The 47144-nt window shown below is 59.4% G+C and carries 40 protein-coding genes; 24 read left to right on the top strand and 16 right to left on the bottom strand.

Annotation, left to right across the window (positions count from 1 at the left end):
* From tssF to ACTIEN_RS17030, 12 genes are all read left to right on the top strand, one after another.
* Positions 1-1774: type VI secretion system baseplate subunit TssF (gene tssF / locus ACTIEN_RS17085; protein WP_439524358.1), on the top strand; the 1774-nt coding region annotated here is incomplete at its 5' end.
* Complete coding sequence (gene tssG, locus ACTIEN_RS17080) at positions 1738-2781, top strand: type VI secretion system baseplate subunit TssG (protein ID WP_439524357.1); 1044 nt, start codon at positions 1738-1740, stop codon at positions 2779-2781. The genes tssF and tssG, both read left to right, overlap by 37 nt.
* Positions 2782-2817: 36 nt before the next feature.
* Positions 2818-5529 (top strand): type VI secretion system ATPase TssH, encoded by a 2712-nt coding sequence (gene tssH, locus ACTIEN_RS17075; RefSeq protein ID WP_439524356.1) that lies wholly within the window; start codon positions 2818-2820, stop codon positions 5527-5529.
* Between the two features lie 99 nt (positions 5530-5628).
* Positions 5629-7632, top strand: coding sequence for a type VI secretion system Vgr family protein (locus ACTIEN_RS17070; RefSeq protein ID WP_439524355.1), 2004 nt, complete (start codon positions 5629-5631; stop codon positions 7630-7632).
* A gap of 13 nt (positions 7633-7645) precedes the next feature.
* On the top strand, positions 7646-8245 hold the full coding sequence (locus ACTIEN_RS17065) for a DUF6931 family protein (protein WP_439524354.1): 600 nt from the start codon (positions 7646-7648) through the stop codon (positions 8243-8245).
* Entirely contained in the window at positions 8246-8554 is a 309-nt protein-coding gene (locus ACTIEN_RS17060) for a PAAR domain-containing protein (RefSeq protein ID WP_439524353.1), read from the top strand.
* Positions 8555-8563: 9 nt separating this feature from the next.
* The gene (gene tagH / locus ACTIEN_RS17055; RefSeq protein WP_439524352.1) at positions 8564-10093 is read left to right on the top strand and encodes a type VI secretion system-associated FHA domain protein TagH; all 1530 of its coding nucleotides are present in this window, start codon (positions 8564-8566) and stop codon (positions 10091-10093) included.
* A gap of 36 nt (positions 10094-10129) precedes the next feature.
* A complete protein-coding gene (gene tssK / locus ACTIEN_RS17050) occupies positions 10130-11470 on the top strand; it encodes a type VI secretion system baseplate subunit TssK (protein ID WP_439524351.1) in 1341 nt (446 codons plus the stop codon).
* A gap of 15 nt (positions 11471-11485) precedes the next feature.
* The gene (gene tssL / locus ACTIEN_RS17045) at positions 11486-12934 is read left to right on the top strand and encodes a type VI secretion system protein TssL, long form (protein WP_439524350.1); all 1449 of its coding nucleotides are present in this window, start codon (positions 11486-11488) and stop codon (positions 12932-12934) included.
* Positions 12931-16488 carry a type VI secretion system membrane subunit TssM gene (gene tssM, locus ACTIEN_RS17040; protein WP_439524349.1) on the top strand — a complete coding sequence of 1186 codons (3558 nt, stop codon included), beginning with the start codon at positions 12931-12933 and terminating at the stop codon, positions 16486-16488. The genes tssL and tssM overlap by 4 nt, the downstream gene beginning before the upstream one ends.
* Positions 16488-17171: a type VI secretion system-associated protein TagF gene (gene tagF, locus ACTIEN_RS17035; protein WP_439524348.1), complete on the top strand. Its 684-nt coding sequence runs from the start codon at positions 16488-16490 to the stop codon at positions 17169-17171. Before tssM ends, tagF begins: the two co-directional genes overlap by 1 nt.
* The gene (locus tag ACTIEN_RS17030; protein ID WP_439524347.1) at positions 17168-17893 is read left to right on the top strand and encodes a PP2C family protein-serine/threonine phosphatase; all 726 of its coding nucleotides are present in this window, start codon (positions 17168-17170) and stop codon (positions 17891-17893) included. Before tagF ends, ACTIEN_RS17030 begins: the two co-directional genes overlap by 4 nt.
* A 19-nt stretch (positions 17894-17912) precedes the next feature.
* Here the strand turns inward: ACTIEN_RS17030 and ACTIEN_RS17025 are convergent, their stop codons facing one another.
* Together ACTIEN_RS17025 and ACTIEN_RS17020 are read right to left on the bottom strand one after the other, a co-directional pair.
* Entirely contained in the window at positions 17913-20102 is a 2190-nt protein-coding gene (locus ACTIEN_RS17025) for a serine/threonine-protein kinase (protein ID WP_439524346.1), read from the bottom strand.
* 33 nt (positions 20103-20135) lie between these two features.
* The gene (locus ACTIEN_RS17020) at positions 20136-20720 is read right to left on the bottom strand and encodes an OmpA family protein (RefSeq protein ID WP_439524345.1); all 585 of its coding nucleotides are present in this window, start codon (positions 20718-20720) and stop codon (positions 20136-20138) included.
* A gap of 296 nt (positions 20721-21016) precedes the next feature.
* Here ACTIEN_RS17020 and ACTIEN_RS17015 point away from each other — a divergent pair, with 296 nt between their 5' ends.
* Positions 21017-21880 (top strand): M15 family metallopeptidase, encoded by an 864-nt coding sequence (locus tag ACTIEN_RS17015; RefSeq protein WP_439524344.1) that lies wholly within the window; start codon positions 21017-21019, stop codon positions 21878-21880.
* A 128-nt stretch (positions 21881-22008) separates the two neighbouring features.
* Positions 22009-23055 (top strand): 4-oxalomesaconate tautomerase, encoded by a 1047-nt coding sequence (locus ACTIEN_RS17010; protein ID WP_439524343.1) that lies wholly within the window; start codon positions 22009-22011, stop codon positions 23053-23055.
* Between the two features lie 2 nt (positions 23056-23057).
* On the opposite strand, the gene ACTIEN_RS17005 is transcribed toward ACTIEN_RS17010, so the two are convergent.
* The 8 genes from ACTIEN_RS17005 to paaZ all read right to left on the bottom strand — a co-directional run bounded on the left by ACTIEN_RS17005 (position 23058) and on the right by paaZ (position 33290).
* Positions 23058-23999 (bottom strand): ABC transporter permease, encoded by a 942-nt coding sequence (locus tag ACTIEN_RS17005; protein WP_439524342.1) that lies wholly within the window; start codon positions 23997-23999, stop codon positions 23058-23060.
* Positions 23996-25039 (bottom strand): ABC transporter permease, encoded by a 1044-nt coding sequence (locus ACTIEN_RS17000; protein ID WP_439524341.1) that lies wholly within the window; start codon positions 25037-25039, stop codon positions 23996-23998. The genes ACTIEN_RS17005 and ACTIEN_RS17000 overlap by 4 nt, the downstream gene beginning before the upstream one ends.
* A complete protein-coding gene (locus tag ACTIEN_RS16995) occupies positions 25029-26546 on the bottom strand; it encodes an ABC transporter ATP-binding protein (protein WP_439524340.1) in 1518 nt (505 codons plus the stop codon). Before ACTIEN_RS16995 ends, ACTIEN_RS17000 begins: the two co-directional genes overlap by 11 nt.
* Positions 26543-27877 carry an amidase gene (locus tag ACTIEN_RS16990; protein ID WP_439524339.1) on the bottom strand — a complete coding sequence of 445 codons (1335 nt, stop codon included), beginning with the start codon at positions 27875-27877 and terminating at the stop codon, positions 26543-26545. Before ACTIEN_RS16990 ends, ACTIEN_RS16995 begins: the two co-directional genes overlap by 4 nt.
* A gap of 6 nt (positions 27878-27883) precedes the next feature.
* Positions 27884-28867 (bottom strand): BMP family protein, encoded by a 984-nt coding sequence (locus tag ACTIEN_RS16985; protein ID WP_439524338.1) that lies wholly within the window; start codon positions 28865-28867, stop codon positions 27884-27886.
* A 27-nt stretch (positions 28868-28894) separates the two neighbouring features.
* Positions 28895-30187 carry an amidohydrolase family protein gene (locus tag ACTIEN_RS16980; protein ID WP_439524337.1) on the bottom strand — a complete coding sequence of 431 codons (1293 nt, stop codon included), beginning with the start codon at positions 30185-30187 and terminating at the stop codon, positions 28895-28897.
* A gap of 227 nt (positions 30188-30414) precedes the next feature.
* On the bottom strand, positions 30415-31182 hold the full coding sequence (locus ACTIEN_RS16975) for a PaaX family transcriptional regulator C-terminal domain-containing protein (RefSeq protein ID WP_439524336.1): 768 nt from the start codon (positions 31180-31182) through the stop codon (positions 30415-30417).
* A gap of 65 nt (positions 31183-31247) precedes the next feature.
* Entirely contained in the window at positions 31248-33290 is a 2043-nt protein-coding gene (paaZ, locus tag ACTIEN_RS16970; protein ID WP_439524335.1) for a phenylacetic acid degradation bifunctional protein PaaZ, read from the bottom strand.
* A gap of 65 nt (positions 33291-33355) precedes the next feature.
* Here paaZ and paaI point away from each other — a divergent pair, with 65 nt between their 5' ends.
* Both paaI and paaK read left to right on the top strand, forming a co-directional pair.
* Positions 33356-33784, top strand: a complete 429-nt coding sequence (paaI, locus tag ACTIEN_RS16965) for a hydroxyphenylacetyl-CoA thioesterase PaaI (RefSeq protein ID WP_439524334.1) — start codon at positions 33356-33358, stop codon at positions 33782-33784.
* A gap of 16 nt (positions 33785-33800) precedes the next feature.
* Complete coding sequence (gene paaK / locus ACTIEN_RS16960) at positions 33801-35111, top strand: phenylacetate--CoA ligase PaaK (protein WP_439524333.1); 1311 nt, start codon at positions 33801-33803, stop codon at positions 35109-35111.
* 3 nt (positions 35112-35114) lie between these two features.
* Here the strand turns inward: paaK and ACTIEN_RS16955 are convergent, their stop codons facing one another.
* The 5 genes from ACTIEN_RS16955 to paaA are packed head-to-tail and all read right to left on the bottom strand — an operon-like array spanning position 35115 to position 38690.
* The gene (locus tag ACTIEN_RS16955; RefSeq protein ID WP_439524332.1) at positions 35115-36179 is read right to left on the bottom strand and encodes a 2Fe-2S iron-sulfur cluster-binding protein; all 1065 of its coding nucleotides are present in this window, start codon (positions 36177-36179) and stop codon (positions 35115-35117) included.
* A gap of 15 nt (positions 36180-36194) precedes the next feature.
* A complete protein-coding gene (gene paaD, locus ACTIEN_RS16950; protein WP_439524331.1) occupies positions 36195-36653 on the bottom strand; it encodes a 1,2-phenylacetyl-CoA epoxidase subunit PaaD in 459 nt (152 codons plus the stop codon).
* A 1-nt stretch (position 36654) separates the two neighbouring features.
* Positions 36655-37416, bottom strand: a complete 762-nt coding sequence (paaC, locus tag ACTIEN_RS16945) for a 1,2-phenylacetyl-CoA epoxidase subunit PaaC (protein ID WP_439524330.1) — start codon at positions 37414-37416, stop codon at positions 36655-36657.
* Positions 37416-37700 carry a 1,2-phenylacetyl-CoA epoxidase subunit PaaB gene (gene paaB / locus ACTIEN_RS16940; protein ID WP_439524329.1) on the bottom strand — a complete coding sequence of 95 codons (285 nt, stop codon included), beginning with the start codon at positions 37698-37700 and terminating at the stop codon, positions 37416-37418. Before paaB ends, paaC begins: the two co-directional genes overlap by 1 nt.
* Positions 37701-37712: 12 nt before the next feature.
* Positions 37713-38690 (bottom strand): 1,2-phenylacetyl-CoA epoxidase subunit PaaA, encoded by a 978-nt coding sequence (gene paaA / locus ACTIEN_RS16935; protein ID WP_439524328.1) that lies wholly within the window; start codon positions 38688-38690, stop codon positions 37713-37715.
* Between the two features lie 501 nt (positions 38691-39191).
* Here paaA and ACTIEN_RS16930 point away from each other — a divergent pair.
* From ACTIEN_RS16930 to ACTIEN_RS16900, 7 genes are all read left to right on the top strand, one after another.
* On the top strand, positions 39192-39404 hold the full coding sequence (locus ACTIEN_RS16930) for a Flp family type IVb pilin (RefSeq protein ID WP_439524327.1): 213 nt from the start codon (positions 39192-39194) through the stop codon (positions 39402-39404).
* 85 nt (positions 39405-39489) lie between these two features.
* Complete coding sequence (locus tag ACTIEN_RS16925) at positions 39490-40689, top strand: AAA family ATPase (RefSeq protein WP_439524326.1); 1200 nt, start codon at positions 39490-39492, stop codon at positions 40687-40689.
* A complete protein-coding gene (locus ACTIEN_RS16920) occupies positions 40686-42185 on the top strand; it encodes a CpaF family protein (protein ID WP_439524325.1) in 1500 nt (499 codons plus the stop codon). The genes ACTIEN_RS16925 and ACTIEN_RS16920 overlap by 4 nt, the downstream gene beginning before the upstream one ends.
* Positions 42186-42189: 4 nt before the next feature.
* Positions 42190-43152, top strand: a complete 963-nt coding sequence (locus ACTIEN_RS16915) for a type II secretion system F family protein (protein ID WP_439524324.1) — start codon at positions 42190-42192, stop codon at positions 43150-43152.
* Complete coding sequence (locus tag ACTIEN_RS16910) at positions 43145-44104, top strand: type II secretion system F family protein (protein ID WP_439524323.1); 960 nt, start codon at positions 43145-43147, stop codon at positions 44102-44104. The genes ACTIEN_RS16915 and ACTIEN_RS16910 overlap by 8 nt, the downstream gene beginning before the upstream one ends.
* A 3-nt stretch (positions 44105-44107) precedes the next feature.
* Positions 44108-44539: a TadE/TadG family type IV pilus assembly protein gene (locus ACTIEN_RS16905; RefSeq protein WP_439524322.1), complete on the top strand. Its 432-nt coding sequence runs from the start codon at positions 44108-44110 to the stop codon at positions 44537-44539.
* The gene (locus ACTIEN_RS16900; RefSeq protein ID WP_439524321.1) at positions 44529-46301 is read left to right on the top strand and encodes a pilus assembly protein TadG-related protein; all 1773 of its coding nucleotides are present in this window, start codon (positions 44529-44531) and stop codon (positions 46299-46301) included. Before ACTIEN_RS16905 ends, ACTIEN_RS16900 begins: the two co-directional genes overlap by 11 nt.
* A gap of 4 nt (positions 46302-46305) precedes the next feature.
* Here ACTIEN_RS16900 and ACTIEN_RS16895 read toward each other — a convergent pair whose 3' ends face one another.
* Positions 46306-46908, bottom strand: a complete 603-nt coding sequence (locus ACTIEN_RS16895) for a helix-turn-helix transcriptional regulator (protein ID WP_439524320.1) — start codon at positions 46906-46908, stop codon at positions 46306-46308.
* A gap of 47 nt (positions 46909-46955) precedes the next feature.
* On the opposite strand from ACTIEN_RS16895, the gene ACTIEN_RS16890 reads away from it, so the two are divergent.
* Positions 46956-47144, top strand: a 189-nt coding sequence (locus ACTIEN_RS16890) for a hypothetical protein (protein ID WP_439524319.1), incomplete at its 3' end; no start/stop codon positions are given.

Genomic DNA, 47144 nt, shown 5'->3' with positions numbered 1-47144 from the left:
GGATGGGCTCGAGATTCTGGACCCTTATGTAGAACGGTTGCTGGAAGGCACAGCCTTCATGACGGCGCGTGTGCAGCTTGAACTGGAACTGCAGTACCCGGCCTTTACCAACCATTTGCTGGATGTCGTCTTTCCGCATTTTCTGGCTCCGACACCGTCCATGTTGGTGGCTGAACTTGAGCCGGACATGGAAAACGCGGATCTGGCTGCGGGTTTCACATTGCCCCGTCATTCGGTCTTGCGATCAAAGCCTGTCCCCGGTGCGCAAAAAGCGTGCCAGTTCCGAACATCTCAGGATCTCGACCTTTGGCCCATCACTGTTTCAGAGGCAGAGTACATTGATGGTCGCGGGGCCCTGGTCGCGGCCGGGGTGGCGCATGATCCCAAGGCGCGTGCCGCGATCCGTCTGCGGCTAAAGCGGCATGGCGATCTGCCGATCAGCGAAGTGCCGATTGACAAGCTGACGTTCTTTCTGGGTGGGCAGGTGAGCATTTCCTGGAGCATGTTCGAAATGCTCTGCGCGAAACCGGCGATGGTCCTGGCGCGGTCGGTTGACCGTCGGGATGACTGGGTGATGCCGTTGTCCGCACCCGTCAAGCCGCGTGGCCTGGCCCCAGAGGAAGCCTTGTTGCCAACGCCGCGCCCGTCCTTCGACGGATACCGTTTGCTGCAGGAATATTTTGCGATGCCAGAGCGGAACCTCTTTGTCGAGGTGTCTGGATTGAAAACGCCCTTGTCGCGCGCGAAAGCCGACAGCATGGATATCTACATCCTGCTGCGCGACAACAAATCCGAAATTGCGCCGAACGTCACAACGGACGCATTCAAGCTGCATTGTGTTCCTGCGATCAACCTTTTTTCCAAACGCTGTGACAGGGTTCCCGTCACGCATCACGTCACCGAACACCACGTCGTCCCGGATCGCACGGCCCCCAAGGATTTCGAGGTTTTCTCGATCACCAAGGTCACGGGCATTCGCAAGGAAGGTCGGGACGAGCTTCCGTTGAAGGCGTTTTATTCATCGGATGAATTCACGGCGGCGGGGGGCGGTGGGTCTGCCTATTACACCCATACGCGGCATCTGAGACAGCGCAGCGAAAGTGAAGCGTTGCGCGGTATCCGGACGAATTATCTGGGTTCCGAAAGCTATCTTTCCGTCGTGGATGCCAACGAAGCACCCTATCCGGCGGACCTGAGCCAACTGGCGGTCGAGGCGATGGTCACCAACCGCGATCTTCCGATGCTGCTGCCCAATGGCGTCGACAACGTGTTTCATTTGCCGGACGGTGGGCCGGTCTCGACCATTCGAACCCTGATTGGGCCAACCAAGCCGCGCACATGTATTGCCCAGGGTGATGCTGCATGGCGTGCCATCAGTCATCTTAGCCTGAACTACCTGTCGATTTCCGACGAGACCGGGGCCCCTGGCGGCGGGGCCGCAGCGCTGCGGGAACTGGTGGGGCTTTACACCCCGATCGGGGATAGCGCTCTGGAGCGTCAGCTTGAGGGCATCATTTCCGTCAAGACACGCCCGATTGTACGCCGGATTCATGATGGTGTCCTGTCCACCGCCGTGCGTGGTTTGGAGATTACGATCGAATTCGACGAAAGCCTATTCGAGGGCAGTTCGATCTTTACAATCGGATCGGTGCTTGAGCGGTTTTTCCGCAAGTACTCCACCATCAACAGCTTCACGGAAACCGTATTGAAGACGCAACAAAGAGGAGAGATTGCGCGATGGTCACCAACAATGGGGAAGAACCGCGTGATCTGACCCATTTCGACCGTCTGATCCGCGATCCCAAATCCCATCATATCTTTCTTGCCATGCGCGTTCTTGAAGCCCATTTCGAGGACGAACCCCGTTTGGGGACTGCGCGACGCCCACGGCAGGAAAAGGTGCGTTTCGGTCAGGAACCCGACCTGGCCTTCCCGCGATCAACGGTGTCGGATTTCCAGCAGCAAACGGCCGATTCACCTGCGAAGCTGACCAATCTGTTTTTTGGACTGTTTGGCCCACATGGCCCGCTTCCGATCCACCTGACCGAACATGCCCGGAGTCGGAAGGTCAATTTCCACGACCCGACTTTTGTCGCGTTTGCCGATATGCTCACCCATCGTGTGATGACGCTGTTGTATCGCGCGTGGGTCCGTGGACAGCCCGCAGTGGCCTTTGATCGCGGCGAGAATACCGAAACCGAAAACAAGATCGGCGCGCTTGCCGGCTATCTTGGCGACACCCTTCGGGATCGCGATGCGATGCCCGATCTCGCAAAGCGTCACTTTTCCGGGCTTTTGTCGGCGGCGCCAAAAAACGCCGAAGGTCTGATCTCGATCCTGAGCGGGTTTTTTGCCGCGCCGGTCGAGCTTGAGGAATTCATCGGCGAATGGTTGACGCTGGAACCAGATGATCGCTGGGAACTTGGTGGGCTCGGCGGCCTCGGGCACACCACCTGTATCGGAGAGCGGGTCTGGTCCAATTCGACCAAGTTCAGATTGCGCGTCGGACCGCTGACGATGGAAGAATACAAGCGTTTCCTGCCGGGCACGCCAGCTTTGCAACGCTTTCGCGCCATCGTGCGCAACTACGTCGGAGACCAGCTTGACTGGGATGTGAACCTTGTCCTGCGGGGACAGGATGTTCCGCAGGCGCAGTTGGGGCAAAGCACGCAACTTGGCCTGACCAGCTGGGTCGGCTCCGAAGATCACCCCGACGAAGTCGCGGATTTGTTTTTGACACCTTTGAATGACGTTCCAATGCAAGACGCCCTTGCGGCTTAGAAGAAACCTGTTCGCGATTGAGCGAAGGAGATTGAAATGACTGAGATTAGCCGTGTAGCCCTGTTCGGGAAACTCAATAAGGTCGGATACCAGGCGGTTGAAGGCGCGACGGTCTTCTGCAAGATGCGGGGCAATCCGTATGTCGAAGTTGTCCACTGGTTTGCACAGCTTGTCCAACTGGACAATTCTGACGTTCAGAAAATCATTCAGCACTACGACATTGATCCGGCACGACTTTCGGCGGATATGACCCGCGCTCTGGATGCCCTGCCGCGCGGCGCGAGTTCAATCTCGGACCTCAGTTCTCATTTGCAGGATGCGATGGAACGGGCCTGGGTCTTTGGCTCGCTCTTGTTCAATTCCAACCAGGTGCGCACCGGTCACTTGATCCTCGGCATGCTCAAGACACCCGAGTTGCGCACAATCCTGATGAACATTTCGAAAGAGTTCTCAAAGGTCGGGGCGGATGATCTTTCGGATAACTTTGCCAAGGTCGTGGACGGGTCGGTCGAAGACCGCCTACGCCCGCAGGACGGATCGCAAACGGGCGGTGGCGCTGTTCCCGGTGAAGCGTCTGGTGCCATGTCCCCCGGTGCCATGGGCAAGGAAGAGGCGCTGGCGCAGTACTGCACCGATTTGACCGAACAGGCCCGCAACGGCGAAATTGACCCGATTGTCGGGCGAGACGAGGAAATCCGCCAGATCGTCGATGTTCTGATGCGTCGGCGCCAGAACAACCCGATCCTGACCGGGGAGGCCGGTGTCGGCAAGACCGCCGTGGTCGAAGGATTTGCCTTGCGCATTGCCCGAGGGGACGTGCCGCCAGCCTTGCGCGAAGCGCGTCTACTGGCCCTGGATGTCGGTCTCTTGCAGGCGGGTGCCTCCATGAAAGGCGAATTTGAAAATCGCCTGCGGCAGGTCATTGATGAGGTTCAGGCCTCGACCGTTCCTATCATCATGTTCGTGGATGAAACCCACACACTTGTCGGGGCGGGTGGTGCTGCGGGAACCGGCGATGCGGCCAACCTGTTGAAACCGGCGCTGGCGCGGGGCACGCTTCGCACGATTGGGGCCACAACGTGGGCCGAGTACAAGAAACACATTGAAAAAGACCCCGCGTTGACGCGGCGCTTTCAGGTGGTGCAGGTCGAAGAGCCGAGCATTCCCAAGGCCATCATGATGATGCGCGGCATTGCGACCATGCTGGAAAATCACCACAAGGTGCAGGTTCTTGACGAAGGCATCGAAGCAGCGGTTTCGCTGTCTGCGCGTTATATTCCGGCACGCCAGCTTCCCGATAAATCGGTCAGCGTCCTTGACACCGCCTGCGCCCGTGTCGCCGTCAGCCAGCACGCCGTTCCGGCAGAAGTGGATGATTGCCGCAAGCGGATCGACGCGCTGACCACCGAGCTTGAGATCATCGGTCGTGATGAAACGGCGGGTATGGATATCGGCCAGAGGCGCGAAACCATCTCGGCCCTCAAACAAGAGGAAGAGACCCGGCTCGAAGGGCTTGACCAGCGGTGGGCAGCCGAAAAGGCGATTGTGACCGATATTCTTGACCTGCGGGCAAAGCTGCGGGAAGGCGGCGCGCCGGTTGATTCACCCGACGCTGGTGGTGAAGAGGCTGCCGAGAAAAGCCCGATGTCCGCAGAAGAACGTGCCGATCTGTTGACCCAGCTTCGGGCGAAGAATGTCGAATTGACCGAATTGCAGGGTGAAAACCCGTTGATCCTGCCTATTGTCGATGAACAGGCGGTTGCCAGCGTTGTCGGCGATTGGACAGGTATCCCGGTTGGCCGAATGATGAGTGATGAATTGCAGACGGTTCTCAATCTGAAGGACCACCTTGCAAAGCGCGTCATCGGTCAGGATCACGCGATGGAGATGATCGCCAAGCGCATCCAGACCAGCCGCGCTGCGCTCGACAATCCGAACAAACCCATCGGGGTGTTCATGCTGGCCGGGACCAGCGGTGTCGGCAAGACCGAAACCGCGCTGGCGCTGGCCGAGGTGCTGTATGGTGGTGAACAGAATGTCATCACGATCAACATGTCCGAATACCAGGAATCGCACACGGTCAGCAGCCTGAAAGGCGCACCTCCGGGTTATGTCGGATATGGCGAGGGCGGTGTCCTGACCGAAGCCGTGCGGCGCAAACCCTATTCCGTGGTCCTTCTGGACGAGGTGGAAAAGGCGCACCCGGATGTACACGAGGTGTTTTTCCAGGTGTTCGACAAGGGCGTCATGGAGGACGGCGAAGGCCGTGTGATCGACTTCAAGAACACGCTGATCCTGCTGACATCGAATGCCGGGTCAGAACTTATCATGGATATGTGTTCAGACCCGGACCTGATGCCCGAACCCGAAGGGATTGCCAAAGCGTTGCGCGACCCCTTGCTCAAGATTTTCCCGGCAGCCTTGCTTGGCCGTTTGGTCACTATCCCGTATTATCCTCTCAGCCCGGACATGATCGGCAAGATCACGCGGCTACAGCTGGATCGTATCAAGAAACGTGTCAAAGACGCGCATGGTGTGCCGTTCGAATATTCTGATGCCGTTGTCGACACGATTGTGTCGCGCTGTCAGGAGCTCGAATCCGGTGGACGGATGATCGACGCGATTGTCACCAACACGATGCTGCCCGATATTTCGGCTGAATTCCTCAAACGCATGATTGATGGCAAGAAGGTGGACAAGGTGGCCATCGACGTCACCGATGGTGAGTTCAGCTATGGCTTTGACTAGGCTGTCTCGATCAGATGAATGATGCGGATTTTGCGAGAGAAAATTGGTCAGCACGCCGTTTGTGCTTTAGGCTCAGGATAAACTGAAGGAGCGGCCTCCATGTTGAAAAATCTCGATCCTTCCAAATTCCCTCTGCGTCTTGAGGGCGATTGCAAAGACAAGGAGTTGTTGCCCATTGCCGCGCGTGTCCACGAGCGGATCAATGAGGTATCGACGATCGACGTTCACTTCTTCTGTGTGAACGAAAAGCTCGATCTGGAGAGTATCGTTGGCAAGTCCATGCACCTGGTCGTTGAAAGTGAAGACAAGAAAAAGAAGCGTTGGTTTCGCGGCACCTGCATTTCCGCAGAGTTCATTTCGCTTCTTGATGACGGTGGTCAATTCAGGGCGGTGGTTCGTCCGTGGCTTTGGTTCCTGACCCGCCGCACGGACCTGCGGATTTACCAGGAAATGAACGTGACGGATATCATCCAGTCCGTCTTGGGCGAATACGGGTTTTCCGGCGATCTTCAACTCAGACTGTCCAACACATACGAGCCCCGTGAATACTGCGTGCAGTATCGCGAGACCGATCTGGATTTCCTGCATCGCCTGATGGAGGAAGAGGGGATTTACTACTATTTCGATCACTCTGGTGACACCGAGAAAATGGTGCTGATCGACGATTCCGGCAAACACGATCCGGTCGAGAGCCCCGCGGCACTGGAATTCCGCGCGTACTCGATGAGATCGAACAATGAAACCACGGACCCCTATGTGTTTGAATGGAGCGGCAACGAGCAGGTGCGCAGCGCGAAGGTTGTACTGGACGACTACAACTTTGAGACGTCGACCGCCGTTCTGACATCGGAAAGCAAGAAGCTCGATGCGGGCTACCTCATCGAGGGAAACGAACGATACGACTACCCCGGTCATTTCCGCAATAGCGGTCTTGGGGATCAGTATGCGCGTGTCAGAATGGAGTCCGAAGTGGCACCACACCACACTGTGTCCGGTGTGTCAGATGCCGTTCATTTTGCACTTGGCCACACATTCAAAGTCACCAAGCTTCCGCGCGATGCCGACCCCAAGGAAGTCATGCTGATCGAATGCGATCATGACATCGTGCAAATGGAAGCCTTCAACAACAAGATCTTTGACAAGGCTCCGACCATTACCGGCGATTTGGATTTCGACGTAAACGTGGAAGAACCTCATATGGTCAAGTTCCGCGCATTCGAAGCCTCGAAACAGTATCGCGCCCCTCAAAAGACGCCTTGGCCAAAAGTGGGCGGTATCCATACTGCAGTCGTGACCGGTCCGTCCGGTGAAGAGATTTACACCGATGAATACGGTCGGATCAAAGTGCAGTTTCACTGGGACCGTGACGGCAATAAAGACGAACAGACAACCTGTTGGGTGCGAACGATGATGCCATGGACGGGCAAGAACTGGGGCGCGATCGCGATTCCCCGGATCGGCCAGGAGGTGGTTATCAGCTTTGAAGAAGGCGATCCCGACAGACCAATGTGCATCGGGATGCTTTACAACGACAAGACAATGCCGCCCTATGCCTTGCCCGAAAACAAGACCCAGTCCGGTGTCAAGACCAACAGCAGCAAGGGCGGTGGCGGTTTTAACGAGCTGATGTTCGAGGACAAGAAAGGTGAAGAACTTGTCCGGTTCCAAGCGGAAAAGGACTATGAACAGATCGTCAAGAACAACGCCACGATCACCATCGGTCTGGAGAAAAAAGATCCCGGTGACCTGACGCAAACTGTGCACAATGATGTCACCGAGACGATCAACGAAGGCACCTATACCGAGACCGTCAAGAAGGGTGATCACATCACGAATATCGACACGGGTGATCACAACACGACCCTCAAAATGGGGAACATGGATGTTTCGGTGAAGTCTGGAAAAATCACGGTCAGCGCGGCGCAGTCCATCGAATTCAAATGTGGTGGGTCGACGATCAAGATGGACCCGATGTCAATTACGATGAAAAGCCCGACCATCACCGTAAAGGCGGATATGAAGGCCGACGTCAAAAGCCCGATGACCACGGTGAGTGGTGACATGATGCTGACGCTCAAGGGCGGCGTCGTGATGATCAACTAGGAGGATGGGCATCATGGCAGGTCGTTTCAGCAAATTGACGAAGATCCCGACAGAACCGGCGGCCAAACTATTGGCGCAGGGAAATATCAAACTGGACACCCGGCTTGAGGCACCCGCCAGTGCTCCTGTTGAGGCGGTTCTTACTGAACTGGACGCAAAAAACGCCAATGTGGACCTCTTGCGTCTGCTGTCCATCGCCTTGCCTCCGCGTGAACGGGTCTGGTGGGCCTGTCTTGCGGCGCGCGATATCGTGGGGACGGGTGTGGAAAACGAAACGCCGTCTTTACAGGCAGCAGAGGCTTGGGTGTTTCGCCCCAGTGACGAAAACAGAGAAGCCGCCATCGACAGCATGGAGCACGCCGACGGCGACGATGTGACCGTGAATTGCGCGATGGCAGTCATGTATTGTGACGGAATGCTTGGAACCGGAGACATGGCCCAGACGCCTGCGCCTCCGGGCGCGTCTTCGATTGCCGCATTTGCCATGAATGTCGAAGCGATCTCGACCCGGAGCGAGGATTTCGATACATACATTCAAGAGGTTATTGACCGCGCGGTCGATATCGGGCGGGGTGGCAACGGAAAGCGCAAAGAATTGGGAAAGGGCGCCTAGATGCCGGGACCGCCGCAAGCCAGAATATTCGATCTGCACGCGTGTATGACGCCGTTCATCCCGCCGCCGCCACCACCAGGTGTACCGGCCCCCATACCGATTGCCCCACCCGGAGCCATAACCGTGCTGGTCGGCAAAATGCCCGCAGCACGGCTTGGCGACCTTACCATAGCGGTTCCGCCGCATCCGATTGTCAAAGGATCTTTTACCGTGCTCATCTGCAAGATGCCCGCCGCGCGTATCGGGGACCTCGTGGCTTGCGGTGGCATGATCGTGAAGGGTGAACCAACTGTGCTTGTAGGAGGCTGACCGCCAGTGATGACGGTGACGCTAAAGTTTCAATCATCCGGTATGGTGCCGGGCAACGGACGCCCTGTGCTGATGCGGGGCGGCAGCCTTACTGTGGGGCGTGGACCGGGCAACGATCTTGTGTTGCCGGACCCGGACCGCATGTTGTCAAAAAGCCATTTCGTGATCGAGGATCACAACGGCAAGATCGTCATTGTCGACTTTTCGACCAATGGCACGTTCCTGAACTATTCCAAAGCCCCTCTGGGTCGGACACCGACACCCCTGAACAACGGCGATGTCCTGTCGGCAGGGGGGTACGAACTGGTTGTCGAAATCGGTCAGGAACTTCCTGATCTGGATGATCTTTCGGCACACCACCCAACACCTTCCGGGATTTCGCACGGAAACGCAGACCATGCGCCTGACCCACTTGCCATGCTGGACGATCCCGGCCCGGAAGGCGACTTTCTGGACGAATTGCTTGGCTCGGAAGGGGGGCCAACCGGACCGAAGAACATTGGCGATTCAGACCCGATCGACGATCTGTTGCCGCCTTTGGGTGAAGAGGAAGACCAGTTCTTCCAGAAACCGAAAGACGGTCGTGAAGGCGAAGGTGCCTCGTTGCCGATGCACAACCCGTCGGTTTCGGATAATTTTGCGCCATCGGGAAAAAATAGCCCCGGAGTGATCCCGGACGATTGGGACGATCTACTGGCTCCTCCGTCCAGCGACATACCTCCAAAAGAAACGCCTGATCCGGACCCGGTTGAACCAGACGTGTTTGATGATCTCGACCCGCTTGAAGACGATGGTGACCCCACGCCACCAAAAGGTGAACCCGCGCCACCAAAAGAAGATCCCGCGCCTCCGCCAGAAGAGGTGACAGCCGTTCCACCGGCACCGGCAAAGGCACCCGAACCCCGCGCGGAACAATCGCCAGCCCCCGGCGCTCCGGCGCCCGCAGTGGCATCCGGCGATCAATCCGCCGCGCGCGCCTTTTTCCAAGCGCTCGATGTCGAAGACCTGGTCATTGACGATGCGGATCTCGAACGCGCGATGACGCGAATGGGGCGTGTCATGCGGACGATGATTGTGGGGCTTCGCGAAATCCTGATGACCCGAACCTCCATCAAATCCGAATTTCGGATTGACCAGACGATGATCAGTTCAGGTGGGAACAACCCGTTGAAGTTTTCGCTAAGCGAAGACGACGCTGTAACCGCCTTGGTGAAACCCAAGGCGAAAGGGTATCTGAGTTCTGAAACGGCAACGGAACAAGCGCTTGACGACATCAAGGCGCACGAGATCGCGATGGTCACCGGGATGGAAGCGGCCATCAAAGGTGTGCTTGGGAAGCTTGATCCGGAAGTGCTGGCAGGTCAGATTGAGACATCCAGTGCGATAGGAAGTATGTTTAAAGGTAAGAAAGCCCGGTATTGGGAAGTATACGAAAAGATGTACGCTCAGATATCCGATCAGGCCGAAAACGATTTTCACGAGCTGTTCAGCCGCGAGTTCGCGCGGGCCTACAAGGAACAGCTCGACAAATTAGAATAAGCGCGTTCGCGCGCACTAAAAGACGGGGGATTGCACGTGTCCTGGGACAACAAAGTGCTGTGGACAGAGGGGCTGTTTCTGCAGCCTCATCATTTCCAGCAAGCGGATCGTTACACCGAAGCGCTGGTCGCTGGTCTGGCACGTCGTGTGACCCCTTATGCCTGGGGCTTCAGCGAGCTGGAGATCGACGAGGAAGCGCTCAAGATCGGCAAGTTTGCCGTCAAATCCTGCGCCGGTCTCACGCAGGATGGCACCGTCTTTCGGGTTCCGCAGGCCGAAGATCACCCGCCATCGCTGGAAATACCGGAGAACATCAAGGACTGTGTTGTTGTCCTGACAATCCCGCAGCGCCGCCAAGGGGCGACCGAGGTTGATCTGTCGGACAGCGGAAGCTCGGCAAGCCGTCTGCGTCCATCGGAAATCGAAATCACGGATGTGATGGGGTCGGTCAAGAAGTCTGTCACCATCGGTGTCGGCAAGCTGCGCGCGCAATTCGCTCTCGAAGTCGATGATCTGGCGGATATGCTGGTGATCCCGATTGCGCGGATCATCGAAGTGCGCCCGGACAAGGAAATCCTTCTGGATCGCGCCTTCATTCCCAGTTGTGTCGACATTCGCGCCGCACCGACCCTTGCTGGTTTCGTGAGCGAACTTGAAGGTCTTCTGTCGCACAGGATGCAGGCATTGGCGGGACGCCTGTCAGAAAGCGGTCCGGCACGCGGAACGGCGGATATCTCGGATTTCCTGTTGTTGATGACGGTCAACAAGGCGCTTCCGATTTTCCGGCATTTCACGAATATCGAAAACGTGCATCCGGAAACTGTCTATCGGGCCTGCGTGCAGCTGGTTGGAGAGCTTGCCTCGTTCATGAGCGAGAACAAGGAAGTGCCCATGCTGCCCCCGTACCAGCATGATGATCAACCGGCGACATTCCAGCCGGTGATCCGTGTTCTGCGGCAGTACCTAAGCGCCGTGCTTGAACAATCAGCGGTGCTGATCGCGCTGGAAGAGCGCAAGTACGGCATCAGCGTCGGGTTGATTGCAGACCGGAAACTGCTGTCCACGGCAGGGTTTGTCCTTGCGGTGAAGGCCGAGGTGCCAGCCGAAGACATCAGGCGACATTTTGCGGGCCAATCCAAGATCGGCCCGGTGGAAGAAATCCGGCAATTGGTCAATTCGGCCCTGCCGGGCATTACATTAAGACCTCTGCCTGTCGCGCCGCGTCAGGTTCCGTATCAAGCGGGAAAAGTGTATTTTGAACTCGACTCCGACAGTCCGTACTGGGGTAAAATGACGACGTCCGGCGGGATCGCTGTACATGTGTCAGGACAGTACCCGGGACTTGATATGGAGCTGTGGGCGATAAGAAATAGTTAAGAAAAGGCTGCTGCGATGTCTGACGAAGACCCGTTTGCCGAACCGGATGATACCGACAGAACTGTCATCAAGCCCAATCCGGGAGGCCGCCGCACGGCCCCCCAGATGCCGCAGCCGACCTATGCACAGCCGGTAACGCCGCAAGCCGCGCCGCAAACGCCCGCAGAGCCTGCGGCCCCCGCGATGGATTCCTTCGGCATTCCAGGTGGAGCGGGGGGGCAGGACGGTCCCGCCGCGACCCCAAGGGCGCAGCAAAACGAACCAGAGCAGGTCTTGACCGGCATGAACCGGCTGAACGCCTGCGCGGGTCCGCTGTTTTCTCTGATCAGCCGCGTGCGCAACCGTGCGCAGCATATGGACGCGGACAAGCTGCGCCAGTCGGTTGTGTCCGAAGTGCGTGCATTTGAGAACCGCGCGCTTCAGGCCGGAATTCCCGCTCAGACCGTAAAGGCCGCACGCTATTCGCTGTGTGCAACCCTGGACGATGTGGTTCTGAACACGCCGTGGGGGGGCCAGTCGAGCTGGGGTCTGCAATCCATGGTCGGCACCTTTCACCGCGAAACCGTGGGTGGGGACCGGTTCTATGACCTGCTTGCGCGGCTCGAAAAGGAACCGGGCAACAACATCGAACTGCTTGAATTCATGTACATGTGCCTGTCGCTTGGTTTCGAGGGCCGACTTCGGGTGGAACAGGGTGGTCCGGACAAGCATCAGCGCATCCGTGCCGGGTTGGCGTCCGTCATCCGTGCGCAGCGCGGCGCGATGGAACGCGATCTGTCCCCGAACTGGAAGGGCGTCAACAAACCATACCGGGCCTTGTCGGCCTGGAAACCTGTCTGGATCGCGCTGGGCGTCACGGGTCTGTTGCTGATCACAGAATTCGGCAGCCTTAGCTACGTTCTGTCAAACCGGACAGAAAACCTGATTGGACAACTGTCCATCATAGATGCCGGTCCGGTGGCCGAACTGGAACGCCGCGCACCACCTCCGCCGCCGCCTCCGCCGGTCAACCGGCAGGAGGAGCAGCTTGAAAAGTTTGTCGCCTTCCTCAAACCCGAAATCGACGAAGGAATCGTGAATGTCTTTGGCAAGGGCAACACGCTGGTCATCCGAATTGCAGGGTCCGGCATGTTCGGCTCGGGGTCGGATACGCTGGTCGAGAAATTCAAGGGCAGCATCAACCGGGTGGCCGAGGCGCTGAATGATGAGCCGGGTAAGGTGATTGTCGTCGGGCATTCCGACAACGTACCGATCCGGTCCTCTCGCTTTCCATCGAACATGCACCTGTCGCTGGCTCGTGCCAAGTCGGTGATGAATTCGATGGCCGGCGTCATTGATGACGATTCCCGACTAAGTGCCGAAGGCCGCGCGGATGCCGAACCCATCGCGGACAACGGGACAAGTGAAGGTCGCGCGACAAATCGACGAATCGAAGTCGTCCTGGTTCGGGAGAACGAAGCATGAAGGTTCTCAGGTTCTTTACGTCGATCTATTTCGGCCTGTTCTTCGCCGCCCTCGTGCTGTCGCTCTTGGTATGGTATCTTGGACCGCTGATCGGAAACGACGTCAGCCGACCATTTGGATCGGTGATGGTTCGCCTGCTGATGGTTGGGCTGTTCGCGCTGATCTTCGGCGGGATCGGATTGACCATCTTTTTGCGCAGACGCAGCCGCGAGAAGCAGTTGACCGAAGAAATCGCGGCAAGTGTTGACACCGGCGATGATGTTGTCAGCGGCGAGATCACCGAACTGCGCGACAAGTTCAAAACGGCGATGTCCGAATTGCGCAAGTCCAAGAACGGGCGCAAGCATCTCAACGAATTGCCGTGGTACATCATGATCGGCCCGCCGGGTGCCGGCAAGACAACCGCCATCGTGAATTCGGGTCTTCAGTTTCCGTTGGCCGACGAGATGGGCAAGACCGCGATTGGCGGTGTCGGGGGCACGCGCAATTGTGACTGGTGGTTCACCAACAACGCGGTGCTGATCGACACGGCGGGGCGCTATACCACGCAGGAAAGCGATGCGCAGGCCGACAATGCGGCCTGGCTAGGGTTTCTTGGTCTTCTGAAGAAGTTTCGCAAGCGGCAGCCGATCAATGGCGCGATCATTGCGATCAGCCTCAGTGATCTGGCGTTGCAGGATGAAATCACCCAGAAAGGCCATGCAGGGGCCGTGCGCGCCCGCCTGACCGAATTGCGCGAAAAACTGGGTGTGCGTTTCCCGGTCTACGTTCTGTTTACCAAAGCGGACCTGATTGCCGGGTTCACCGAATTCCACGACAATCTGGGCAAGGAAAGCCGTGAACAGGTCTGGGGTTTCACGTTGCCGCTTGAACAGGGCAAGACCGAAGCGTCGCCGGTCGCGGCATTCGACGAGGAATTTGCAGCCCTTCTTGAACGGCTCAATTCGCAGTCACTGGAACGCATGCAAGAGGAAACCGATCCGCAGCGCCGAACGCTGGTGGCGGGCTTTCCGTCGCAGGTGGCCTCGATGCGCAGTGTCGCCAAGGCGTTTCTGACCGAAGTCTTTCAGGAAAACCGGTTTCAGCATCGCCAGATGCTGCGTGGCGTGTATTTCACATCCGGCACACAGGAAGGCACGCCCATCGACCGCTTGATGCTCAGCATGGCGCGGACGTTCGGGATTGGTCGCCAAGCCATCGGCACAGGGCAGGGGGCCGGTCGATCCTACTTCCTGACGCGTCTGTTCGAAGGTGTGATCTTCCCCGAAGCCGGGCTTGTGTCTGCGGATGACAAGGTCGAACGCCGCTACAAGATCACCAAATGGGCCGCGATCATTGCCACGGTGATGGTTGCCGCTGGCGCCGGGACTCTGCTGGTCCGGTCATTCCAGGGAAACAGCGAACTGATCGCGCAGGCCAACGCCCATGTGGCCGAATACTCCAGCGCCGCCTCGAAACTGCCAAGTAGCCCGATCGGGGACACGGATCTTGTTCCCGTCGTCGCGGCCCTGAATGTCTTGCGCGACATGCCGGCCAACCCGACGATTTCGGATCCGGAACCTGAAAGCCGACTGACCTATGGTCTTTACCAGGGCGAGGTTATCGGCTCGCAGGCGACCCAGACCTATCGCCGCGCGCTGAACCAACGACTGCTTCCGCGGCTTCTGCTGCGGCTTGAAGAGCAGATGAGCGGCAACATGAACAACCCGGATCTGCTTTACGAGGCACTGAAGATATACCTCATGCTGGGGCTTCAGGGGCCGATGAATCAGGACCTTGTCTCGGAGTGGATGCTGCTCGACTGGGAACTTGCCTTTCCCGGCCCGGCGCGCGAAGAATTCCGGCAGGATCTGGACATTCACCTGACCGCACTTCTGGACCAACCGATGCAGGAGATCGAATTGAATGGCCCGCTTGTGGAACAGGTTCAGGCGCTTCTGTCCGAAATGCCCCTGGCGCAGCGGGTGTATAACGGGATCATCAACAGCCCCGCATCGGTATCGCTCCCCAAATGGCGGATCACGGATGCAGGCGGCCCGGCGGTTGCACGCGTCCTTGTGCGCTCATCGGGAAAGGCGTTGACCGACGGGGTCGATGGCATCTTTACCTATAGCGGTTTCAACGACGTCTTTCTTGGCGAAGCCCTGAGCGTGGCAGCACGGATCCAACGCGAAAGCTGGGTGCTTGGTCCGCGCGGTGAGGCCGAACAGACCGAACAGGCGCTTGCCGCACTGAGCCGGGATGTGTTGGACCTGTATTACAACGACTTCATCTCGCGCTATGATGCGATCCTTGGTGATGTCGATATCATTCCGCTGGAGTCGCTCAGCCACGCGGTTGAGGTCACAAATGTTCTGTCCGGTCCAACATCGCCCATCGTCAATATCCTTGAGGCGATTGCCGACGAAACCCGTCTGACCGAAGACCGTTCAGGCGGGACCAGCGAGTTGGCAAGCGACGTCGGTGCCATCGCCCAAGAGGATGTGCAGCGTCAGATGAGATCGCGGACCCGGCTGTTGCTGGAAGCCTTGCAGAAATCTGCGGCCAACTCCGGAGAAGCGGCACCGCAACCGCCGGGGTCGTATGTCGAAGACCGGTTTGGCTGGCTGCAACAGCTGACACAGGCTCCGGAACCCGGTTTGCCGTCACAGCTTGATGAGCTGATCGTTCTTTTGACCGAGCTTTATCAGGAATTGAACAAGATGAGCTTCTCGGGGTCGTCCTCCAGCGGGGAGGGCGGTGCCGCAATCCAGAGGTTCCAGGAGGCGGCTGCGCGTGCGGACGGACCGTTGGAGCGTTGGGCCACACAGATTGCGTCGGGGTCTTCGGGCATCACGTCGGACAATACACGGACGGGAATCAATGCACGTTGGCAATCGACAATTCTGCCGTTCTGTCAGCAGGCTTTGGGGGATCGATATCCGTTCAATCGGCGCGCGCAGGCTGATGTCGCGATCGCGGATTTCCAGAAGCTGTTTGGTCCCGCTGGTCTTATTGACAGCTTCGTCAACGAAAACCTGATCGAGTATATCGACACCCGGACGCGCCCATGGTCATGGAAACAGGTGAATGATGTCGATCTGGGCATCAGCCCGGCTGTGCTTGAACAATTGCAACACGCCGCCGAAATTCGCGAAGCGTTCTTTGCCGGGGGTGGCGCGCCAAACATCCAGTTTCAGATGATGCCCCAGGCCTTGGACCCCAAAGCGGAATCCGTGATGCTTGAAGTGCATGGAAAACAGGTTCCATTTGCCCATCGTGGCGGTGCGCCGACCCCTGTGGCGCTTGATTGGCCGGGCGGAGTGGGTCTTGCCCGCATCAGCTTTACCCCTCCAGCACAGAACGTGGAAAGTGTCCTGCAAAAGGACGGTCCCTGGGCCTGGTTCAGATTGCTGGACGCGGCCGAGGTGCGGCGAACCAATGTCTCTGACCGCAAGCGTGTCATTTTCAATGTCGGTGGGCGCATCTCCATCTTCCAACTTCAGGCCGGATCAGTCTTGAATCCGTTTGCGCTGCCGGCGCTTTCGAAATTCAGCTGCCCGAAAACATTCTAATGACGACCGTGAAGTTCGGAGCTTTCGGGAAAATCCCCTCTGTCGGGGATTTCTTCCGCATCAACGCTCCGCCCGGTTTCGCGGATGTCTGGGACGAATGGCTACAGCGCTGCCTCGTGTCAGGGGCACATGCCTACGGCGCGCGTTGGGACGAATTGTATATGTCGGTTCCGATCTGGCGCTTTTGCCTTTCGGCGGGCCTTGCCGGTCCCGGAGCTGTGCTTGGCGTGCTCATGCCGTCGGTCGATCGGGTCGGGCGGCGCTTTCCCCTGACGCTCATGGTGCCGCTTTCCGAAGAGATGACGGCCATCCGAGCGCATTTGATGGACACGGACGTTTTTGAAGAGCTTGAAACGATCGCGTTGTCGGTGCTGGACGAAGACATCAGCAGGGATGCCCTGGACGAAAAACTGTCCGCGCTCGAAATTTCGGTTCCTTTGGAAAACACACACTGCCGGGTCGCCGCCGGGTCTGTTGTCGCCTGCAGGAATGCGGATGCGCAAAAGATGCTCACGGGCCTCACGGCCGATCTTTTGGCGCGGTCCTTTCAGGTTCCCACCATCTGGAGCACGACGATGGATGGGGACAATCGTCTCATGGTGTGTGACGGTTTACCGGATGGGTCGAACATGCAAGGTTTGTTCGATCTGGACGCCGAGCTTTGGAGAGAAGGCATTTTATGAATGTTGTTACCCCACGGGTCCGCTTCAATGCTCGAAGCCACGTTGGACTAAAGCGCAAGGTCAACGAAGATTCCGTTCTCGCGCTTCCGGAACAGAACATTTGGGTTGTCTCAGATGGGATGGGCGGTCACGAAGCCGGTGATTTTGCCAGTCGTCTGATCACTGACCTGATCGCCACGATAGAACCTGATCTGTCCGCAACTGACCGCATGCACGCGTTGCGCCATGCCATACAGAAAGCCCATGAACTGATCCGCGCCGAGGCAGAGGCCCGTGGCGTGGCGACGATTGGCGCGACGGTGGCCAGCCTCATGTTGGCCAATTCGCACTTTGTCGGTCTCTGGGCCGGCGATAGCCGCATCTACCTTGTACATGATGGTGCCATTCAGATGCTGACGGCTGACCATTCTCTGGTGGCGTCCTTGGTCGAGTCTGGCCAGATGACATGGGACGAGGCCGAACATCATCCGCAATCCAATGCCATCACCCGCGCTGTCGGGGTCGGGGACGAACTGGAACTGGACAAGGTGCGCGGTGTGGTTGAACCCGGCGACCGTTTCCTCGTGTGTTCCGACGGATTGACCAAATACGCGACCTTCAAGATGATCGAGGATGTGATGAACGCTGAACCGCTGGAAACCGTGGTGGACCGGCTTATTCAGATCGCCTTGAACGGCGGCGGCGCCGACAACATTACCGTCATTGTAGTCGAGATCATGTAGCAGTTCAAACGCTGCCGGATTACCGCGCCAGCGTTTCCAGAATTCGACTGTCGAGTGAATAGATACGCGAAGACGCGTTCCGGTCCTGCTCGAGCAACGCTTCCGAATAGCTTAGCGCAGATTCACTTGTCGGGCGCATTTCATTGAACAGCGGCTCGCTCGAGTGAATGACGATGATCTTGCTTTTCCCCAGCGTGGAATCGTCGACCCGAAACGCCAGACCCCCGGTTTGTTGTGCTTCCTGGATCGAATAGGCCACCCGGATTGACGTGGCACCGTCTTGCCCGTCACGCAGGCTTTCAACGGAATTGTCGGACCGATTGAGGTTCGGCAAGAGATGAAAGACATCCCCCGAGACGTCGAGCACGGAAACCGAAAGAAACCCGTCCGTGACATCTGCGGGCAATTCAATGTCGATCACCGGGTTTTCGCCAACCACAAATTCTCCCGTCGGGTTGGGATTGCTGCCACCGTCACCTTGAAAAAAGGCGACGTCGATTGTGCTGGACGGGGCCTTTGGCATCACGCTCTCGATCAGGCAGAGCGTCGGATTCAAGATATCCACATCAATGCGAACCGGCCGTGTTCCCACCACGGTTCTCATGGCGTTGGACAAAGCGGATCGGCTTTCTTCGCTCGACATTGTGCCACGCACGTCAATCGGGCTCTCGGGGCCATACCCCGCAATGGGGCGATTGACCAAATTCAGCGGCCCACAATCGGCATAGGTGTTAAGGATCGGGTCAAGCTGCTGGGGGGCAAGGATGACCTCGTCAAGGGTCAAGGACGGCTCTCCGTCAAGTGACCCCATCACACCGGCATCAAACGCCGCGAGAACGGTGTCATAGACCGGTCTGCTTGTGGTCGATCCTTCAACCTCGACCGTGTCGCCCGAAAGGGACACCCGCCAAATGTCCATCTCGTCGATGGCATCAACAACCGCCAGCATGTCCTGACCCCAGCTTTCCGAGATTGCACCGGATGCAAGGGTCAGATCAAAGGTTCCGTCCTGATCCTGCATCTGCTGGCGCAGTTCAGAGGCTACGTCTTCGGCCGGGACAAATCCAACGGCGCGGGGCGGGCTGTCTTTGGCTTTGGCCACGGACAGCCGGTAGGGATCAGCGACGGGCATGCTGGGAGCGGACGAGAACAGCCCCATTGCAAACGCGCCGGCGACTCCTGCAACGAGGACGCCGCCAATCGCAACCGGGATCACCATGCCGCTTTTCTTGCTGTCGGACTTTGGCTTTGCGGCGGTCTTTTTTGCGGGCTCTGGGGCAGGGGGCGCTGTAACCGGCTCTGCTTTGGCGGCGGATTTTGCGGCGGCGGACAGGGGGACAATTACTGTCTCATCCGAAAGCGTGTCGGATTTCGGCAGATCAAAGGGTTCACCGTCCAGCGCCGCCAAAACCTGGGCTGCGCTGTCGAACCGCTCATCCGGGTTCGGATTGGTCATCTTGTCCAGCAAGGACTTGAGCGGCTCCGGGACGCCATCTGTGTCCAGCTTTTCAGATTTCTTCTGAACAACCTCCATCGGGTTTCGCCCGATGTCGGGGGATTTGCCGCGGAAATTTGCCAGAAGCAATGCCCCGAGCGAATAGATATCAGTGCGTGCGTCGGTCTTGCCAGCCAGTTGTTCCGGCGCGGCATAGGCGTACTTACCGGCGAATTCGTTGCCGACGATGGTTTCCGCACCCGGATTGGTGTCTTTCGCAATCCCGAAATCAATAATCACCGCTTGGGCGGGATCGCCGTCGCGCAGGATGATGTTGTCCGGAGACAGATCGCGGTGAAAGATGTTGCGTTCGTGCGCGGCTTGCAGGCCTTCGGCGACGCGTCTGCAAATGGTCAACAGATCATCCGCCGACATCGGCCCCTGCTTGAGCTTTTTATCAAGGCCGGGGCCATCGATATAGTCGATCAGAAGATAAACATGGCCGTCCGCAGTGCGATGGTTTTCAGAGTACCGCACGATGGCATCATGCCGGATTTCACGCATCGCTTCTTCACGGGTCAGAAGCAAAAGATAATCTTCGTTTGTGGAAAACTCGGACTTGAGCACCTTCAGCGCAACAAGCCGACCGGAAATCTCGGACCGCGCCCGATAAACGTCAGACGTTCCTCCGCGTCCAAGGATTGCTTCGACGCGGTAGGTGTTATTCACCAGATCGCCAGGCTGAAACAGGTCTCCTGGACGGCTATCGGTCATAATGTCTCCGGGTTCAGAATGTGACCGAAGTCATTAGCCAAGTGCTTGAAATTCAACGCGTCGGTTGTCATCGCTGCGTGGGTCAGCAGCATTGTAAGGAACGCTTTCGCCCATTCCGATGGCTTCAAGACGGTTGTCCGCGATCCCACATTCATTGACCAGATGCCGCTTGACCTCTTTGGCGCGCAGCAAGGACAGGTTTTCATTATACGAGGCAGACCCCGAACTGTCGGTGTGCCCAACAATCTGGAAAAGCTGAACATCGACCGATTTCATCACCTGGCACAACGTGGCCAGTTGCGGTTTCTGGTCGTCTCGAAGCGTTGCGCTGTCGAAGTCGAAGTTGATCTTGATGTTCACCTGATCGGATTTTTCGACCTCTGAATAGGCGGTCTCTGTCGGTGCGACGGTGGTGGTTGCCGTTTCGGTGGTGGCGGCCGCCGCCTCGCCCGAAGGCACAAGAACAAGCCCGCGTGTTTTCTGCTTTTCAAAGGCTTCGGTGATCTGCTCGGCGGTCATCCCCGCACCGGACGCGTCTTGCGCCGAAGCGTGATGCACCGTGCCGACGCACAGTGAGATGGCAAGGGACAGGATGGAAACTGTTCGAATGTACGACATTGTAATGCATGTCCTCGAATGAAAAAGCTTTGATGCAGTAAGAGTAGCTTAGCTCAGACAAGGCGGCAATGGTTTTGACAGGTCAATCTGCACAAAGCTCGCGTTATTCCTTCCCCCGAAAGACCTTTTTTTCGCCAGTGCCAAAAGACAGTTCGCTTGCGCGCCATGCCCGGCCCAGATCGGGGCACCTTCGTGGGATGGGGCGCACATCTTAAGGACAGTGGCGGTTTATCCTTGGCTTGAAAGGGGGAATCCGGTTAACTCGGATGGATATTTTTTGGTTGGGAAATTGTTTCATGCGCCTGGTTCCGGCGATTATCCTGAGTATTGCAATCATCCTTGCACCGATCATCTGGATCTTCGTTCCCAAGCTGTTTCAGGAGGAAGGGTTTGCAGGCTCCGCGATAGATTCCGGTGCGCGGATCGAGATTGAGATGCTCAGCCAGCAGGTTGAGGATCTGCAAATCCGCATGGAAGACCTGACCAAAGAACTGTCCCAGGTCGCCGCCGCTGCGTCACGCGCCCCACTGACAACTGCGCCGGGTCGAAATCTGGGCATGGCCCCGTCTGATGGGTCAGAAAGCTTTCGGCAAGACGGTGAAAACGAAATTATTGATGCCTATGCGCAAGTTGTGCTGATCGCCAATCGTCGCAACGTGAATGACGGGCTGACCATTGCAGGACCAACATATCTGACACGGGTTTTTGGCCCTCCGCGTGAAGTCATGTCCGACAATTGCGAAGAGATGACCAATCCCCGTCTGGCAAGCAAGCTGGTGCTTGAAGAGGTGGGGCCCATCCGTGTTCGCATGCTCAAACCTGCCGCCGATTCCCTTCGGAGGGTGTTCGAAGAAATCCGGGTCACCGATCCTGACCTCTATGCCCGTATCGACACTGCGGGTTCGCTTTGTGTGCGCCAAATTCGCGGCACGCGTGGCCGGGCATCGACGCACGCGTTCGGCTTGGCCGTCGATCTGAACATCGATGGCGTTCTCGACACGCTTGGCGATGGCAAGACGCAACTGGGGCTTACCATTCTGGCCGATTTCTTTCGAAGTGAAGGATGGGTCTGGGGGGCGTCTTGGGGACGCGAGGACAGCATGCACTTTGAGGTCAGCCGCCAGAAGCTTGATGAATGGATCAACTCCGGGGCACTTTGACTCGCGTTCAGGATGATGGTGCGTCATTCCCGGCCTGGCCGCCGAAGCGCGGGTTGCGAACGATGTGACTGAACTTGTCCCCGACATTTTCCAGATGCGCGAACAACCGATGGAAAAGGATCTGACGAATGAATGACGGAGTCCGCTGCATGTGGATGCGGGGCGGCACCTCCAAGGGTGGTTATTTCCTTGCCGGGGAGCTGCCCGCAGACCGCGAGGCCTTTCTGCTGCGGGTCATGGGAAGCCCAGATCCCCGCCAGATTGACGGAATGGGTGGGGCCGATCCGCTGACTTCCAAGGTGGCGGTTGTGAAACGGTCGGACCGTGACGGCATCGACGTGGATTACCTGTTTCTTCAGGTCGCAGTCGATCAGCCGATGGTGTCCGACGGTCAGAACTGCGGCAATATCCTTGCTGGTGTCGCACCCTTTGCCATCGAACGCGGCCTTGTCGCGGCGCAGGACGGGCAGACGCGCGTGACGATTTACATGCAGAACACCGGCCAGACAGCCATCGCCACGGTTCAGACGCCGAACAGAGCACCGACCTATGCTGGCGATGCAGCGATTGATGGCGTGCCGGGAACGGCAGCCCCCGTTCCGTTGGAGTTTGTCGGAACCGCGGGTTCGACCTGTGGTGCGTTGCTGCCGACAGGGACCACGCTGGATCGTGTCGAAGGCATCGACGTTACGATGATCGACAACGGCATGCCGGTGGTCCTGTTGCGTGCTGCTGACCTTGGGATCACAGGCACCGAAGACCGCGACGCATTGGACCAAGACGAAACGCTCAAGTCCCGACTTGAAGCGATCCGCCTTGCCTGTGGTCCGCTGATGACCCTTGGCGACGTCGCGCAAAAGACCGTGCCCAAGATGACGCTGATCAGCGCGCCGAAACAGGGTGGCGTGATCTCGACCCGGACGTTTATTCCACATCGCTGCCATGCCTCTATCGGGGTGCTGGGCGCGGTCAGCGTGGCGACGGCGTGCCTGTTGCCGGGATCAGTGGCCGAAGGGTTGGCACAGGTGCCCAATGGCGCGCAAAAACGAATGCCCATCGAACATCCGATCGGAGAGACCAGCATCATTGCGCAAGTGTCCGACACCGGAGAAGTCACATCCGCCGCCGTTCTGCGCACCGCGCGCAAGCTGATGGATGGCGTGGTCTTCGCCTGACCCTACCTCTCGCCGCGCCGATAGGGGGCCATCAGCGCCTCTGGCACCTCGGCCCGGCGGGCAACAAGGATCAGCGCCACGATGGACAAGACGTAAGGCGCCATCAGGAACAACTGGTACGGCACGCCGTCGACCACGTTCTGCAAACGCAACTGATAGGCATCGAAAAACGCGAACAACAACGCGCCAACCAACGCCTTGCCCGGTCGCCACGACGCAAACACCACCAGCGCGATACAGATCCAGCCGCGCCCTTGCACCATTTCCGGGAAGAACGAATTGAACGCCGCGGTGGTCAGGAACGCGCCGCCCAGCCCCATCAACGCCGAACCGGCAACGATGGCTCCGATGCGCAGCGCGTTCGGGTTCAACCCTTGGGCCTCGACCGCGTGGGGGTTTTCACCCGTCATGCGGATCGCCAGTCCAAGCGGCGTGCGCGCCAAGACATAGGCCAGCACCGCGACCGAGATCAGCGCAAGATAGGTGGGTGCAGTTTGGCTGAACAGGATCGGGCCAAGGACCGGCAGGTCCGACAGGCCGGGAATGTCCAACGGTTTGAACGGTTCGATGGTCGGCGGAGTCTCACCGACTTGTACGATCAGGCGGTACAAGTAGTACGACAAGGCCGACGCAAAAAGCGTGATGCCAAGCCCGGAAACGTGCTGCGACAGCCCCAAGGGTACGGTCAGACCAGCGTGCAGGAACCCCATCAGACCGCCACTTGCCGCCGCAATCACAAGCCCCATCCACAGGTCACCGCCAAGGTACACGGTCAGCCACCCGGCCATCGCGCCCATCGTCATGATACCTTCGATCCCAAGGTTCAGAACCCCTGCGCGTTCACATAAAAGCGCCCCGAGAACGCCGAAAATGAGCGGTGTTGCAATACGCAGCACGGCGGCCCAGAGGCTTGTATTGGTCAAGATCTCCAGTGCTTCGATCATCGGCGCAGCCTGTAGGTTGTAAAAAGCAAAGCCACCAACATGGTCAGCAACGACAGCGCGACGATCACGTCCGCGATGAAACTCGGCACACCCGTGGCGCGGCTCATGGCGTCTGCGCCGACAAATACCGTCGCCACAAAGATCGCCGCCACCACCACGCCCGCCGGGTGCAACGCGGCAAGCATCGCAACGACAATCCCGGCATAGCCAAACCCCGGTGACATGGTTGTCGTCACACCTCCCGTGACGCCCATCACTTCGACCGCCCCCGCCAGGCCAGCCAGCGCCCCGGACACCAGCGCCACGCCCATGATCGTGCGGGGCAGGGAAATGCCCGCAAACGCGGCAGCACGGGCATTCAGGCCAGCGGCGCGGGTTTCAACGCCAAACACGGTGCGGGTCAGGACAACCCAGACCACGCCCGCCGCCGCGATGGCGACCAACAGGCCGACATGCAGCCGTGTGCGGGGCACCAGATCAGGCAGGCGGTAATCGCCCTCCACCGGCACCGATTGCGGCCAGCCAAAGGCCAAAGGGTCGCGCAGCGGACCTTCGATCATCAGGCCCACGAACAGGATCACGATGAAGTTGAGGAGGAGCGTCGTGACCACTTCGTCGACACCAAAGCGTAATCGCAGGAACGCAGGGCCAGCCAGCAGCAGCGCCCCTGCCGCCATCCCGCAGACCATCAGAACCGCCATCCCGATGGGGCCGGGCAAGGTAAGCGAATGGCCGATCCACGCGGTGGTCAACGCCCCGACATAGAACTGGCCCTCTCCGCCGATATTCCAGAGCCGGGCGCGAAAGGCCACGGCGGCGGCAAGCCCAGTCAGAATCAGCGGAGTGGCACGGGTCAGCATTTCCGTGATCGAAAGGCGCGACCCCAAAGCGCCGCGCAGCATCTCGACATAGGCGGTCAAGGGGTTGACCCCGGCAGCTGCGATGAGTCCCGCGGCCAGCAGCAAGGCAGCAAGGATCGCGGCCAAAGGTGCCGTGGCCACCAGCGTCAAGGGCACATGCTCTCGCCGTTCAAGCCGCATCAGTTTCGTCCCAAACGCCTGCCATCATCAACCCCAACCGCCGCGCATCGGCCTCGTCCGCTGTAACCGGATGTGACAGCCGTCCTTTTACAATGGCCTGTATCCGGTCCGACAATTGCACAGCCTCTTCAAGTTCTTCCGAGATCAGCAGGATCGCCGCCCCCTCGGCCCGCGCGGCCAAAAGCTCGGCATGCACCGCCGCAATCGCCCCTTCGTCCAGACCGCGTGTCGGCTGGTTGGCCAACAGGAACCGTGGCCCGGTGGCAAGGCAGCGGCCAAGGATCAGCTTTTGCATGTTGCCGCCCGACAGCAACCGGATGCGCGTGTCAGGATTGGCGCCGCGCACGTCAAAGCGTTGGATCAGGTCAGCAGCAAACGCGCGCGCGGCGGATTGCCGGACAAAGCCCGACTTGGAAAACTGCGGACTGCGCAATCGCTCAAGCACCGCGTTTTCCCAGACGGTCATTTCGCCCACAGCGCCTTCGGCATGCCGGTCTTCGGGCACCCGCGCGGCCCCGGCCTGGATCAACCCGCGTGGTCCAAGATTGCCCGCATCGACGTCATTCAGCGTCAGCGTGCCTTGGATCGGATGCATCAGCCCCGAGAGCAGCGCCCCAAGAGCGCCCTGACCGTTGCCAGACACGCCGACAACGCCAAGGATCTCGCCCGCATGCACGGTGAAGGACACATCGTCCAGCTTGGTCTCGCCGTCCTCGGCCACGGTGACGCGATCCGCCACCAGCACCGGCGCACCGATGGTCTGGTCTTCGCGCACGGGGCGTTCCACCTTGCGACCGACCATCAGCTCGGCCAGCTCGGCGGAGGATGTCTCGGACGTTTTGCGTTCCGCGACCATTCTGCCGCCGCGCAGGACAGCCACACGATCAGAGGCGGCCATGACCTCGTGCAGCTTGTGACTGATAAAGATCAGCGACAGCCCGTCTTTCGTCATACCGCGCAGGGTTTCAAACAGGCGTTCCGCCTCTGGCCGCGCCAGAACGGCGGTGGGTTCGTCAAGGATCAGGATACGCGCATCGCGGTAAAGCGCCTTGAGGATCTCGATCCGTTGCCGTTCCCCGACCGACAGGCGTGACACCTTTCTGTCCGGGTTCACCGGCAAGCCAAATCGGTCGGAAATCGCCATCAGCTTTTCGCGTGCCGCCGCCGTGTCAGAGCGCAGACGGCCCAAAGGTTCAGACCCCAGCATGACGTTTTCCAGAACCGTCAGGTTGCCCGCCAGCGTGAAATGCTGGTGTACCATCCCGACTCCTGCGGCAATCGCCGCGCGCGGTTTGCCGGGGGGCAGGGTTTCGCCGAACACCCGCACCTCGCCTTCGTCGGCGTTGTAATGGCCGAAGAGAATGTTCATCAGCGTCGTCTTGCCAGCGCCGTTTTCACCCAGAAGGGCAAGGATTTCGCCCTGTCCCAGATGCAGCGACACGTCCTCGTTTGCGGTCAGCGCGCCGAACCGCTTGGTGATGTTGGAAAGTTCAAGAACAGCGGTCATTTGGGCAGTCCGGCAATTGGGTGCGGAAACGGAATGTCGACACATTGGGCAAGACAGGTGGCAAGCGCCAGCAGATCGGCGTCTTTTCCCTGCGGTGCCAGAAGTTGCGCGCCGATGGGCAGGCCGTTGGCAAAGCCCGCCGGGAAGGCCAGCGCAGGTAGTCCCGCGACATTGGCGATCGTCGCCATCGGGGCAATCCGGGCCATGCGATCAAAGCGCGTCTGGGGCGATGTTTCCGTATCGGGGAAGCTTCCAGTTTTTGGCGGAAGCCCCGACATGACTGGCATCAGGATCGCATCACATTCGGTGAAAAGCGCGTTGGTCTCGTGGCTCAGCCGGACCAAGTCTCTTGTGGCCGCGAATACCGATGCTCCAGTCATCGCGCGGCCTTCCTGTGCGATGGCGGCAGCTATGGGTGTAATGTCCGGTTCTCGGAGGCCCAAGACATCAACCCAATCTGCCAGCGACACGGTCAGGATCGTGCGCGTGAGGCGGTCGCAGTTGGTGGCGAGGAGGCTTGGTGCCGGCATGTCTGTCACGTCGTGGCCATGCGTGGACAGCTGCATGGCGATGTCCCGAAGCTCCTTGACGGTTTCTGGTGACGTGTCGACCGGGATACATACTTTGATGCGTTTGGCCAAGACAGGGGCTCTTGTGGGCCGTGTTCGCGTGACCGCATGAAACGCGGTTGTCACGTCCCGCAAGCTGCGGGCAAGCACCCCTTCGCTCGTGAGACCTATGAGGTGATTGCCGAAATCCGGACCTGTCGGCACAGCCCCACGCGACGGTTTCAATCCCCAGAGCCCGCAGCAGGCCGCAGGAACACGGATTGACCCCGCCGCATCGGTTGCATGGGCGATGGCAACCACTCCGCTGGCGACGGCACATGCGGCCCCGCCGGACGACCCGCCCGCCGAGAGCGATGGATCAAACGGATTGATGGCGGGCGGCATGCCGCGCGGTTCCGTGGTCAGGGCAAGGCCGAACTCGGGCACGCTGCTCAGGCCGAAAGGCACCAGCCCCGCCGCGCGGAACCGTTCGAAGATCGCGCTGTCCTGTGATGGGTTTTCTGTACGAAGCCGCAAAGCTGGAACACCCGCCGCGATGCCAAGCCCACATGCGGCAGAGCCAAGATCCTTGCCCAGAAATGGCACGCCGGAAAATGGCCCGGGCGCGACCGTTTCGGCCAAAGCCAATGCGGCGTCGTCAGTCAGCACGCGGGCCAAGACACCGGGAACTTCCCGCGCACGGGCAAGGCTGGCTGCCATCACCTCGCGGGCAGACACCCGCCCATCAGCAATGGCAGCGGCAAGGGCCGTTGCGTCCGTCACAGACGATCAGGCAGGCTCGTTTGCATCGATCGGCACTTCGAACTCACCTGCCTGAATGGCCGCGCGTTTTGAGTCCATCGCGGGCACGGCATCGCCAGGCACCATGCTGTCGACATAGATCAGGTCGTTGCCGCCATACTTCATGAACGAGTACTCGGTGTAGTCGCGTCCCACCGGGTTGTCCGCAGTGACATCGGCCACGATGGCCTCTATCGTCGGGCCATAGTTCCAGATCGCATTGGCGAACACGGTTTCGGGGTAACGCGGCGTGTAGTCGATCAGTGACCCGATGGCCTTGACCCCTTTGGTTTGTGCCGCGTCGGCGGTCCCGATGCGTTCCCCGAACAGGATGTCCGCACCTGCATCGATCTGGGCAATCGCCGCCTCCTGCGCGCGGGCGGGATCGAACCAGGCACCGATAAAACCGTTGAGGAAGGTTGCGTCGGGGTTCACCTCGCTTACCCCCATGCGGAACGCGTTGATCAGCAGATTGACCTCGGGAATAGGATAGCCACCGACCGATCCGAAGACATTGCTTTCCGACATCTTGCCCGCGAGCATCCCCGCCAGATAGGCCGCTTCGTGGTTGCGGGTGCCGAAGACGCCGAAATTGTCACCTTCCGGGCCCCCGGACGACCCCATCAGAAACGCGGTGTCAGCGTAATCTGCCGCCACTTCGCGCGCTTCACGTTCCACGGCATAGGATTCCCCCCAGACCAGTTGCGCACCGCTTTCCGCGTATTCCCGCATCGCGCGGGGGTAGTCGGTGGCGGCCACGCCTTCGGAGAATTCGTACTCGATCAGCCCGGCCTCGGCGGCCTGCTGCATGGCAATGTGAATCCGACTGTTCCACGCGTTCTCGACCGGAGAGGCATGGACACCCGCCACCTTGACCACGGTTTGCGCGTTCACGCGGCGGATATAGGCAGGCAAGGCCAAGGTCGCGGCAGCGCCGACAAGCAGGCTTCGGCGGTTTGGGGTCAGGGTCATGGCAGCATCCTCTGTGTTGGGTTTGGGTTATGTGTCTTGCGGCGGTGCATACTCCGCCGGGTTCACGCTGTCGGGTCGCCCCGGCAGTGAAAGCTGTGCAATGCGCGGTGCGGTGCGCGACAGAACCTTGCCGCCCCGGATGACGGCCAACCGCGTCGCCTTGAGGCGCACTGCCTCGATCGGGTCGCGCGCCTGAAGCAGCACCATGTTCGCCGGTCCGCCGATCCGTAGGGTTGGATCGGGCAGACCCATCGCCGCCGCGCCGCCCAAAGTGACCGACTGGAATGCCCACGCCATCGCCTCGCGCGAGGTCATGGGCACGGCATGCACCCCCATATGTGCCACGTCGAGCATGTCTGCCGATCCCAGCGGATACCAAGGGTCCATCGTGCAATCCTGCCCGAAGGCCACGTTGACCCCGGCCGCGCGCAGTTCCTGCACACGGGTCAGGCCGCGGCGGCGCGGATAGGTATCAGACCGCCCTTGTAGCGTGATGTTGATAAGCGGGTTTGGCACAACATGCATGCCGGACTCTGCGATCAACGGGATGAGTTTGGACGCGTAGTAATTGTCGTAGGAATGCATCGCGGTGACATGGCTGGCAACGACACGCCCGCCAAGACCCAGTCGCGTGGTTTCCGCTGCCAGCGTTTCCACATGCCGCGACATCGGATCATCGCTTTCGTCGCAATGCAGATCAACCGGCAATCCCCGATGCGCCGCGATCTCGCAGAGCCGTTTCACCGACCGCGCACCGTCTTCCATCGTGCGTTCGAAATGCGGGATGCCGCCCACCACGTCGACACCCATGTCCAGCGCGCGCAGCAGGTTGTCCTCGGCCCCGTCAGCGCGAAACAGACCGTCCTGCGGAAAGGCCACCAGTTGCAGGTCGATATAGGAGGCCACCTTCTTTCGGACCTCAAGCAACGCCTCGACCCCGGTCAGCGGCGCGGTACTCACATCGACATGGCTTCGGATCGACAACAGACCTTGGGACACTGCCAGATCGCAATAGCGCAGCGCGCGGTCGACCACTGCATCAACCGTCAGCATCGGCTTCAATTCGCCCCAAAGCGCGATCCCTTCAAGCAAGGTGCCCGACTGGTTCAACCGTGGCAGACCAAGGCTCAGCGTCGCGTCCATGTGGAAATGCGGATCGACAAACGGCGGAGAGACAAGTTGCCCCTGTGCGTCGATCACCTCGATGGCGTCGTCAGGTATGTCATGACCAATCGCGGCGATTGTGCCGTCTTTGATCGCAAGTGTCACCGGGCCACGCCCGTCAGGCAAAACTGCCTCTTTGATCAGCAGATCAAACATTGTCCCTACCAGTTTGTTCCTGCGCACGTTACGCGCAGCACAGCGTTTTCCAAAGCGTTTAGAAAAACTTGGCGGATAAAAAGCAGGATCGTCTGATTTCATGAACGCGCGGGCCGGCAGCCGTCCCGAGTGGTCATAATTTAGGCACATGCATCGCCACATGCACCTTTATGATGAGTCACGGTGCCTGCGATCCACACCTGATTAAACGCGTGGCCCGACACGCATCAGGATGCGTCTATCGTTGATTCAAGCTCTGTCAGGTTTGGGGACGGCAACCGCGTGAGCAGGTCATGAACTGATCTGCGGGCCTGTAACCCAAGCCATTTGTCGGAAAACAGCAGGTCCTGAAAGGCTGGAACCCGCAGGATCAAACGGCGCCATTCATGTACGATGACCACGCGAAGCGCCGTGCGTTGCAGCAATGTCAGCTCGTCCAACCGCCTGTTGTCCCGCAATGCTGCGAAACGTGCGTAAAGTGTCTGTGATGCCACCTGCACCTCGGGTGGGCAGAGCTTGTCTGCGACCCATTGCGGCACCGGGTGTGACAAGGGAAGCGGCACCGCCCATTGCGACTTTGACCATTCGGCGTTGCGCGACACATGGATGCGCGGTGCGACGGGAACGGTGTGTGCAGACGCGCGCAATGGAGCCGCGTCGCCTAGGGCTGTGGGGTCGTCCATCACCATATAGGCCTGCGCCTGTTCGGGGGCGGGGCCATAGACGCGCGACCATGCCGCGTTGGTTTCGCTACGCCCCTGTTCTGTCAGCCCATAGCGCGACTGACGCCCGGTCCGGTGGCTTTCGATCCAGCCTTCCTTGCGAAGGCGGTGCAAGGCGACGCGGGTTGCCTCGGGTTTGATTCCGATGGTGGCCGTGATCGCGTTGACACTTGCCCCGCTCAACCGGGTCTCGGGCGAAATCGCCAGATCGCCGAACATCGTCACCAGAAGGGACCAAACCCTAGGTGCGGCTCCATCCAGGAGGTGTTTCATGATCTGATCAAACTCGGCATCACGCATGCTGCATCGATACCCGTCGATAACCCGAACGCCAAGGATCACTGCGACTTTGCATATGCGTTCATGGTCAGAAGGTCATAATCGGCCACCTGGTCGTCGTCCTGATTGCGCAGAACCACCTGCCAGCGCACTTCGCCATAGTCCTCGGTGCGGCGGGTCTTCTGTTTGACCGTCAGCTGCACCTTGATCCGATCCCCGGCGCTGACCGGTTTCTGAAAGCGCAGGTTGTCGAGTCCGGTATTGGCCAGCACCGGGCCTTCGTCGGGATCGACGAACAGGCCGGCGGCAAAGCTGAGCAGCAGGTAGCCATGTGCGACACGACCGGGAAAGAACGGGTTTCGACGGGCGGCGTCGTCATCCATGTGGGCGTAGAACGTGTCGCCGGTGAAATCCGCGAAATGCTCGATATCCGCAAGCGTCACTTCGCGCTCTGCCGTGTGCAGGGTTTCCCCGATCTGGACCTCGTCGAAACTGCGCCGGAAAGGATGCCCCGGGCCTTGGGTCGTAGTGGCACCAGGCACCCATTGGCCTGACATCGCTTGCAAGATGTCGGGGCTACCTTGAATGGCCGTCCGTTGCATGTAATGCAGCACGCCGCGCACACCGCCCAGTTCCTCGCCGCCACCTGCGCGTCCCGGTCCGCCATGCACCATGTGGGGCAGGGGTGAGCCGTGCCCCGTCGCCTCGGCCATGCTGTCGCGGTTGTTGAAATAGAGCCGCCCGTGATACGCGCCCGCGCCCATCACCACCTCGCGGGCCACCTGCGGGTCATGGGTGATGATCGAGGCCACAAGGCTGCCTTGCCCCCGGTTTGCCAGCGAAATGGCGTGGCCCAGGTCGCGGTAGCCCATGATTGTGGCAACCGGGCCGAAAGCTTCAGTCTCATGCACATGGGAGGCCGCGTCGGGGTCGGCGCAGTGATAGAGCATCGGGGGCAGGAACGCGCCCTTCGTGGCGTCCGCACCCTTCACCTCGAAAGCGTCCGGGTCACCAAACACGCGCTCCGCCTCGGTGCTCAATGTGGCGCATTTGTCCAGCACATCCCGGCGCTGGGCGTCCGACACCAACGCTCCCATCCCTGTTGCCGGATCGCGGGGATCGCCGACCACCGTATCGCGCAAGCGGTCAGACACGGCGGCAATCACAGCATCGACCTGCGCGTCAGGTGCGATGATCCGGCGGATGGCGGTACATTTCTGCCCAGCCTTGGCGGTCATCTCGCGGTGGACTTCCTTGACCAACAGATCGAATTCCGGCGTTCCCGCCACCGCATCCGGCCCAAGGATCGACGCGTTCAGGCTGTCCTGTTCGGCGGTGAACCGGACGGAATTGCGCAGCAGGTTCGGCGCGCGGCGCAAGCCAAGCGCGGTGTCGGCAGAGCCGGTAAAGCTCACCACGTCCTGCGGGCCGAGATGATCCAGCAAGTCGCCCAAACCACCAGTGACAAGCTGAAGTGTACCATTTGGTAAAATTCCGCTCTCCAGCATCAGCCGCACGCAGGCTTCGGTCACATAGCAGGTCGTGGTCGCCGGTTTCACGATGGCGGGCATACCGGCCAGCAGCGTGGGTGCAAGCTTTTCCAGCATGCCCCAGACCGGGAAATTGAACGCATTGATATGCACGGCAACACCCTGCAACGGGGTGCAGACATGCTGTCCGACAAAGCTGCCCTTGCGTGACAATTGCTCGACGCCGCCATCAAGATAGACATGCCCATCCGGCATTTCCCGACGGCCCTTCGAGGCGATGACCAGCATCGTGCCGATCCCGCCATCCACGTCGATCAGGTGGTCTTTCTGCGTGGCCCCGGTGGAAAAGCTGAGATCATACAGCACCTGTTTGCGCTCTTGCAGATAGAGTGCCAACGCCTTGAGCATCCGTGCCCGGTCATGAAACGTCAACGCACGCAGGGCAGGGGCACCGACATTCAGGGCATGGTCGATCATGACACCAGCGTCCACCTGTGCCCGACCGGCCCGCGCAATGGTTTCGCCGGTCACCGCATCCGCGATATCGCGCGCGCTGCTGTCCGGGGCGATCCATGCGCCCGCAATGAAACTCTGGACATCCTGAACTGTCATCGCAGCCTCCCCATGACGTGTCTAAGTATTTGACCGGGCGCGAACTTCATGCAAGCGTCGCGTCCATGACACCAAAAGACCGGGCTGAAAAAGCCGCACAAAGCATGTGGCAGCAGGACCATGCCTCGCAATGGATGGGGATGGAACTGGCGGATGCGTCCGAAGGCCGGGCGGTCATGGAATTGACCGTCGCAAAGCACCATTGCAACGGCCATGGCATGTGCCACGGCGGGGTGATCTTTGCGTTGGCCGACAGCGCCTTTGCCTTTGCCTGCAACAGCCGCAATCAGGTCACCGTCGCGCAGCACAATTCGATCACCTACATCGCGTCGGGACGATTGGGGGACCGACTGCGGGCAGAGGCGACCGAGATTTCGCTGCGGGGACGCAGTGGGGTTACGGATGTGACCGTGACCAATCAGTCCGGCACCGTGATCGCGGAATTCCGCGGGATGTCACGCGCCATCAACGGCACCGTGTTCGACGAAGCATAGGGGAGGCGCCGCGCGTATGAAGGATTTGTCACCTAACCCGTCCGACCTTGATCCGATCGAACTGGCCTCGATCGACGAGATCCGCAGCCTGCAACTGGACCGTCTGCGTTGGTCGCTGCGCCATGCCTATGACAACGTCGCCCTGTACCGCGCGAAGTTCGACGCGGCGGGGGTGCATCCCGACGATCTGAACGACCTGTCCGATCTGGCGAAGTTTCCCTTCACCCAGAAAGCCGACCTGCGCGACAACTATCCTTTTGGCATGTTCGCCGTGCCGCGCGATCAGATCTCCCGCGTGCATGCGTCATCGGGCACCACGGGCAAACCGACCGTTGTGGGCTACACGAAGAACGACATCGACATGTGGGCTTCCGTGGTGGCTCGGTCGCTGCGGGCGTCCGGTCTGCGGGCGGGGGACATGGTACATGTGGCTTATGGCTACGGCCTGTTCACCGGCGGACTTGGCGCGCATTACGGGGTGGAAAAGCTGGGCGGCACGGTGGTGCCGATGGGCGGCGGGCAGACCGAAAAACAGGTCGGTCTGATCACCGATTTTCAGCCCAAAGGCATCATGGTCACGCCGTCCTACATCCTCAATATCCTTGAGGCGTTCCACAAGGCAGGTCTTGATCCGCGCGCGTCTTCGCTTGAGGTCGGCGTTTTCGGGGCCGAACCCTGGACCAACGCGATGCGGCTTGAAATCGAAGAGGCGTTCGACATGCATGCGGTCGATATTTACGGCCTGTCCGAGGTGATCGGACCGGGGGTCGCCAATGAATGTGTGGAAACCAAGGATGGTCTGCATATCTGGGAGGATCATTTCTACCCCGAGATCATCGACCCCGAGACCGGCGACGTGCTTCCCGATGGCGACAAGGGCGAGTTGGTGTTCACCACGCTGACCAAGGAAGGCATGCCTGTCATCCGCTACCGCACACGCGATCTGACGCGGCTCTTGCCCGGCACGGCGCGGACGATGAGGCGGATGGAAAAGGTGACAGGGCGCAGCGATGACATGATGATCCTGCGCGGTGTGAACGTCTTTCCGACCCAGATCGAGGAAGAGGTGATGGCGACCGGCGGTCTGGCGCCCTATTTCCAGATCGAGCTTTACAGCGCCGGGCGTCTGGACGCGATGCGCGTTCTGGTCGAGGCGATGCCGAATGCCGCCAGCGACCTGTCCCGACAGGCGGCGGCCACCATGCTGACAGAACGGATCAAGGACCATGTCGGCGTGTCGGTGACGGTCGATGTGGGCGATCCCGGCTCGGTCGCCCGGTCGCAGGGCAAGGCGGTGCGGGTGGTGGACAAGCGTAGGGCTGATTGACCGCTACTGGTCGTAATCCACCACGATGCGCGCGCTGATCGGGTAAGACTGACAGGACAGGATATAGCCCTGTTCCACCTCGTAATCTTCAAGCGCGTGGTTGGCGACCATGTCCACCTCGCCCTCCAACACCTTGCATTTGCAGGTGGAACAGACCCCCGCCCGACAGGCATGGGGCGCATCCATTGCATTTTCGAGCGCGGCTTCGAGCACGGTCATGCTCTTGTCCATGTCAAAGGATCGGGACATGCCGTCAAGAGATATGGTGGCGGCGATCGTGTCGCTTTGCGTTGTCTCGGCGGATTTTGAGCGGCGTGCAACCCGGCCCGTCTGAGCGCTGGCGAACAGTTCGAACTTGATCTGGTCTTTCGTCAGCCCATGGTCCCTGAGTGCCTGCGCGATGGCAAGCATCATTGGTTCCGGCCCGCAGATAAAGGCGGTGTCGACGCTGGCAATGTCGATCCAATAGGTGAACAGCGCAGTGCATTTGTCACCGTCAATGCGGCCTTGAAACAGGTCGATGTCCTGTGCATCGGTCTCCAGAATGTGAATGATGGACAACCGGCCCATATGTTGGTTCTTGAGATCCTCCAACTCTTCGCGGAACATGATCGAACTGACGCTGCGATTGGCATAAACAAGCGTGACTTGGGACAAGGGTTCGGCGACCAGCACGGTCTTGAGGATCGACAGAACCGGTGTGATCCCGGAGCCGCCCGCAAAGGCAAGGTAGGTTTTTGCCTTGTCTGGTTCGATCCTGGTGTGGAATTTCCCCATGGGTTCCATGGCGTTGATCACCATTCCGGATGTCAGATCATCGTTCGCCCAAAGCGAAAACGCGCCGTCGGGAACCTTTTTGATGGCGACACGCAGCGCGCCGTCATGGGTGCCGGAACAGATCGAATAGGAGCGGCGCAGTTCGACTCCATCGAAATCGCGTTTGAAGGTCAGGTATTGGCCTTGGGTGAACGCGAAATCGCCCCCGTCGCGGGCGTCAAAAGTAACGACGACGGCATCGCGGGTGGTTTTCTGGACATCCGTCACGGTCAGAGGGAAAAAGCGCGCCATGTCAGAGCCTTGTGATCAGATACATTTGAAATAGTCGAAGGGTTCAAGGCAGTCTTCGCAGCGCCAGTGTGCTTTGCACGGTGTCGATCCGAACTGGCTGATCCGGGTGAGATGAGTCCCACCACAGCGCGGGCAGGCCTCTGGTCCACCAGCGGGGGACGGAGGCGCGATGCCATAGTCCAGCAGTTTGGCGCGGCCCTTGTCAGACAGCCAGTCGGTTGTCCAGGCTGGGGCGATCTGCGTCCTGATCCGTATGTCTCGTACACCCCGATCGTACAGCGCGGCTTTGATGTCCATTGCGATCACCGATGTGGCGGGGCATCCCGAATAGGTTGGGGTCACGGCCACTTCGAGCGTGTCGCCCTGCCACGACACGTCGCGCACGATGCCGAGATCGACAACCGAGATCACCGGGATCTCGGGGTCTGGCACCTGATCCAGCCAGCCCCAGATGGTGGACAGGTCGGGCGTCATGTCACCACGCAGCACCCGGATAAGCACGTTGCAGCCACTGCATCTGGGTCAGCATATGGCCGAGATGTTCAGTATGGCGGAAGCCGGTCTTGCCACCGGACTGGGCATAGGTGCTGTCCGGTTTGGTCAGTGTCGCTTCGGTCAGGATGGCGTTGATCCGTGTGTCGAAGCGGGTGCGCAGCGTGGTCAGATCAGGGGCAATCCCGGCGGCGTGTATGGCGTCATCAATGACATCGGGTTTGAACATCTCGCCGACATAGGGCCAGAGCAGGTCCAGTGCCGTTTGCATTCGGGCATGGCTTTGCTCGGTCCCGTCGCCAAGACCGATCACCGTCTCGGAGGACCGGTCGAGGTGGTAGGTCACCTCCTTCAGCGCCTTGGCGGCGATGCCTGCGAAACGGACATCCCTGGAGTGGCTGAGGCCAGTCAGAAGTTCGAAATGAAACACATCGAACAGGCATTGCCGCATCATGGTCTGGCCGAAATCGCCGTTCGGCTGTTCCACCAGCAGCAGATTGCGGAAGTCCCAGACGTCGCGGAGCATGGCCAGATCATCGGCTGAGCGCCCCGAACCTTCGACCTCTCCGGCCAAGCCAAGCCACATCTGGGTCTGTCCGATCAGATCCAGCGCGGTATTGGCGAGCGCGATGTCTTCTTCCAGAACCGGCGCGTGGCCGCACCATTCGCTGACCCGGTGGCCCAGCACCAGCGTGTTGTCCCCCAGCCGCAGCAGGTATTCGAAGAGCGCGGTCTGGTCGGCCATCACATATGGCCCGCTTCGTCAGGGATGTCGAAGAAGGTCGGGTGGCGGTAGACCTTGCTTTCCGATGGATCGTAGAGCGGACCTTTGTCCGACGGCGACGAGGCGGTGATATGCGCGGCCTCGACCACCCAGATGCTGACGCCTTCGTTGCGGCGTGTGTAGACATCGCGGGCGTTCTTGACCGCCATTTCGGCATCTGGCGCGTGCAGGCTACCGACATGGCGGTGGTTCAGGCCGTGCTGACCACGGATGAAGACTTCCCAGAGGGGCCATTCCCGAGACATGCGTCGCTCCTCCTATTCCGCTGCCAGCTTGGCCGCGCGTTTCTTTTCGGCATGGGCCATCAAGCCTTCGCGCACCCACGCGCCGTCGTCCCACGCTTTGTTGCGCGCGGCGAGCCGTTCGGTGTTGCAGGGCCCGTTGCCCTGAATCACGTCGAAAAACTCGGACCAGTCCGGTTCGGCAAAATCGTAGCCGCCTTTTTCGTCATTCCGGCGCAGGGTCTTGTCCGGCACGGTCAGGCCAAGGAATTCAGCCTGTGGGACGGTCTGATCGACGAACTTCTGACGCAGCTCGTCATTGGTGTTCATCTTGATCTTCCACTTCATCGACTGCGCGGAATGCACGCTGTCCTTGTCCGAAGGACCGAACATCATCAGTGACGGATACCAGAAGCGGTTGAGCGCATCCTGTGCCATCTTCTTTTGCGCAGGTGTGCCTTGGGCCATCTTCATCATGATATGGTAGCCCTGCCGCTGATGGAACGACTCTTCCTTGCAGATGCGCACCATCGCGCGGGAATAGGGTCCGTAGGACGTGCGCTGAAGCGGCACCTGATTCATGATCGCGGCCCCATCGACCAGCCATCCGACCGCGCCCATATCGGCCCATGTCAGCGTCGGGTAATTGAAGATCGAGCTGTATTTCATCCGCCCATCCAGCAGCATCTCGGTCAACTCGTCCCGGCTGACCCCCAGCGTTTCGGCAGCGCCGTAAAGGTAAAGCCCATGCCCGGCCTCGTCCTGCACCTTGGCCAGCAGGATCGCCTTGCGTTCCAGCGTCGGCGCGCGGGTGATCCAGTTGCCTTCGGGCAATTGGCCGACGATTTCGGAATGGGCATGCTGGCCGATCTGGCGGATCAGCGTCTTTCGGTAACCTTCGGGCATCCAGTCCTTGGGTTCGATCTTTTCGCCAGCGTCGATGCGCGCCTGAAACGCGGTAAGCTTTTCCGGGTCATCTGGCGTTGCTTCGGACGTGATCATCTGCGCGTACATCTATTTGGACCCTTTTTTGGCTGATCCCCGAACATGAGCGGACCGTGGCATTGTCCCATATGCGGATCGTACAGAGAGTCCGTCATTCTGGCAAGAATTGCGTTACGGGTTATTCGGTTTGTGATCTTATCTGTAACATAACTATGATGTCGCGAATCTGGCGGTGGGTTTGATCGTCATGGACCGGCAAAAACGGCAAAGCAGACCCGATAACCGCAACAAAGAGACGTGCTGTTGCTTTTCCGGGAAATGACCACGCATTTGATCGCAAGACTTCATTTGCGTGATGTAATTCAAAAAAATTAAATACTTTCAATAGTATAGATGCGTCTGATTGCAGTCATACTTCGGTATGATGCCTATCCGACCTTGGGCTCAGTGGGACAGCGATCATACCGTTGAAGGATATCCCGACCCGGCAGACTTCGACAGATAGGGCTTCATGAGCGGTCATCCCGACCATCGTTACTTGAGCACACATCTGGCGAAGGAGCCTGAACAATGAACACTTTCACACTGAACAAAATCACCACCCGTCTGGTCCGTTTCGGCAAAGACGAAAGCGGCGCAACAGCGATCGAGTACGGCCTTTTCGCGGCGCTGATCGGCGCTGTCATCGTTGGCACGGTTGTCACCCTGGGTGGTCAGACGAATGCCGGTTTCACCACCGTCAGCACCGAACTCTCCAACGCTGGCATCGACGCACCAGAGTGACCTGTGGACCGGAAGCTGCACGGCTCTCTGGGTGTGAGCCGTGCGTTTCTCCACACCCCCACAGTCAGTCTTTAGGAACCTTGTCATGTCCCCATCCCAAACAAAATCAAACCAGAGCCATCCGCTTGCCGCCTATGTGTGTACCGAAATGGGGGCAGCGCTGGCACGCGAGGTCATCGGTGCATCAGGCGCGTCAAGCGGGTCTTTGATGGGCGGTGGGTTGAGCGGAGCGGCGCGCGCGGCAGGAGGGGGCGGACACACCCAAATGTTCCTGACCGAGTTGGGCGAGCTTCCCGTGGATATGGCCTGCGACAATGTTGTGGAGCTGCGCAAGAGCGGAGCCGGTGTCATCGTTTTCGGGGAGGATCAGAACATCAATACGTATCGCGCATTGCGCAAAGCGGGAGCGTTGGAATACTTTCCGATGCCGGTCACGGCACAGGACATCCTGTCCATCGAGATCAGCCTCTCTGAACCGGCCAACCTGTCCAGACCTGTCGGGACACGCCAGCGCACGATCGGTGTGATCGGCACAAACGGCGGCGCAGGGGCAAGCGCGCTTGCGGAAAGCCTTGGACATCTCTTGGCCTCCGGGCGTGACGAAGGTTGCCGAACAGCGCTGGTTGATGCGGATTTGCAATTCGGGTCGATTGCCCTTGATCTTGATCGCGCCGGGACACCGGGGTTGATGGATGCGTTGGAGGCCCCGGACAGGATTGACCGGACGTTTTTGCAGGCGACGATGGATCAGGTCACGGAAACGCTGTCGATCTATTCGCACACTCTGGATTTGCAGAGTGACATCGCCGTGGCGCAATCCGGATGGCCTGCCATGCTTGAACGGGCAAAGACGGAGTTTGCAACAACAGTGGTCGATCTGCCGCGCAGTTTGATCTTGCAGGACCCCATGGTGCTTCATGCGCTTGATGTCGTGGTGCTTGTCGTTCCTGCTGGTTATGCCGGTGTCAGTGCGGCGGTGCGGCTTGTCACACATATCAGATCGGTACATCCCGATGTGCAGATCTGCCTCGCGCTCAGCGAAGTGCGCAAGGACGCACAATTGCCACCCAAAGACATTGCCAAGGCGCTGGCCCTTGAATTGAGCGCGGTCCTGCCGCGCTGTGACGCACATATACTGCGGGCGCAGCGCAAAGGCAAAACGGTGGCCGAGCTGTATCCGCGCGCACCCTACGCCAAGGCCTGCCAGGACATCCTGTCCTCCATTACACCTGACAACGGTTCCAGGCCGTCCCGGAAGGGATTGTTCCGGAGGGCCTTCAAATGAGCAATGTGCCGCCAAAGCCAACCCATTCGCAAACGCTGCAGACCATGCTTCTCAAGTCGCGGGGCGGGGACACGCAGACCGCGCGCGCGCCTGTTGCGACCCAGACTGCGGCATCTGCCGCCCAGCGGGACCGACTGTCCCAGGTTGCGAAGTCCGCCGGGCATCAGGAATCGTCCTCCCTCCCGGCGCTGCCAGAGCCATCCCAAGCGCAAGCCTCAAAGCAGGTCGATACCGTCGGGCCGATGCTGGCGCTGGCCAATGACGTCATTCGCGATCTGTCGGATACTCTGGATTACACAAAGCTGGCCGCGCAAAGCAGCGAGGATCAGCAGGCCACCATCCGCGCGGGCATTTCCAAGATCAGTGCGCAACGCAAGCTGCACCTGAACGGGCAGGAAGTTGCGGCGCTGGTCAGCATGGTTCTGGCCGACATGCTTGGTCTTGGGCCGCTCGAGTCGCTTCTGGCGGATGAAACGATCACCGACATCATGGTCAACGGCCCGCATCAGGTGTTTGTTGAACGGAACGGCAAGCTTGAACACACGAACATCCGTTTCAGGGACAATGACCATGTGTTCAGTGTTGCCAGCCGGATCGTCGGTGCGGTGGGTCGGCGTATCGACGAAGCGCAACCGATGGTGGATGCCCGCCTGAAGGATGGTAGCCGCGTGAACGTGGCCGTGCCGCCGCTGGCGATTGACGGGACCACGATCACCATTCGTAAATTCCCGACCGCACCTGTCAGGTTGGACACCTTGGTTGGCAATGGCAGCCTGTCGGCGCAAATGGCCGCCTTTCTGCGTCTCGTGGCCGAGCTTCGTCTGAACGTTCTGGTCTCTGGCGGCACGGGGTCGGGCAAGACGACACTGATGAATGCGATGTCGCAATTCATCCCGGATTCCGAGCGTATCGTGACCATCGAAGACGCCGCCGAACTGCGGTTTCAACAGCCCCATGTCGTGCGTTTCGAGACGCGCCCGCCAAATGTCGAAGGCACCGGCGAAGTGACCATGCGCACCTTGATGCGCAATGCGCTGCGGATGCGGCCGGATCGCATCATCATCGGTGAAATCCGCGGCGACGAAGTGCTTGATCTGCTTCAGGCGATGAACACCGGCCATGACGGGTCGATGAGCACGCTGCACGCCAACTCCACGCGCGAGGCACTGACACGGGTCGAAAACATGGCTGCTCTGGCCGGGTTCGTTCCGGGCATCGGTGTGGTCCGCAGGCAGCTTGTCGATGCCGTACATCTTGTCATTCAGGTCAGCCGCATGCGCGACGGTCGCCGTCGGATCAACACCATTTCGGAAATCGCCGGTCTGGCCGGGGATGCGATCACGTTGCAGGACATCTTCCGCTTTGACGTCGATCCCAGCAGCACCCGGTCGGATGTGCGTGGGAAGTTCGTTTCAACGGGGTATCTCCCGAACTTCACAAGCCGTGCCGCAGATTATGGGCTCGAATCCGAACTGAACCGGATTCTGAAGGGGTGATGTGATGAACGGATTGATCTTCATCGCCGTCTTTGCCGCCTTCGGTCTTTCTGCGGTGGCGCTTATCGGGCTGATCCAGATGGATCGGGACACGCGTCGTCGCCGGTCACGGATCCTTCGCGCCTGTTCCGGAAAATCTGGACCGTTGGTCGATTCTTTTGAAGCAGATCCGCCCAAAGCGCCAAAGCGGGATCGGGGTCGCCAAGACGCCCACAAGGCGTTTCAAGTTCTGGAACGGCATATCGCGCAGGCCGGACTGCGTCTGACTCCGATCGAGCTGATCGTGCAGATCGCGATGGCGGTTTTTGCACTCTATGCCATCGGGATCCTGATCCTGAAGATGCCCCCGGCCTTTACGGCGCTTGTCTCGATTGCGACGCCTTTGGGTTGCGCGGTTCTTGGGCTCAAGATCGCGACAACCCGTCGGGTGGCGGCGTTCTCAAATGGCCTGCCGGAAGCTTTGGATGTGTTCGCGCGGGGCTTGAAGGCAGGACGGCCTGTGGCGGATTCGATTGCCGTGGTGGTGGAAAACTCGGTTGATCCCATCAAATCCGAATTTGCACGGTGTCAGGACGAGTTGCGCCTTGGCACCAGCCTTTCGGACAGTCTGGATCGTCTGTGCCGACGAATGCCGACAGCGGAAGTCCGGTTCTTCAGCGTCGCCACGTCCTTGCAGGGTCAGACCGGGGGGAATCTTGTCGAGACAATGGAAAATCTTGCTGTTCAGCTTCGGGATCGCCGCAAGCTCAAGAAAAAGGCGCGCGCGCTGTCGTCCGAGGCGCGGGCGAGTGCCGCCATCCTTGCCGCCTTGCCGTTTACCGTCGCAACCGCGATTGCCTTTCTCAACCCAAGCTACCTGAGCGCGCTTTATTCCGATCCGCGCGGGCAGGTGATGTCGATTGCGGCGCTGCTGTGCATCCTGCTTGGAATTTTCATGATGATCCGCATGGGGAAACTGCATGTCTGATCCATTTACACTGATGTCTTTCATCCTGTTCATCGGCATGACGGCGGTGTTTGTCGGGCTTGCGACCGTGCTGATGCTTGAGCAAAGTGCAATGCGGACACGACACCGCATCCAGCGTGCGGCGGGTGTGTCCTCCTCTGCGCAAAGGCCGTCGGCCCATGGCGGATTTCGCCACCTTGCCTCAGTCCTTCACGCAGCCGTTGTCAAAGCCGGAGATCGCGCTTCGATCATATTGGGCGGTGAGGCCCAGACAACCCAGGATGAACTGGTCAGTGCCGGATATTCAGGGCGTGACGCGTTGCTGGTCTATGCGTTCTTGAAGACGGTTCTTCCCGTGGCCACGCTGATCGTGGGTGTTGTCGCGGTGGTCGTGTCGGTGCCTGTTGGGGCGGACATGATCATACCGATGGCCATGGCGCTTGCGCTAGCCCTGGCCTTTTCGAAGGCGGTTGATTTTGTCGTTGATGCCAAGCGTCGGGCACGGTTGGACCGTATCCGGATCGCGTTTCCAGACATGCTCGAATTGCTGGTCATCAGCAGCGAAGCGGGGCTTGGTCCGCAGCCTGCGTTGCATCGCGTTGCCAGTGAACTGAAGACCGCACATCCGGAATTGGCGAAAGAGACGCTTCAGCTGGTGTCGGAAATGCGTATGACGAACAACCGGCGCGCGGCTTATGAGCGGCTGAATATCCGGGTTCCACTGCCGGAAATCGCGGTGTTCACGCAGACGCTTGAACAGTCAGACACCTATGGCACGCCGTTTTCGCGCGCGATGCGCACCCTGATCACGGATCAACGCGCGGATCGTCTGCTGCGGGTCGAGGAAAAAGCCGCGCGCCTGCCTGTCATCATGACCGTGCCGCTGATTTTCTGCATCATGCCGGCGGTTTTTGTCGTTCTTGTCGGGCCAGCGGTGCTGAGCGTTTTCGACAACATCATCGCGGGAGGCTGATCCATGATTGCGCGCTTTCAAAGCAGGTTTGACCGGTTCAGACGATCCGAGGACGGGGCCGTTGCGGTAGAGTTCGCTTTGCTTGCGCCCCTCTTGTTTGCGATGCTGTTCGGCATTGTGTGCCTTGGCTACTTCATGGCGTTAAGCCATTCCGTTCAAGGTCTTGCCACGTCAAGCGCGCGCGCAAGTCTTGCCGGGATCACCACGGCCGAACGCCAGACTTTTGCCGAAGCGTACCTGGCACAGGCCGGGGCCCGGTATCCTTTGCTGGATGCATCCGCGATCAGCAGCTCTGTTACCATGTCCGAAGGGGCTGCCTCGGCCATTACGGTGACCGTCAACTACGCGCTTGGGGGGTCGATGCTCGACCTGGCGACCGGGTTCCTGAAGCTAGACCTGACATCCTTGGAAACAGGAGCGTACCTTGCGTATTGATCAACAGTTTCTCGCGCGGTTCCGGGCAGACACAGAGGGTGCGGTCGCGGTGATCGTTGCGCTGACTTTTGTGATGCTGATGGGCTTTGTCGCGCTTGGCGTCGATACGGCATCCCTGTATCGCGAACGTCACAAGCTTCAGTCCATCACCGATCTTGCAGCCTTGAGCGCCGTTCCCGAATTGGCCAATGCTGAAAGTCGTGTCACAGCATCGAAATCGGCCAATGGCGTTCCTGAAGCTGCAACAGAGTTGTTGACCAAAGGCCGCTATCTGCGAAACCCGGCGATCCCGCCAGACGCGCGGTTTTCGCCCCTGCCGGACGGCACACCCGGCATGAACGCGGTGAGGGTACGGTTGCGCGACGATGCGCCATTGTCATTCGCACAGATCTTCACCGAGGACGATCACGTCACGCTCAGAGGCACAGCGCTGGCGGCACGCACCGGGGCGGTCAGCTATTCGCTGGACAGTGCACTTGCGCAGCTTGATGGCGCGGCCATGTTGGACTTTCTGAATTCCGCGTTTACCACATCCGTGTCGGTGAACGCGACTGATCTGACCATCCTCGCGGGAACATCGGTGTCTGCCGGCGATCTTGTGCAGGCTTTGGCCTCTCAGATCGGTTTCAACGGGGCAAACCCGGCGGACATCCTGAACGCCACCGTGACGCCAGAGCAGGTCTTGTCTGCCTTGCAGAGCATTTCGACGACCAGCCTGGCAAATGTGGTTTCACTTTTGTCCGCCACAGAAGGGTCAACACTCACCGTCTCGGAAATTGTTGGTGGGATTGATACCGAACTTGGTCTGACGGTGATCGACTTTTTGGACGAAGTGCAGATTTCGGCGCTCGATGTCTTGATGGCGGTGGTGCCATCAACAGCGTCGGATCAATCCATCGCGCTTGACCTGAATGCAGAGGTTTCGGGGTTGTTGTCGCTGAATGTGTCCTTGATCGAAGGCGAGAGAGCCGCACAGTCCGGTTGGATTGCGATGGGCGAAGAAGGCGTGACCCTTCATCGGGCTGCCGTTCGGGTCGATATTGACACCGAACTGTCACCAACGCTGTTGGGGTCGTTGTTGTCCGGTGTGACCGCCACACGTCTGCACCTGCCGCTTTACCTTGAAGTTGCAGGCGCGACCGCGACTCTTGACCGGATGTCCTGCTCTGAGAACCCGGCAGAGATTGCTGCTGAATTCGTAACGTCATCCACGCCTCTCCATCCGACAAACGGGACGTCGGTGGCGGCGCTATATCTTGGGGAATTGGCGCAGTCGGACGGCGCGACGATTGATCCATCCACCCTGGGTTTTGCGGACTTCCTGACGCTTGAAATCCGGATTCCGGTTCCGCTCTTGCCGGATATCACGGTCGGTCCGATCACGGTGCAGGTCCGGTCGCTTGCTACGATCGGGCAGTCGAACACGGAACGCCTGCGGTTCACCCGTGGTGACATGAACGAAGGTCGCACCACGCAGAGTTTTGGTTCGGAATCCCTTTTGACATCCGGAGTGACAAGTCTGCTGTCCTCCAACACGACCGAAGTCAGGATCAAGCCGGGACAAGGCAACCTGCTCTCAAGCCTTACCGCTGGCCTGCTGAACACGGTGATGGAGGCTTTGCCGCTACAGCTTGCTCAGACCCTGACAGGTCCGGTTGATACGCTGCTGGATTCAACCCTCGCGTCGATTGGTCTTGAATTGGGAGCGGGTCGGTTGACCGTTGACGCGTTGCATTGCGAACGCGCGCAACTGGTGCAGTGAACGGTCAGCGACCAACCGCAGCGGTCTTGAGGGGATGGTGCTTTGCGGAAGAAACAGCACGGGACGCCTTCTTTACCAAAGGTGTGATGTTGTCCCGTTCTGGCGTCGGGGCTGGGGCTGGCTCTGCCGATTCGGTGACCATCTCGCAAACCTCGTCGGTGACGAACGCGATCAGTTGGTAGCGCGAATCCAGTCGGGATTTCTGGTAGATGTTGCTCAGTTGCGATTTCACGGTCGGCAACGAAGACCCACGCATCGCGGCGATTTCGCTGTTTGAAAACCCTTTGGCTGCAAACAGGGCAACTTCGGCTTCTGCCTTGGACAGACCCCATTCGCCGGAATAATGCTGAACCACCGCGTCTTTCGATGCCGTGTCACCTCCGCCAGGTGCAAGCTTTTGCTTTCGCTGACCTTCAAGGAAGCTCGAAATCCGATTGTAGGCGATATAGGCAACGCCCGCAGTCATGACTGCAAAAAGCGCGAAGAGACCAGAAACTATGGCCACGTTGAGGTTTGTGGAGGGCAAGACAAAACTTGCGACGAGCGCTGTTTTCAAACCAGCCACTCCAAGGACCAGAATACTCGCAGTTGCCAGATAGCGGTTCATGGGGTTCTCCGTGTTCATCATGTGACAGCCATTGATCCATTGAGAATGTGGCGAAACAAAGCTATTTTGGTCTCGAATCCATGGTAATCTGGGAAGTGCAGGTGGTTTGGTTCGACAGACCGCCCAGTCCGGTCATCCGTGTCGGGTTACCGATTCTTGCGAAACTGGCCATTGTGTCTGCTGACGCGACTCACCCGACTTTTCGTCCTGACGGCGACGCCATGTCGAAGAGCCGA

Origin of the sequence: Marivita sp., from assembly GCF_051859345.1 — a bacterium.
Classification (GTDB): domain Bacteria; phylum Pseudomonadota; class Alphaproteobacteria; order Rhodobacterales; family Rhodobacteraceae; genus Marivita.
This window is presented reverse-complemented; position numbering and strand designations above follow the sequence as displayed.

Excerpts from the sequence above, each read along its gene's own strand:
- tssG (WP_439524357.1), top strand. The coding sequence starts at position 1,738 with ATGGTCACCAACAATGGGGAAGAACCGCGTGATCTGACCCATTTCGAC.
- tssH (WP_439524356.1), top strand. The coding sequence starts at position 2,818 with ATGACTGAGATTAGCCGTGTAGCCCTGTTCGGGAAACTCAATAAGGTC.
- ACTIEN_RS17070 (WP_439524355.1), top strand. The coding sequence starts at position 5,629 with ATGTTGAAAAATCTCGATCCTTCCAAATTCCCTCTGCGTCTTGAGGGC.
- ACTIEN_RS17065 (WP_439524354.1), top strand. The coding sequence starts at position 7,646 with ATGGCAGGTCGTTTCAGCAAATTGACGAAGATCCCGACAGAACCGGCG.
- ACTIEN_RS17060 (WP_439524353.1), top strand. The coding sequence starts at position 8,246 with ATGCCGGGACCGCCGCAAGCCAGAATATTCGATCTGCACGCGTGTATG.
- tagH (WP_439524352.1), top strand. The coding sequence starts at position 8,564 with ATGACGGTGACGCTAAAGTTTCAATCATCCGGTATGGTGCCGGGCAAC.
- tssL (WP_439524350.1), top strand. The coding sequence starts at position 11,486 with ATGTCTGACGAAGACCCGTTTGCCGAACCGGATGATACCGACAGAACT.
- tssM (WP_439524349.1), top strand. The coding sequence starts at position 12,931 with ATGAAGGTTCTCAGGTTCTTTACGTCGATCTATTTCGGCCTGTTCTTC.
- tagF (WP_439524348.1), top strand. The coding sequence starts at position 16,488 with ATGACGACCGTGAAGTTCGGAGCTTTCGGGAAAATCCCCTCTGTCGGG.
- ACTIEN_RS17030 (WP_439524347.1), top strand. The coding sequence starts at position 17,168 with ATGAATGTTGTTACCCCACGGGTCCGCTTCAATGCTCGAAGCCACGTT.
- ACTIEN_RS17025 (WP_439524346.1), bottom strand. The coding sequence starts at position 20,102 with ATGACCGATAGCCGTCCAGGAGACCTGTTTCAGCCTGGCGATCTGGTG.
- ACTIEN_RS17020 (WP_439524345.1), bottom strand. The coding sequence starts at position 20,720 with ATGTCGTACATTCGAACAGTTTCCATCCTGTCCCTTGCCATCTCACTG.
- ACTIEN_RS17015 (WP_439524344.1), top strand. The coding sequence starts at position 21,017 with ATGCGCCTGGTTCCGGCGATTATCCTGAGTATTGCAATCATCCTTGCA.
- ACTIEN_RS17010 (WP_439524343.1), top strand. The coding sequence starts at position 22,009 with ATGAATGACGGAGTCCGCTGCATGTGGATGCGGGGCGGCACCTCCAAG.
- ACTIEN_RS17005 (WP_439524342.1), bottom strand. The coding sequence starts at position 23,999 with ATGATCGAAGCACTGGAGATCTTGACCAATACAAGCCTCTGGGCCGCC.
- ACTIEN_RS17000 (WP_439524341.1), bottom strand. The coding sequence starts at position 25,039 with ATGCGGCTTGAACGGCGAGAGCATGTGCCCTTGACGCTGGTGGCCACG.
- ACTIEN_RS16995 (WP_439524340.1), bottom strand. The coding sequence starts at position 26,546 with ATGACCGCTGTTCTTGAACTTTCCAACATCACCAAGCGGTTCGGCGCG.
- ACTIEN_RS16985 (WP_439524338.1), bottom strand. The coding sequence starts at position 28,867 with ATGACCCTGACCCCAAACCGCCGAAGCCTGCTTGTCGGCGCTGCCGCG.
- ACTIEN_RS16980 (WP_439524337.1), bottom strand. The coding sequence starts at position 30,187 with ATGTTTGATCTGCTGATCAAAGAGGCAGTTTTGCCTGACGGGCGTGGC.
- ACTIEN_RS16975 (WP_439524336.1), bottom strand. The coding sequence starts at position 31,182 with ATGAAACACCTCCTGGATGGAGCCGCACCTAGGGTTTGGTCCCTTCTG.
- paaZ (WP_439524335.1), bottom strand. The coding sequence starts at position 33,290 with ATGACAGTTCAGGATGTCCAGAGTTTCATTGCGGGCGCATGGATCGCC.
- paaI (WP_439524334.1), top strand. The coding sequence starts at position 33,356 with ATGACACCAAAAGACCGGGCTGAAAAAGCCGCACAAAGCATGTGGCAG.
- paaK (WP_439524333.1), top strand. The coding sequence starts at position 33,801 with ATGAAGGATTTGTCACCTAACCCGTCCGACCTTGATCCGATCGAACTG.
- ACTIEN_RS16955 (WP_439524332.1), bottom strand. The coding sequence starts at position 36,179 with ATGGCGCGCTTTTTCCCTCTGACCGTGACGGATGTCCAGAAAACCACC.
- paaD (WP_439524331.1), bottom strand. The coding sequence starts at position 36,653 with ATGACGCCCGACCTGTCCACCATCTGGGGCTGGCTGGATCAGGTGCCA.
- paaC (WP_439524330.1), bottom strand. The coding sequence starts at position 37,416 with ATGGCCGACCAGACCGCGCTCTTCGAATACCTGCTGCGGCTGGGGGAC.
- paaB (WP_439524329.1), bottom strand. The coding sequence starts at position 37,700 with ATGTCTCGGGAATGGCCCCTCTGGGAAGTCTTCATCCGTGGTCAGCAC.
- paaA (WP_439524328.1), bottom strand. The coding sequence starts at position 38,690 with ATGTACGCGCAGATGATCACGTCCGAAGCAACGCCAGATGACCCGGAA.
- ACTIEN_RS16930 (WP_439524327.1), top strand. The coding sequence starts at position 39,192 with ATGAACACTTTCACACTGAACAAAATCACCACCCGTCTGGTCCGTTTC.
- ACTIEN_RS16925 (WP_439524326.1), top strand. The coding sequence starts at position 39,490 with ATGTCCCCATCCCAAACAAAATCAAACCAGAGCCATCCGCTTGCCGCC.
- ACTIEN_RS16920 (WP_439524325.1), top strand. The coding sequence starts at position 40,686 with ATGAGCAATGTGCCGCCAAAGCCAACCCATTCGCAAACGCTGCAGACC.
- ACTIEN_RS16915 (WP_439524324.1), top strand. The coding sequence starts at position 42,190 with ATGAACGGATTGATCTTCATCGCCGTCTTTGCCGCCTTCGGTCTTTCT.
- ACTIEN_RS16910 (WP_439524323.1), top strand. The coding sequence starts at position 43,145 with ATGTCTGATCCATTTACACTGATGTCTTTCATCCTGTTCATCGGCATG.
- ACTIEN_RS16905 (WP_439524322.1), top strand. The coding sequence starts at position 44,108 with ATGATTGCGCGCTTTCAAAGCAGGTTTGACCGGTTCAGACGATCCGAG.
- ACTIEN_RS16895 (WP_439524320.1), bottom strand. The coding sequence starts at position 46,908 with ATGAACCGCTATCTGGCAACTGCGAGTATTCTGGTCCTTGGAGTGGCT.